56 protein-coding genes and 1 pseudogene (2 of these 57 only partly in view) are annotated in these 56,901 nt (G+C 58.8%); 41 read left to right on the plus strand and 16 right to left on the minus strand.

The window, feature by feature from the left end:
• The 24 genes from ACFQO0_RS03175 to ACFQO0_RS03290 all read left to right on the plus strand — a co-directional run.
• Positions 1-799, plus strand: partial view of a phage portal protein gene (locus tag ACFQO0_RS03175; protein WP_382232584.1) — the 3' portion only. Its footprint begins 734 nt before the window's first position; only the last 799 of its 1,533 coding nucleotides appear in the window; its start codon lies off the left edge, out of view; the stop codon is at positions 797-799.
• 1 nt (position 800) lies between these two features.
• Positions 801-2,108: a S49 family peptidase gene (locus ACFQO0_RS03180; RefSeq protein ID WP_382232585.1), complete on the plus strand. Its 1,308-nt coding sequence runs from the start codon at positions 801-803 to the stop codon at positions 2,106-2,108.
• A 3-nt stretch (positions 2,109-2,111) separates the two neighbouring features.
• Entirely contained in the window at positions 2,112-2,489 is a 378-nt protein-coding gene (locus ACFQO0_RS03185) for a head decoration protein (protein ID WP_382232586.1), read from the plus strand.
• A gap of 74 nt (positions 2,490-2,563) precedes the next feature.
• Positions 2,564-3,586 (plus strand): major capsid protein, encoded by a 1,023-nt coding sequence (locus ACFQO0_RS03190; RefSeq protein ID WP_382232587.1) that lies wholly within the window; start codon positions 2,564-2,566, stop codon positions 3,584-3,586.
• The gene (locus ACFQO0_RS03195; RefSeq protein WP_382232588.1) at positions 3,586-3,864 is read left to right on the plus strand and encodes a head-tail joining protein; all 279 of its coding nucleotides are present in this window, start codon (positions 3,586-3,588) and stop codon (positions 3,862-3,864) included. Before ACFQO0_RS03190 ends, ACFQO0_RS03195 begins: the two co-directional genes overlap by 1 nt.
• 10 nt (positions 3,865-3,874) lie before the next feature.
• Entirely contained in the window at positions 3,875-4,300 is a 426-nt protein-coding gene (locus ACFQO0_RS03200) for a hypothetical protein (protein ID WP_382232589.1), read from the plus strand.
• Between the two features lie 4 nt (positions 4,301-4,304).
• Positions 4,305-4,508 carry a DUF7210 family protein gene (locus ACFQO0_RS03205; RefSeq protein WP_382232590.1) on the plus strand — a complete coding sequence of 68 codons (204 nt, stop codon included), beginning with the start codon at positions 4,305-4,307 and terminating at the stop codon, positions 4,506-4,508.
• Between the two features lie 2 nt (positions 4,509-4,510).
• Complete coding sequence (locus tag ACFQO0_RS03210; protein WP_382232591.1) at positions 4,511-5,263, plus strand: phage tail tube protein; 753 nt, start codon at positions 4,511-4,513, stop codon at positions 5,261-5,263.
• A complete protein-coding gene (locus ACFQO0_RS03215; protein WP_382232592.1) occupies positions 5,263-5,664 on the plus strand; it encodes a hypothetical protein in 402 nt (133 codons plus the stop codon). Before ACFQO0_RS03210 ends, ACFQO0_RS03215 begins: the two co-directional genes overlap by 1 nt.
• Before the next feature lie 29 nt (positions 5,665-5,693).
• A complete protein-coding gene (locus ACFQO0_RS03220; protein ID WP_009521710.1) occupies positions 5,694-5,849 on the plus strand; it encodes a hypothetical protein in 156 nt (51 codons plus the stop codon).
• Positions 5,850-5,854: 5 nt separating this feature from the next.
• The gene (locus ACFQO0_RS03225) at positions 5,855-6,508 is read left to right on the plus strand and encodes a DUF6441 family protein (RefSeq protein ID WP_382232594.1); all 654 of its coding nucleotides are present in this window, start codon (positions 5,855-5,857) and stop codon (positions 6,506-6,508) included.
• Positions 6,508-9,213: a coiled-coil domain-containing protein gene (locus tag ACFQO0_RS03230; protein WP_382232595.1), complete on the plus strand. Its 2,706-nt coding sequence runs from the start codon at positions 6,508-6,510 to the stop codon at positions 9,211-9,213. The genes ACFQO0_RS03225 and ACFQO0_RS03230 overlap by 1 nt, the downstream gene beginning before the upstream one ends.
• Before the next feature lie 5 nt (positions 9,214-9,218).
• Positions 9,219-10,277 carry a hypothetical protein gene (locus ACFQO0_RS03235; protein WP_382232596.1) on the plus strand — a complete coding sequence of 353 codons (1,059 nt, stop codon included), beginning with the start codon at positions 9,219-9,221 and terminating at the stop codon, positions 10,275-10,277.
• Entirely contained in the window at positions 10,274-11,848 is a 1,575-nt protein-coding gene (locus ACFQO0_RS03240; protein ID WP_382232597.1) for a hypothetical protein, read from the plus strand. Before ACFQO0_RS03235 ends, ACFQO0_RS03240 begins: the two co-directional genes overlap by 4 nt.
• A 5-nt stretch (positions 11,849-11,853) precedes the next feature.
• Positions 11,854-12,642, plus strand: coding sequence for a DUF2163 domain-containing protein (locus ACFQO0_RS03245; protein WP_382232598.1), 789 nt, complete (start codon positions 11,854-11,856; stop codon positions 12,640-12,642).
• An 18-nt stretch (positions 12,643-12,660) separates the two neighbouring features.
• Positions 12,661-12,888: a hypothetical protein gene (locus tag ACFQO0_RS03250; RefSeq protein WP_013246730.1), complete on the plus strand. Its 228-nt coding sequence runs from the start codon at positions 12,661-12,663 to the stop codon at positions 12,886-12,888.
• On the plus strand, positions 12,885-13,091 hold the full coding sequence (locus tag ACFQO0_RS03255) for a hypothetical protein (RefSeq protein ID WP_041186296.1): 207 nt from the start codon (positions 12,885-12,887) through the stop codon (positions 13,089-13,091). The genes ACFQO0_RS03250 and ACFQO0_RS03255 overlap by 4 nt, the downstream gene beginning before the upstream one ends.
• Positions 13,091-15,364 carry a phage tail protein gene (locus ACFQO0_RS03260; protein ID WP_382232599.1) on the plus strand — a complete coding sequence of 758 codons (2,274 nt, stop codon included), beginning with the start codon at positions 13,091-13,093 and terminating at the stop codon, positions 15,362-15,364. Before ACFQO0_RS03255 ends, ACFQO0_RS03260 begins: the two co-directional genes overlap by 1 nt.
• Positions 15,364-15,960: a glycosyltransferase family protein gene (locus tag ACFQO0_RS03265; RefSeq protein WP_382232600.1), complete on the plus strand. Its 597-nt coding sequence runs from the start codon at positions 15,364-15,366 to the stop codon at positions 15,958-15,960. The genes ACFQO0_RS03260 and ACFQO0_RS03265 overlap by 1 nt, the downstream gene beginning before the upstream one ends.
• Positions 15,961-15,963: 3 nt before the next feature.
• Positions 15,964-16,314 carry a DUF2793 domain-containing protein gene (locus tag ACFQO0_RS03270; RefSeq protein ID WP_382232601.1) on the plus strand — a complete coding sequence of 117 codons (351 nt, stop codon included), beginning with the start codon at positions 15,964-15,966 and terminating at the stop codon, positions 16,312-16,314.
• Positions 16,315-16,379: 65 nt separating this feature from the next.
• The gene (locus ACFQO0_RS03275) at positions 16,380-16,682 is read left to right on the plus strand and encodes a DUF6127 family protein (RefSeq protein WP_045667466.1); all 303 of its coding nucleotides are present in this window, start codon (positions 16,380-16,382) and stop codon (positions 16,680-16,682) included.
• Positions 16,679-16,906 (plus strand): DUF7940 domain-containing protein, encoded by a 228-nt coding sequence (locus tag ACFQO0_RS03280; protein WP_045667467.1) that lies wholly within the window; start codon positions 16,679-16,681, stop codon positions 16,904-16,906. The genes ACFQO0_RS03275 and ACFQO0_RS03280 overlap by 4 nt, the downstream gene beginning before the upstream one ends.
• Positions 16,903-17,412, plus strand: a complete 510-nt coding sequence (locus tag ACFQO0_RS03285; protein ID WP_045667468.1) for a lysozyme — start codon at positions 16,903-16,905, stop codon at positions 17,410-17,412. Before ACFQO0_RS03280 ends, ACFQO0_RS03285 begins: the two co-directional genes overlap by 4 nt.
• Positions 17,409-17,909: a hypothetical protein gene (locus ACFQO0_RS03290; RefSeq protein ID WP_158383886.1), complete on the plus strand. Its 501-nt coding sequence runs from the start codon at positions 17,409-17,411 to the stop codon at positions 17,907-17,909. The genes ACFQO0_RS03285 and ACFQO0_RS03290 overlap by 4 nt, the downstream gene beginning before the upstream one ends.
• A gap of 14 nt (positions 17,910-17,923) precedes the next feature.
• Here the strand turns inward: ACFQO0_RS03290 and ACFQO0_RS03295 are convergent, their stop codons facing one another.
• From ACFQO0_RS03295 to ACFQO0_RS03340, 10 genes are all read right to left on the minus strand, one after another.
• Positions 17,924-18,937 (minus strand): DUF4917 family protein, encoded by a 1,014-nt coding sequence (locus tag ACFQO0_RS03295; RefSeq protein WP_158383885.1) that lies wholly within the window; start codon positions 18,935-18,937, stop codon positions 17,924-17,926.
• A 5-nt stretch (positions 18,938-18,942) separates the two neighbouring features.
• On the minus strand, positions 18,943-20,079 hold the full coding sequence (gene mcrC, locus ACFQO0_RS03300) for a 5-methylcytosine-specific restriction endonuclease system specificity protein McrC (protein WP_382232602.1): 1,137 nt from the start codon (positions 20,077-20,079) through the stop codon (positions 18,943-18,945).
• Entirely contained in the window at positions 20,079-22,301 is a 2,223-nt protein-coding gene (locus ACFQO0_RS03305) for an McrB family protein (protein WP_382232603.1), read from the minus strand. Before ACFQO0_RS03305 ends, mcrC begins: the two co-directional genes overlap by 1 nt.
• A 12-nt stretch (positions 22,302-22,313) precedes the next feature.
• On the minus strand, positions 22,314-25,304 hold the full coding sequence (locus ACFQO0_RS03310) for a type I restriction endonuclease subunit R (RefSeq protein ID WP_382232604.1): 2,991 nt from the start codon (positions 25,302-25,304) through the stop codon (positions 22,314-22,316).
• A gap of 2 nt (positions 25,305-25,306) precedes the next feature.
• Positions 25,307-26,452, minus strand: coding sequence for a restriction endonuclease subunit S (locus ACFQO0_RS03315; protein WP_382232605.1), 1,146 nt, complete (start codon positions 26,450-26,452; stop codon positions 25,307-25,309).
• Positions 26,445-28,076, minus strand: a complete 1,632-nt coding sequence (locus ACFQO0_RS03320) for a type I restriction-modification system subunit M (RefSeq protein WP_382232606.1) — start codon at positions 28,074-28,076, stop codon at positions 26,445-26,447. Before ACFQO0_RS03320 ends, ACFQO0_RS03315 begins: the two co-directional genes overlap by 8 nt.
• Positions 28,073-29,569, minus strand: coding sequence for a type I restriction-modification system subunit M (locus tag ACFQO0_RS03325; RefSeq protein ID WP_382232607.1), 1,497 nt, complete (start codon positions 29,567-29,569; stop codon positions 28,073-28,075). Before ACFQO0_RS03325 ends, ACFQO0_RS03320 begins: the two co-directional genes overlap by 4 nt.
• A gap of 65 nt (positions 29,570-29,634) precedes the next feature.
• A complete protein-coding gene (locus ACFQO0_RS03330; RefSeq protein ID WP_382232608.1) occupies positions 29,635-31,044 on the minus strand; it encodes a DNA-processing protein DprA in 1,410 nt (469 codons plus the stop codon).
• On the minus strand, positions 31,041-33,119 hold the full coding sequence (locus ACFQO0_RS03335; protein WP_382232609.1) for a RecQ family ATP-dependent DNA helicase: 2,079 nt from the start codon (positions 33,117-33,119) through the stop codon (positions 31,041-31,043). The genes ACFQO0_RS03330 and ACFQO0_RS03335 overlap by 4 nt, the downstream gene beginning before the upstream one ends.
• 1 nt (position 33,120) lies before the next feature.
• Entirely contained in the window at positions 33,121-34,026 is a 906-nt protein-coding gene (locus ACFQO0_RS03340; protein ID WP_382232610.1) for a helix-turn-helix transcriptional regulator, read from the minus strand.
• Positions 34,027-34,185: 159 nt separating this feature from the next.
• Here ACFQO0_RS03340 and ACFQO0_RS03345 point away from each other — a divergent pair, with 159 nt between their 5' ends.
• From ACFQO0_RS03345 to ACFQO0_RS03400, 12 genes and pseudogenes are all read left to right on the plus strand, one after another.
• Entirely contained in the window at positions 34,186-36,063 is a 1,878-nt protein-coding gene (locus tag ACFQO0_RS03345; protein WP_382232611.1) for an ADP-ribosylglycohydrolase family protein, read from the plus strand.
• A 16-nt stretch (positions 36,064-36,079) separates the two neighbouring features.
• Complete coding sequence (locus tag ACFQO0_RS03350) at positions 36,080-36,589, plus strand: hypothetical protein (protein WP_382232612.1); 510 nt, start codon at positions 36,080-36,082, stop codon at positions 36,587-36,589.
• A gap of 86 nt (positions 36,590-36,675) precedes the next feature.
• The gene (locus ACFQO0_RS03355) at positions 36,676-38,010 is read left to right on the plus strand and encodes an AbiJ-related protein (RefSeq protein WP_382232613.1); all 1,335 of its coding nucleotides are present in this window, start codon (positions 36,676-36,678) and stop codon (positions 38,008-38,010) included.
• Between the two features lie 384 nt (positions 38,011-38,394).
• Positions 38,395-38,709 (plus strand): annotated as a pseudogene (locus ACFQO0_RS03360) (IS21 family transposase); the annotation flags it as partial.
• 171 nt (positions 38,710-38,880) lie between these two features.
• The gene (locus ACFQO0_RS03365; protein WP_382232614.1) at positions 38,881-39,696 is read left to right on the plus strand and encodes a formate/nitrite transporter family protein; all 816 of its coding nucleotides are present in this window, start codon (positions 38,881-38,883) and stop codon (positions 39,694-39,696) included.
• A 538-nt stretch (positions 39,697-40,234) separates the two neighbouring features.
• A complete protein-coding gene (locus ACFQO0_RS03370) occupies positions 40,235-41,644 on the plus strand; it encodes a CHASE3 domain-containing protein (RefSeq protein WP_382232615.1) in 1,410 nt (469 codons plus the stop codon).
• Positions 41,641-42,279, plus strand: a complete 639-nt coding sequence (locus tag ACFQO0_RS03375; protein ID WP_382232616.1) for a response regulator — start codon at positions 41,641-41,643, stop codon at positions 42,277-42,279. The genes ACFQO0_RS03370 and ACFQO0_RS03375 overlap by 4 nt, the downstream gene beginning before the upstream one ends.
• A gap of 135 nt (positions 42,280-42,414) precedes the next feature.
• Positions 42,415-42,789: a response regulator gene (locus tag ACFQO0_RS03380; protein ID WP_382232617.1), complete on the plus strand. Its 375-nt coding sequence runs from the start codon at positions 42,415-42,417 to the stop codon at positions 42,787-42,789.
• A 22-nt stretch (positions 42,790-42,811) separates the two neighbouring features.
• Complete coding sequence (locus tag ACFQO0_RS03385) at positions 42,812-43,309, plus strand: Csu type fimbrial protein (RefSeq protein ID WP_382232618.1); 498 nt, start codon at positions 42,812-42,814, stop codon at positions 43,307-43,309.
• A 26-nt stretch (positions 43,310-43,335) separates the two neighbouring features.
• Positions 43,336-44,055 carry a fimbrial biogenesis chaperone gene (locus tag ACFQO0_RS03390; protein ID WP_382232619.1) on the plus strand — a complete coding sequence of 240 codons (720 nt, stop codon included), beginning with the start codon at positions 43,336-43,338 and terminating at the stop codon, positions 44,053-44,055.
• Complete coding sequence (locus ACFQO0_RS03395) at positions 44,056-46,413, plus strand: fimbria/pilus outer membrane usher protein (RefSeq protein ID WP_382232620.1); 2,358 nt, start codon at positions 44,056-44,058, stop codon at positions 46,411-46,413. It begins immediately after the preceding gene.
• Positions 46,410-46,895 (plus strand): Csu type fimbrial protein, encoded by a 486-nt coding sequence (locus ACFQO0_RS03400; RefSeq protein WP_382232621.1) that lies wholly within the window; start codon positions 46,410-46,412, stop codon positions 46,893-46,895. Before ACFQO0_RS03395 ends, ACFQO0_RS03400 begins: the two co-directional genes overlap by 4 nt.
• 57 nt (positions 46,896-46,952) lie before the next feature.
• On the opposite strand, the gene ACFQO0_RS03405 is transcribed toward ACFQO0_RS03400, so the two are convergent.
• Together ACFQO0_RS03405 and ACFQO0_RS03410 are read right to left on the minus strand one after the other, a co-directional pair.
• Positions 46,953-47,234 (minus strand): hypothetical protein, encoded by a 282-nt coding sequence (locus tag ACFQO0_RS03405; protein ID WP_382232622.1) that lies wholly within the window; start codon positions 47,232-47,234, stop codon positions 46,953-46,955.
• Positions 47,235-47,548: 314 nt separating this feature from the next.
• Complete coding sequence (locus ACFQO0_RS03410; protein WP_382232623.1) at positions 47,549-47,905, minus strand: response regulator; 357 nt, start codon at positions 47,903-47,905, stop codon at positions 47,549-47,551.
• Positions 47,906-48,133: 228 nt separating this feature from the next.
• Between ACFQO0_RS03410 and ACFQO0_RS03415 the strand changes: the two genes are divergently transcribed.
• Complete coding sequence (locus ACFQO0_RS03415; RefSeq protein ID WP_382232624.1) at positions 48,134-49,681, plus strand: cryptochrome/photolyase family protein; 1,548 nt, start codon at positions 48,134-48,136, stop codon at positions 49,679-49,681.
• A gap of 62 nt (positions 49,682-49,743) precedes the next feature.
• Here the strand turns inward: ACFQO0_RS03415 and ACFQO0_RS03420 are convergent, their stop codons facing one another.
• From ACFQO0_RS03420 to ACFQO0_RS03435, 4 genes are all read right to left on the minus strand, one after another.
• Positions 49,744-50,646, minus strand: a complete 903-nt coding sequence (locus ACFQO0_RS03420; RefSeq protein ID WP_382232625.1) for an alpha/beta hydrolase — start codon at positions 50,644-50,646, stop codon at positions 49,744-49,746.
• Positions 50,647-50,724: 78 nt separating this feature from the next.
• The gene (locus ACFQO0_RS03425) at positions 50,725-51,438 is read right to left on the minus strand and encodes an anti-sigma factor (protein WP_382232626.1); all 714 of its coding nucleotides are present in this window, start codon (positions 51,436-51,438) and stop codon (positions 50,725-50,727) included.
• The gene (locus ACFQO0_RS03430; RefSeq protein ID WP_382232627.1) at positions 51,435-52,007 is read right to left on the minus strand and encodes a sigma-70 family RNA polymerase sigma factor; all 573 of its coding nucleotides are present in this window, start codon (positions 52,005-52,007) and stop codon (positions 51,435-51,437) included. The genes ACFQO0_RS03425 and ACFQO0_RS03430 overlap by 4 nt, the downstream gene beginning before the upstream one ends.
• 306 nt (positions 52,008-52,313) lie before the next feature.
• On the minus strand, positions 52,314-52,865 hold the full coding sequence (locus ACFQO0_RS03435; protein ID WP_382232629.1) for a fasciclin domain-containing protein: 552 nt from the start codon (positions 52,863-52,865) through the stop codon (positions 52,314-52,316).
• Between the two features lie 314 nt (positions 52,866-53,179).
• Here ACFQO0_RS03435 and ACFQO0_RS03440 point away from each other — a divergent pair, with 314 nt between their 5' ends.
• From ACFQO0_RS03440 to ACFQO0_RS03455, 4 genes are all read left to right on the plus strand, one after another.
• Positions 53,180-54,532: an NAD(P)/FAD-dependent oxidoreductase gene (locus ACFQO0_RS03440; protein WP_382232630.1), complete on the plus strand. Its 1,353-nt coding sequence runs from the start codon at positions 53,180-53,182 to the stop codon at positions 54,530-54,532.
• Between the two features lie 27 nt (positions 54,533-54,559).
• The gene (locus ACFQO0_RS03445; RefSeq protein ID WP_382232631.1) at positions 54,560-55,372 is read left to right on the plus strand and encodes a DUF1365 domain-containing protein; all 813 of its coding nucleotides are present in this window, start codon (positions 54,560-54,562) and stop codon (positions 55,370-55,372) included.
• Positions 55,369-56,619: a class I SAM-dependent methyltransferase gene (locus ACFQO0_RS03450; protein WP_382232632.1), complete on the plus strand. Its 1,251-nt coding sequence runs from the start codon at positions 55,369-55,371 to the stop codon at positions 56,617-56,619. The genes ACFQO0_RS03445 and ACFQO0_RS03450 overlap by 4 nt, the downstream gene beginning before the upstream one ends.
• Before the next feature lie 78 nt (positions 56,620-56,697).
• Positions 56,698-56,901, plus strand: partial view of a DUF3833 domain-containing protein gene (locus tag ACFQO0_RS03455; RefSeq protein ID WP_382232633.1) — the 5' portion only. Its footprint extends 333 nt past the window's final position; the window shows 204 of its 537 coding nt (coding positions 1-204); its start codon is at positions 56,698-56,700; its stop codon lies off the right edge, out of view.

Consider the following 56,901-nt stretch of genomic DNA (forward strand, 5'->3'; position numbering starts at 1 on the left):
ACTGGTCAAGCTCAACGAACTCGACCAGTACGACGACGCCGAGCTCGTGCGCAAGAAAACCGCCGCGATGTTCGCGGGCTTCATCACGCGCCTGTCCCCCGAGGACAACCTGATGGGTGAAGGCTTGCCGGATGCCAGTGGTGCAGCATTGGCCGGGCTGGAGCCGGGCACGATGCAGATCCTGGAGCCCGGCGAGGACGTGAAGTTCAGTCAGCCAGCCGACGTTGGCGCGAGCTACGCCGAATTCCTGCGCATGCAGTTCCGGGCGGTGGCAGCGGCGATGGGCATCACCTACGAGATGCTGACCGGAGACCTGACGCAAGTGAACTACTCGTCGATCCGGGCCGGGCTGCTGGAGTTTCGCCGCCGCTGTGAGGCCATCCAGCACGGCGTGATCGTCCACCAGCTGTGCCGCCCAATCTGGCGTGCCTGGATGGAGCAAGCGCTACTTGAAGGCGCGCTGGCGCTGCCGCAGTTCACCGAGAAGAAGCGCGACTACTTCGCGGCCAAATGGATTCCACAGGGTTGGCAGTGGGTCGATCCCAAGAAGGAATTCGACGCGATGCTGACCGCCATTCGTGCTGGGCTGCTGTCTCGATCGGAAGCCATCTCGGCCTTCGGCTACGACGCCGAGGACATCGACCGCGAGATCGCCGCCGACAACCAGCGCGCCGATGCGCTCGGTCTGATCTTCGACTCCGACCCGCGCCACGACAAAGCGCCCCAACCATCGGCATCGGGCGCTCCCATAAATGCGGCCGCCACAGTGGCCGTGCCGCAAGACCAACAGGACAACTGACATGCAACTCGTTCATCTGGCGTCCCGCCTCTACGGGACGCCGCTCCTCATTGCGCGTCCCAAACTCGACGTGATCCTCTCCGTGCTGGGTTCCCGCATCGGCTTGCCCGATCTGGACATGGCGATGCCGCTGCCCATGCCGCGCCAGAACGCCACATCGGGTCAGGCGGGCATTGCCGTCATCCCGGTGGTCGGCACGCTGGTCAGACGTTCGATGGGTATCGAAGCCGCCTCTGGCCTGATGTCCTACGGCGAGATCGAAGCCCGACTGGACGCCGCGCTGGCCGACCCACAGGTGGCGGGCATCCTGCTCGATCTGGATTCGCCCGGCGGCGAGGCCTCGGGTGTGTTCGAACTGGCCGAGCGCATCCGCGCTGCCAGCACCATCAAGCCGATCTGGGCGCACGCCAACGATGCCGCGTACTCGGCGGCTTTTGCCATCGCGGCTGCCTGCCAGCGCCTGACGCTGTCGCAGACCGCTGGCGTCGGGTCGATTGGCGTGATCGCGCTGCACGTCGATCAGTCGGTGAAGGACGCCAAGGACGGCCTGAACTACACCGCCGTCTTCGCGGGCAGCCACAAGAACGATTTCTCCCCGCACGAGCCCCTCAGCCCGCAGGCCACCACCGCGTTGCAGACCGAGGTGGATCGCCTCTACGACATCTTCGTGAATCAAGTCGGGCAGATGCGCGGCCTCGATCCAGATGCCGTGCGCGCCACCGAGGCGGGGCTGTTTTACAGCGAGCAGGCGGTGGCAGCGGGACTCGCTGACGCCGTGATGCCGTTTGATGCGGTGATGACCGAGTTCACAGATGCGTTGGCGGCCAAGCAGCGGCTGGCGCAGCCCGGTGTGGCCCGCGCCTCGCCGCGAAGCCTGTCCATGCAAGCCATCTCAAACCCGCCCCGAAGCAAACCTTTCACCCTGGAGAACACCATGACCGACCCTAAAGACGACCACGACAACCCGAGCGATCCGGCTGACGCCGCCCCACAGGACGACCAGCCGCAGACCGACAGCGATTCGCAACCGACGCCTGCCGCCCAAGCAGCACTGGCGCAGTCCTTCGCCAGCGGGCGTGGCCAAGCACAGGCCATTGCAGAGATGTGCCTGATCGCGGGCCAGTCCCAACGCACGACGGAGTTCCTCGCAGCAGGCTTCTCGGAAGCGCAGGTGCGCCGCGCCTTGCTCGACGCCCGTGCCGACCAACCCGAAATCGCCTCGCGCATCACCGCCGATGCCGGTACCAGCCAGCGCCCGGAAAACAGTCCGGTGGTCGCTGCCGTCAAGAAACTCACCGCCAAGGAGTAAGCCATGCCCACTGTCTCTCAACCCAAGAATCTCGGCGACCTGCTGAAGTACGAAGCGCCGAATCTCTACTCGCGTGACCAGGACACCGTCGCTGCCGCGCAGAACCTGACGCTGGGCACCGTGGTGGGCCGCGAAACGGCTACTGCCAAGCTCAAGGCCCTCGACCCAAGTGCCACGGACGGCACGGAAATCGCCATTGGCGTGCTCGGCAATGACGTCGATGCGACGCTGATCGACCGTGAGGACGCGATCCTGATCGCCCGCCACGCCATCGTCGCGCGTGGCGCATTGGTCTGGCCGACCGGTCTCACGGTTGCGCAGAAGGCAACTGCCGTTGCCCAACTTACCGCCCTTGGGGTGCTGGTGCGCGACAGCGCCTGATCCCGTCCCGACGATCCATCTCACTCCCCCGAAAACCCGCCACTGGCGGGTTTCGTCATTTCTGGAGATCCCAAATGCAGAATCCTTTTGAAAACCCCGGCTTCTCGATGGCCAGCCTGACGGCCGCCATCAACCTCCTGCCCAACCGCTATGGGCGGCTGGAGCAACTCAACCTGTTCCCGGCCAAGCCGGTGCGCACCCGGCAGATCATCGTCGAGGAGTACGCCGGTCGTCTGAACCTGCTGCCCACCCGGGCGCCCGGTTCGCCCGGCACGGTGGGTGAACGTGGCAAGCGCAAGCTGCGCTCCTTCGTGATCCCGCACATCCCGCACGACGACGTGGTGCTGCCCGAGGAAGTGCAAGGACTGCGCGCCTTCGGTTCCGAAACCGAAATGGAAGCCATCGGCGGTGTCATGGCCCGCCATCTGGAGACCATGCGCAACAAGCACGCGATCACCCTGGAGCATCTGCGCATGGGTGCGCTCAAGGGCAAGATCCTCGACGCTGATGGCAGTGAGCTCGTCGATCTGTTCGACGAGTTCGACATCACTGCGCAATCGGTGTCCTTCGAGTTTTCGACGGCGGCCGACAACGGGCAAATCAAGACTGCCTGCCTGGAGTTGCTGGGCCTCATGGAAGATGGGCTCACTGGCGAGTTCTCGACCGGCGTGCATGTGCTGTGCTCGACCGAGTTCTTCCGGGCACTGACCACCCACAAAGAGGTCAAGACCGCCTACCAGAACTGGCAACAGGGCGCAGTGCTGATCAACGACATGCGCTCGGGCTTCAGCTACAGCGGCATCACCTTCGAGGAATACCGTGGCCAGGCGTCCTTTGTGCAAGCCGACGGCACGCTTGGGTCGCGCCGCTTCATTGCCGCAGGGGAAGCCCATGCCTTCCCGGTCGGCACGGTGGATACCTTCGCGACCTACTTCGCGCCAGCGGACTTCAACGAGACCGTGAACACCATCGGCCAGCCGCTGTATGCCAAGCAGGAGCCACGCAAGTTCGACCGGGGCACTGATCTGCACACGCAGAGCAACCCGCTGCCGATGTGCCACCGACCGGGTGTGCTGATCAAGCTCGTTGCTGCCTGATGGATGTCGCGACGTTGTACGAGGCAGCCCGCAGTGCAGGACTGCTGACCGCCGTCACGGTGGCGGGCACCACAGTCCACTGCGCCTTCCGTGCCCCGGACGAAACCGTGCTGGATGGTTTTGCGCTGTCGCGGGACTACCAGATCGACTACCCGGCGTCCTGGCTGACGCTGGCAGCCGGGGACACCGTCGAGGTGGCAGGCAATACCTATCAGGTGCGCGACGTGCGCGCCATCGGTGACGGCTCCGAGCGTCGCGCCTCGCTCTCCCAACTTTGAGGTTACTGACATGAACTCTGTCCGCGAGCGCATCTTGCGGGAGGTCGTCGCACGCCTGTCTTCTGCGATTGCACCGACTCCGGTGCTGCGCATGCCCGCCGTGCCGGTCACCCGCGAGGCCAGTCCCGCGCTGTTGCTGTTCGCCGACGGCGACAGCATCACCGCCCACGCCAACCACCTCGTCGACCGGCTGCTGATCCTCCGGTTCGCCGTCGTGGCACGCGGCGCGGATGCCTTCGACGTGGCCGATCTCGCACTGGTCGCGGCCCACGCAGCCTTGCTGGCCGACCCGAACCTGGGCGGACTGGCCATCGCCGTGCGCGAGATCGATTGCGAATGGGAGTTCGACGACGCCGACGCCGGTGCCACCGCACTCCCAGCCCGATACGAAATCCGCTACCGCACCCACGCCACCGATCTCACCCAAACAGGATGAACCCATGCAAATCGAACTTCTGAAACCCCACACCCACGCAGGCAAGCGCCTCGCCGTGGGTGATCGCCTCGATCTGAATGACGCCAGCGCCCGCTGGTTGGTCGCGCAGGGCGTGGCCAAAGCGGCCACCCCCGCCACTGATTCCAAACCCGCCCGCCGTGATGCCACGTCCGGTGTTTCCACAACTGCAGCCACCCAAGGAGACTGAACATGGCTTACTTTTCTGGACAAGGCCGCGTCTACATCGGCGCACGCGATGAATTCGGCAACCCCGCCGGACTGACCTTCGTCGGCAACGTGCCCGAACTGAAGGTGTCGCTGTCGGTGGACACCATCGAGCACCAGGAAGCGCAGTCGGGCCAGCGCCTGACCGACCTGCAACTGATCAAGACCAAGAAAGGCGAATTCGCCTGCACGCTGGAAGAGCTGATCGCCACCAACCTGGCACTCGCGCTCTACGGCACCACGACCACGATCACCCCCGGCACCGTGACCGGTGAACTGCTGCCCAACCCGGTCACGCCGGGAAGTCTGTACCCGCTGGCCATGCAGAACGTATCGGCAGTGCAGATCCAGGACTCGGATGCCACGCCCAAGACGCTTCCGGCCAGCCAGTACAGCGTCAATGCCAAGCACGGCTCGCTGGTGGTGCTGGATGCCACGTCGGGCGGCCCGTACACCGAGCCGTTCACTGTCGACTACGCCTATGGTGCGGCGCAGAGCACGGCGATGTTCACCCAGCCACTGCCCGAACGCTGGATTCGCTTCGAGGGGCTCAACACCGCCGACGGCAATCGCGAGGTGGTGATCGACCTGTACCGCGTGGCCATCAACCCGGCCAAGGAACTCTCGATCATCACGGATGAACTCTTGAAGTTCGAGCTGTCCGGTCAGGTGCTGGCGGATCTGACCAAGCCGGTCGGCGGTGATCTCGGGCAGTTCGGTCGTCTGGTGCTGCTGTGATGGACGGCTTCAAAACCTTCCCCCCTGAACCTGTCGTCGTGACGCTGTCCGGCACAGCGTTGGAACTGACGCCGATCCGGCTGGGCGAGTTGCCACGGCTGTTGGCCGTGGTACGCCCGCTGGCCGAGGAGATCAGCAGCGATCCGGACTGGATGGCGCTGCTGGGGCAGCACGGTGATGCCGTGCTCGATCTGCTGGCGATCACCACCCGGCGTGAGCGCGCGTGGATCAACGACCTGTCGTTGGAGGACGCCGTGCAACTGGCCGCCGCCGTGTTCGAGGTGAACGCGGATTTTTTCGTGGCGCACGTCGTTCCGGCGGTTCAGGGCGCGGCCCAACGACTCGCCCCGACGCTGCGCTCGCTGACGAACTCGGGTGGGACGCTGCCGTCGCCCGTCTGATCCGCGCCGGGCACCGCCTTGGCGACGTGATGGCCTACACGCTCACGCAGGCTCAAGCCTTTCTGGATGCCGACGGACAGATTGAGCGGCAGCAGCTTGCCCAACTGCTCGGCATCCATGCCGTGGCAGCCCAGGGCGAGAAGCGTGGCATCGAACAACTGCAACGCGATCTGCTCAAGGACTGACCCCCATGCGTCTCTCACTCACCACCACCGGCCTGCTGGACCCACGCCAGTTGGCGGCGTGGAGTACCGAGCGGCGTCGCGCCATCCACGCTGCCGTCACCAAGGGCATGCAATCAGGCGGGCGTGAGGTGCGTGACGCGGCGCGATCCGAGATGCGCAGTGCCTTCACCGTCAAGCGCAACAGCTTCATCTCCTCGATGGGGGTGAAGGTGTTCGACAAGAAGCCCGCTCATTTACCCAACTCGCTGCCCGCCTTGCTGGTGGGCAGCAAGATCCCGTGGCTCGGTCTGCACGAAAAAGGCGGCACGGTGAGCGGCAATTTGCTGATCCCGCTGCTGCCCGGGCGCATCGGCCCCAAGCGCTTCAAGGCGGTCATTGACGGCCTGATGCGCTCGGGCAATGCCTTCTTCATCGAGAAGAACGGTCGCGTGTTGCTGATGGCCGAGAACATCAAAGAGAACGCCGCGCAGCTGGGTCGCTTCAAGCGTGCCGAGCGTGGTCGTACCGGCGCCAAGCAGATCAAGCGTGGCCAGGAGATTCCCATCGCCGTGCTGGTCAAGCGCGTCGATATCAAACGACGACTGAATCTGGCGGGTGGCGTGCAACGCGCACTGCCTGCCTTGGCGCGGGCGATTCAACAAGAACTGGACAAAGTCTGATGGCAAGCAATCGTGCCCAAATCCTGATCAGTGCCGTCGACCAGACCAAGACCGCTTTCGACTCTATCAAGCGGGGTCTGGGTGGCCTCACCGACACCGCCAAGAGTGTCAACGGCGTGCTGGCCAACCTTGGCGTTGGCGTTTCGTTGGCGGGCATCGGCGCAATGATCAAGTCCAGCATCGACTCAGCCGATGCACTGGACGAGATGGCGCAGCGTACCGGCATCGCCGTCGAATCGCTGTCTCTGCTGGTGCCTGCCGCCGAGTTGTCGGCGGTTTCCACCGAAAAGTTCGAAGCCGGGCTCAAGAAGTTGGCCACCGGCATGCTGGAGGCCGCCACCGGCTCGGAAGCGTCCGCGCAGAAGTTCGGTGCGCTGGGCGTGGCGGTCCAGAACCAGGATGGCACCTTGCGCGACAGCGAACAGGTACTGCTGGATCTGGCCGATCGCTTCAAGGCCATGCCGGATGGCGCGGAGAAGGCGGCGCTGGCGGTCGATATCTTCGGCAAGGCCGGTGCCGAAATGATCCCCTTCCTCAACCAAGGACGGGATGGCATCGGTGCGCTGAAGCAGGAGGCCGCTGAACTCGGGCTGCAGTTGTCTGCCGACACCGCCGCGCAGGCAGGCAACTTCAACGACGCGCTCGACAAGCTGAAATTGGCCACCCAGAGCATTGGCAATCAGATCATCGCGTCCTTGCTGCCTGCCCTGAACGACATGGCCGGTGGCATGGTCGAGTCGGCCAAGCAAGGCGGCACGCTGCGTGTGATCCTGGACGGCGTGGTGCTGGTGCTCAAGACCCTGGCGCTCGGTGTCGCCACGGTTGGCAAGGCCTTCGTCGCCTTGGGTGAAGCGATTGGTGGCGGTGTCGCGGCGGCGGTCGAAGCGCTCAAGGGCAACACCGACGGGGCCAAGGCCATCATTGCCGACCTCAAAGGCAGCCTGATCCAGCGGCTCGATGAGCTGGCGTCCTTCCGCGACAGCCTGTTCGACCCCAAGCCCATCGAGGTCAAGGCACCCAAGATCCAGGCCGATCCGGAACTGCTTCAACGCCTGACCAAGCCCAAGGCCGCCAAGCCTGCGCAGGACACGACCGGCGCGCAAACCACGCTGATAAAAGCGCAGCTGGACGCCGAGTTCGCGCTGCTCAAGGACGGTCTGACCCGGCAACAAACTGCGCTGGACGCTGCACTCGAAGACCGTCTGGTTTCGGTGCGCGACTACTACACGCAGAAAACTGCCCTCGAACAGCGCGAGGTCGATGCCGAGATTGCCCGCAAGCAGCAGGAGCTGGCCCGCAGTCAGCAAGTCGCCGCCACGGGCAAATCGGAAAACGACCGACTGAAAGCCAAGGCCGAGGTCGCCAAGGCGGAAGCCGACCTGATCACGCTCAACAACCGGCGCACGGACATCGAGCAGGCCAATGCGCGCAAGGCAGCGCAAGCCGAGCGTGAGCTGGCCGATGCCTTGGCGCAGGCGCGTGAGGAACTGGCACAGATCACCGGCACGGCGACGGATGCCGACCGACAAGCCGCCATTGAGCGCAGCTACCGCGATCTGCGGGCACGGCTGGCAGCAGAAAGCGATGCCGATGGTGTATCACTCGTTGACCGGCTGATCGACGTTAAGGCGGCGCAGGCCAATCTGGCGGCGCTCGAAGCCCAATGGCGGCAAGTCACCGAGCGCCTGCGCAATGCGCAGGATGCGATCCAGACCCAGCAACAGGCTGGATTGCTGACCGAAGCACAGGCGCGTCAGCAGATCGTGGCCCTGCAACAGCAATCGGCCACCGAGATGGAGCGCTTGTTGCCGACCATGCAGCAAGCCGCACAGGCCATCGGGCCGGATGCGGTGATTCGGGTACAAGCGTGGCGCAACGAGCTGGATCGCACCAAGCTCACCGTCGATGAAATGGCACCGCTGTGGAATCGCATCGGCGAGAGCTTCGGCGGTGCGCTCAACGGGATGATCACCGGCGCGCAGACCTGGCGCAGTGCCTTGGCGAGCATCTTCCAGCAGGTGGCCGATGCCTTCCTGCAGCAAATCGTGATCCAGCCGTTCCAGCAGTGGATCGCCATGCAGGCGCGGATGCTGGCGCTCAAACTCGGCTTCATCCAGCAGGAGCAGACCGTCGATGCGGCGGCCAGCGCCGCCAAGGTCGCGCAAAAGACCACCGAAACCACCGCCGTGGTGTCGATGGATGCGGCCAAAGCGGGAGCCGGGGCGGCGGCATCGCAGGCTTCCATTCCCTACGTTGGCCCGGCACTCGCGGTGGCCGCGATGGTAGCCATGGTCGCCGCTGTGATGGCGCTCTTGGGTGGAATCAAGAAGTTCGCGGGAGGCGGCCTGGTCTCCGGGCCGGGCAGCGCCACCTCGGATTCGATCCCGGCGCGTCTGTCCGCAGGCGAGTACGTGGTGCGGGCGGCCGCCGTGCGCCAAGTCGGCGTGGCCTTCCTCGACTCGCTCAACGGCTTGTCGGCCGGCCCACGTTTCAAGGGTGGCGAACTGGCCTTCGCAGCGGGCGGGCTGGTACCGGAGGTGAAAGTGCCGCCCGCGCAGCCGCAGATGAATCAGGCCGTGCGCATCGTCAACGCGGTCGATCCGGGTGTGACCCACGACCACCTGCAGTCGCCTGCCGGAGAGAAAGTCATCGTCAACATCATCGGGCGCAATGCACGGGCCATCCGTGCGGCGCTGCAAGGGTAAATCCAATGGCACTTCTGTTCATCGACGGTTTCGATCACTACGACCCGCAGGCCGTGGACAGCTTTGGCGATCCGTGGCTCGCACGTGGCAAGGCGGCGTATCTGTCACCGCAGGCCACCCGGATCAATGGCCGTCGCCCGTCCTCCTATGCCCTGCGTTTGCCGGAAGGTTCGGGGGGTGGCTACGTCAAGAACCTCGACGCCACCAAGACCAGCCTGATCGTCGGGGCGGCCATTCGCGTGGTGCCGTACCAAAACACCTACACCGAGCCACTGCTGCTGGGCGTGCGTGACGCCAACTCTCAGGTTGCGCATCTCGTGAAAATCGGCGAGGACGGTCGGCTCAAGCTCTACCGCTGGCAATACGGCTATGACCAGTTGATCTCTGTCTCAGTCGCCAGCGCTCCGGCGCGCGGCTGGCACTACATCGAGTTGCAGGTCACGCAAGGCACCAGCAACGGTGTGCTGTCAGTGCGCATCAACGGCATCCTGGCCATCCAGATGACTGCGCAGAACACCATCCAGGGCGGTGGCCAACTGCTCACGGCATTCGTGGGTGCAGTGCCTGGCCAAAACTGCCCGCTCACCATCGACGTCGACGACTTCTACATCGCCGATACCAGCGGCACGATCAACAACACCTTTCTCGGTGATGTGCGCGTCGATGCCTTGCAGGCACAGGCCGATGGCAGCTTGAACCAGTGGACGGCAAGCCCGGTCGGTACCGCCGCATGGGAAGCCGTGAGCGACGAGGACGAATCTACGGCGATCAATGCGCCGAACGTGGGGTTGCGCCAGTCCTTCGATGTCGAGCCGCTGCCGGTGATGGCCACGCCCGCCATCTACGGCGTCCAGCTCACGATGCTGGCCCGCAAGACCGACGCCGGTCTGGGCAAGGTCAAAGGCCTCGTGGTCAGTGGTGCGCAAAGCGCCGTCAGCACCGACATCATTCTGCAGGAGCAACTGGCCTGGCAGAGCACGCTGTTCGAACGCAACCCGAACGGCAACGTGCAGTGGACGGAGGCCGCCTTCAATGCCGCTGAGTTCGGCGTGGAGTCGGCATGACGGATCGCGTCATCGTTCAAGACCTCGCGGAGGTTCCCAGCAAGCCGACGCCTGGAAGCGAACTGCCCGCCTTCCAGGGTGAAGTGCTCTCGCGCGCCACCTTCGGTGCGAGCGCAGCCAGCTTCACGCCGGAAACAGCTGTTGCTCCGCTGCCGCCCAATCTGGCGGCCAGCCTGCTGGCGGAATCCTTGGCGGGCCCCTGGCCACCCATCGATGCGCCGATATTTCTGGTCGAAGTGTTGCGCCGGGATACGGCCTCAAGCGCCATCGTCGCCACCGGTATGGATGCCTTCGGCGACCAGCCTTGGCCGGATGCGCAACGCGGCGTGTTTGCCTTCCGTCATGATTGGATGGAGCCCCTCGTCGAACGGCTGGAGTGGCAGACCAGCGTCACGCGGCTGGCCAGCGGCAACGAATCCCGGCAGGCACGCCGCCGCATTCCCCGGCGCTGGCTCACCTACAAAGTAGGCAACGCCCGCCAGACCGATGCCTTGGTGGCCGACTGGCTGGCCGATCATCTGGGCCAGGCCGCGTGGTGGCCCCTGCCACAGTACGCCGTTCATCTCACTGAGAACGCTGAGGAGGGCGCGCTGACTCTCGGGGTGTCGGAGGCTGACTGGCGGCGCTTTGGCCCACCGGCTGCCGCGCTGCGTCTGACCTATGACGGCGTGCAGGGCTGGGACAGCGACGAACGCTGGGTGCTGATCATTGCGCCCGAGGGCTGGCAAGTCGCCCAACTCAGCGACGTGGAAACCGATCTGCTGTGGCTGGCCGAACCCTTGGCGCGTGCTGCCGGAGCCGGTAGCAGCGTGATGCCCTTGGTGTGGGGACGCGCTGTCGATCCGGCGGACTTGACCCAGTGGGTGCCGGGGATGGTCGGCGGCAGCGTCACCACGACTGTCACGCCCGCGCAAACGCCGGACATGGATGCACTCGACGACGCGTGGCTCGACGAGATTCCGGTCTGGCCCGATGGCAACTGGCGTGACGATCCGACGACCGTCGCGCAAGCCACGATCACCCGACAAGACTTCTCGCCTGCAGATCCGTGGGTGCGCCGAGACGATCCCTGGGCGACGACAGCTTTGCAACGGCGCTATCTGGCCAGCTCACTCGATGAAATCGAGATCTGGCGGGCGCGGTTGTGGCAAACCCAAGGTCGTCTGGAAGCCTTCTGGCTGCCCGATGGCTTGGCTCCGATCCTGTGGGTGACGGCAGAGGCCGATCCCGAAGATGGCTACCTGCGCGTGGAAGGCAAAGACATCTCCGCGCGAATTTCGGATTTTTGGCATCGCCCCGCCGCCTGCTTGATCGTGCATCCAGACGGCTATAGGCAGTACGCCCTGACGGCGACCTGCCATCTGGATCAAGGCGGTGTGCTGGTGCTGCGCTCGGGCCTCGATGACTGGGTGCCCACGGGCAGCCGCGTCATTCGCCTCGTGCGCTGCCGCCTCGACCACGATGCCATCGATCTGTACTGGCACAGCCCGACGCTGCTGGAGATCACCCTGACAGCGCGTCAGTTGCCCGAACCACGCGGCAATGACCGTCAAACCTACGAGGGAGAGTAAGCACGATGAGCCAGAATCCCTTGCTGGAAGTCGAGCTATACGCCTTCGCCAGCAACAGCGCGCAGTTCTACCTGACGCCGCACGAATTCGATGTCGACCTCGATGGCAATCTGTACGCAAGCCTGTCCATCGAACGCAACGAACTGGCGCTGGGTGCCGAGGCCGCCAAATCGGCGCTGGATCTGAAACTGCCGCCGAACTGCGATCTGGTGCGCCACCTGCTGGCCACGTCGCTCACCGGGGATACCACCTCGGTCACCTTGCGGATCGGACGGCGCGACACCTGGGGCGACTACTGGTGGATCTCCGGCACGCGCTGGATGGGCCGGGTGCTGGGCGTCGATGTCGCTGACGATGTCGCTCGCGTTCGCTGCGAGTCGGCGCAAGTCAGTCTCAAACGTATCGGATTGCGGCGGCTCTACAGCCGCAAGTGCTCCCACGTTCTGTATTCCGCGGCCTGCGGGGCTTCGCCGATTACGGCCAGCGCCTTCGTCCTGGAGGTCTATGGCCGCAGTGTCGAACTCGATGGTGGTGTACCGGGTTGGGTCAGCGGCGGCCTGGCCGGTGGCTGGCTACAAACCCCGGACGGTGCGCGCCACATGATCATCGGCGACTACGGCAGCGGCGTCGAGCTGCTGTATCCAGCGGCCCTTGAGCCCGGCACGGAAGTGCTGCTGACCGTCGGCTGCGATCACAGCACGGCCACCTGTCAGACGCGCTTCGACAACCTCGACAACTACGGCGGCTTTCCCGCCATCCCAAGCAAGAACCCGTTCTCGACTGGCGTGTTCTGAATCCCCGGAGAAATCGCCATGTGGTACCTCGTCGTCATCGTGGTGGCGGCGCTGGTTTCGGTCGCGCTCGCGCCGAAGCCGCCCGAGCCCAAACCGGCATCGCTGTCCGATGTCGATGCCCCAACCGCAGAAGAAGGCAGACCGATTCCCGTCGTGTTCGGCACCGTGCTGCTGCGCGGCGCGAACGTGGTCTGGTACGGCGATCTGGAAGCCGAGCCGATCCGCAAGAAAGGCGGCAAGAAATGAGCACCAGCGTGATCGTCACTATCGACGACGTGCGCGCCGTCGGCCTGTGCGTGAACGGCTCGCGTACATGGTTCGAGCGGCATGGCCTGGACTTCCGCGCCTTTCTGCGGAAGGGACTTGATGCCGAAACCCTGCTGGCCACGAATGACGCGATGGCGCTGCGTGTGGTCGAGCACGCGCGTACCCGGCAGGAGATGCACTGATGGGTGGCAGCAGCAAGAAGCAAACCGTCGGCTACCGCTACCGGATGGGATTGCACCTGGTGCTATGCCAGGGGCCGGTCGATGCCGTGCAGGAGATCCAGATGGGCGACCGCACTGCGTGGGGTGATGCCGACCGTGCGCCGCTGTCCATCGGGCACGGCCTGACCACTCTCAGCATCAACAAGCCCACGCTGTTTGGTGGTGACGAGCGTGAAGGTGGCGTGGTCGGCAACATCGATGTACTGCCTGGTGGCTCTGGACAGGGACGCAACGACTATCTGATGAGCCGCCTTGGCAGCGCCATTCCAGCCTTCCGGGGCGTGCTGTCCTTGGTTGCGCGCAAGATCCTGTTCGCGGCCAACAACCCGTACATCAAGCCGTGGGCAGTGCGCGTGCGCCGTTTCACGGCGGGTTGGAACGACTACCCGTGGATGGAGTGGAACGCCGAAGTCCGTGCCTGGGATGACAATCAGGGCCGCGAGATCAGTGTCGGCATGAACCCAGCCCACATCCTGGTGCAATGCCTGACCGATCCGCACTGGGGCATGGGCTACCCGCAGGACAGCATCGGCTGGAGCTTCTGGAATGCAGCATGGGCCCTGTCGGACGAAGGCTTTGGTCTGAATCTGATCTGGACGCGCCAGCAGCCCATCGAGAGCTTCATCAGTCAGGTCATCGACCACATCGGCGGCATCCTCTACACCGACCCTGAGCAGGGCACGTTTGAGCTCAAGCTGCTGCGCGACGACTACTGGATCGACAGTCTGCCGCAGTTAGGGCCGGACGAGATCGTGCGGCTGGAGCGTTTCGAGCGCGCGCAATGGGGTGAACTGCCCAACGAGCTGACCGTGGTCTACACCGACTGGCAAACCGGCAGCGACACCACCGTCACCGTGGAAAACCTCGCCGCCATCCAGTTGCAAGGTGGCGTGATCAATCAACGCCGCGACTACCCAGGCGTCAACTATGGCCCGCTGGCCGCGCGTCTGGCGCTGCGAGATTTGCGTGCCTTGGGTTCACCCCTGGCGCGGATGAGCCTGACCGTGGCACCCGACACGCTGGAACGCGCGCCGCTGCCTGGTGACGTGTTCCTGCTTAACTGGCCGCGCTTGGGCATCGACCAGATGGTGGTGCGTGTGACCGGCATCGATACCGGCACGCTGGGGTCATCTGAGTGGCGCATCGAGGCGATGGAGGATGTGTTCGGGCTGGATAACGCGGTGCTGGCACCGCCACCACCGATCATCGACGAGCCAACCCTGGAGCCGCTGCCGCCTGCGTTGGTGCTGGCGGTGGAAATTCCGTACTGGGAACTGGCGCGCACCTTGTCACGAGCCGAACTGGACTACCTGACCGACACCGATGCTGCGCTTGGCGCATTGGCCGCAGTGGGTGGTGCGGGCCAGCTCAATTGGCAGCTCGCCACCGGTGCCTCGGCCAGTGATATCGCCAGCGTGGCCAGCGAGGACTACGCGCCACTTCTCACGATCGATGTGGCACTGCCTGCCAGTGAGGCTGTTGCCGTCGGTGTGCCAGTGACCGCCATCAGTCAGCCGGAAAGGCTGTCCGTGGGCGACTACGCCTATCTCGTGGATGCGAGTGGGGCGATTGCCGAGGCCGTTGCCGTCCTGGCCTTCGATGCCGCCGACGCGACCATCGATCTCGCACGCGGCGTGCTCGACACCACACCCCAAGCACATGCCTCGGGGACTCGGTTGATCGGTGTTGGCGATTGGCTGGCATCCGAAGGTGCGGAGCGGGCCCCGGGCGAGTCGGTGTTCGTGGCCGCGATTCCTCGCACGTCAACCGATCAGGGCGATCCTGTGTTGGCTGCCAATGGGCAGCCGATGGTGCTGGCCGGTCGGCAGGCTTTGCCGTATCCACCCGGTCGTATCCGCCTCAATGGCCAGACCGAGCCTGCCGTGGTGGCCGGTGATCTCAACGTCGCGTGGGCCCATCGCGACCGCACTCAGCAGACCGCCTATCTCGTGCAGCAAGACGAGGGCGATATCGGGCCGGAGCTGGGCGTGACCTACACGCTGCGCATCCGCAATCGCAGCAACGTGCTGGTTCGTACTGAGACGGGGCTGCTCGGCACCACTTACCTGTGGACGGCAGCAGTGGCCGCGCTGGATGCCGGTGCGCTGGGTGACCGCATCACGGTGGAGATCAGCGCCGAGCGCGATGGTTTGAGTAGCTGGCAGCCGCAGGTGCGGGTCATGGATCGCGCGGGCTACGGCCTGCGCTGGGGACAGTATTGGGGAGGTATGTGATGGAGCCGCGCATCGATGTTCATCTGCTCACCCTGAACGAGCCTGCCGAATGGCGGGATGCCTGCATCGCCAGTCTCGAGGACGCACCGATCCAGTTGCACGTTTTGCCCGGCATTCCGGGCCGTATTGGTGAGGCACGCGCGGCAGGCTATGCACAAGGCACGCTGCCGCTGGTGTCCTTTGTCGATCCCGACGATTTGTACGAAGCCAGTGCCTTCACACAACTGGCCGATGCGCTGGATGCCTGCCCGCAGGCCGTGATGGCTTACACCGACGAAGCACTGACCGACGAAAACGGCCAGGACATTGCCGTGCGGCGTCTGGCCTACAGCCGTTGGCAACACGCCAACAGCGCCAGCCACGTTCACGGCCTGATCGTGATGCGTCGATCCGTCGTCGAAGCCGTGCTCAAGGAAACCACCAACCTCAACAACTTCGCCGACTGGCTGCTGACCCTGCTCGTAGCCAAGCGCGGCGGCGTGCTGTACCTGCCCATCGTCGGGCGGCATTGGCGACAGCACCCGCAGCAAAGCCACCGCACCGGCGACCCGGAAGCAGTCCGGCACATTCGCCAAGCATCGAACCTCTGGAGATAGACCATGTCATCGACCGACCCGAACCTTGGGCTCAACTACGGCTGGACGCTCGGCGAGAGCGGCTGGGACACCGGCATGGACGCCAACCTCAAGCGCCTCGGCGCGGTGGTCGGCCTATCCGTGAAAGACCGCGACCTGACCACACCACCGGCCAGCCCCACCAACGGCGAACGCTACCTCATTCCTGCCGCCGCCACCGGAGTGTGGGCGGGAAAAACCAACCAGATCGCGGTGCGCATTGCCGATGCCTGGGAGTACCACTCGCCCAAGATCGGCTGGCTTTGCTACATCGAGGACGAGGCCAAGCTCTCGGCCTACAAGTCCACCGGCTGGAGCGCAGGCATCGCCATCTGATTTCCCATCTTCGCACCCACCAGAAACCCGCCCACGAGGCGGGTTTCGCATTTCTGGAGACTGCTATGACCGAACCCGAACAACAGCCTGCGCTCGTCGAGAACATGCTCCTGCTGCGACGCGAGGACTTCGACGAACTACTCGACCGCGCCGCAGAACGCGGAGCCGAGCGTGTGCTGGCGCACCTTGGCCTCGAAAACGGCCACGCAGCCCGCGACATCCGTGAACTGCGCGACCTGCTGGAAGCGTGGCGCGATGCCCGCCGCACGGCATGGCAGACCACCATCAAGGTCGTGACCACCGGCATCCTGGCCGCGCTGCTGGTGGGGGCCGCCATCAAGTTGAAGCTGATGGGAGGCGTGCAATGACCGCCAAGCCGAAGATCTGCCTTTTGGACGACTGGCGGCGCGTGTTGCGACGGGCCTGGAGCATCCGCTTCTCGCTGCTGGCCGCTGCCTTCACGGCGGCGGAAGTGGTGGTGCCGCTGTTCGGGGACGTGCTGCCGCGCGGTGCGTTTGTGCTGCTGGCTTTTGCCGCCAGCATCGGCGCAACCGTTGCTCGCATCGTGGCGCAGCCGGAGATGCACCGATGACCCGGACACCATCACCCGTGATGCGCAGGACGGTGGCCGGACTGACGCTGTCCGCCGCCGCCCTGGTCGGCATCGTGCTGCACGAGGGCTACACCGACCGCGCAGTGATCCCGGTCAAGGGCGATGTGCCGACCATTGGTTTTGGCACCACCACTGGGGTGAAGCTGGGTGACACCACCACGCCGCCGAAGGCGCTGGCTCGGGCGCTCACCGATGTGCAGCAGTTTGAGGGGGCGCTCAAACAATGCGTGACCGTGCCGCTGGCCCAGCACGAGTACGACGCGCTGGTGAGCTTCTCCTACAACGTCGGCAGCCGCGCATTCTGCCAGTCCACGCTGGTCAGGAAACTCAATGCCGGTGACTACGCCGGGGCGTGCTCCGAGCTGCGGCGCTGGCGCTTCTTCCAGGGCAAGGACTGTGCGCAGCCTACCAACGCGCGGCTGTGCGGCGGGCTGGCTACTCGGCGAGAAGCCGAATACCGGCAGTGCATCGGGGAGGCGTCGTGAGCGTGATTCCGTGGCCGTACCGGCTGCTGACCCTCGCGGCGCTCAGCGTCGCCCTGGTTGGCTTCGGCTGGATCAAGGGTGCGAGCCACGTTCAAGCGCAATGGGATGCCGCCATCCAGCAACAAGCCCTGCAAGCCGCCGCCGTCCGCGAACGGCAGGCGCAAGCCACCGTCAAGGTCGTTACGCAGTACGTCGATCGCGTCCGCATCGTCCGCGAGAAGGGCGACACCATCATCAAGGAGGTCCCCGTCTATGTGCCCGTTCAAGCCGATGCTGCTTGCACTATCAACCGTGGCTTTGTGCGCCTGCACGACGCTGCCGCCGCCGGTGAACTGCCCGAGCCCGCCCGAGATGCTGATGCGGCCGCCGCAGGCATTGCGCTCTCTACCGTCGCCGGAACCGTTGCCGCCAACTACCAGACCTGCCACGAGAACGCCGAGCAGCTAAGGGCGTTGCAAACGTGGGTCAGGGAGATGAAGGTTGCCAGCGAGCAGTAGGGTTCAGCACCGCATCATGGATTGTTCCAGCATCCAGGGCTTCGCGAATCGAAGAACATCACTCCTGTGTCAGGCAAGGACCGGCCAGCAGCCTTAAGCACTTGGTGGCAGAACGCCTGCTGATCTCCATCTGGCTGACCAGTGAAAACCGAGACGGCCATTCGCTTTGGCGGACTCGATGCGATGGCGTCGAGCACGTGTTGGTCTCGCTCGTCAAAGCTCCAGCCATATACGACCAGGCTCTCTCCAAGGGCGGGCAGCACCTCTTCATATACGTTCGTCAGGTAGTGACTTCGGCGAATCGCAGCGACCTTCTGATGACTGGTTCCCTCGCTAACAAACACGGGCACATAGTGCCCGGACGCCCACCTCCGGGTTATGGTGCCAAGCAAGTCACCTGCGCCTCCCGCGCCTACAGAAAGCTTTGTCTCATCACCAAGGTAGTCACGAGCAACCGCAAGACTGCCGTGAGGGTAGAAAACTAATGTTGCTCCTGCAGCGTGCCCATAGGGTCGCCGCAGATAATCCCAATCCGTCTGAAATTCCCCGTCGTGGAATGCGTCTTTGAACCAACTTCCGTGCGCCGCGTTGAACAGCAGCATTGCCCAGTACAAGGTGAGGTCGTAGTTCAGGCTGACGACCGTGGGAAACGCGCTTGCAAACGCACCGACCCGCTGTAGGTCGGTGGCAACATCGGCATGCACCGGATGCACGCTGTGCACGGCCTCGATCAGCGCTGTGCGAACCTCCTCATAGGCTGCGGAGATGGCGGCCGACGGCGTCCCCAATGCCCCGTTGACATGCTCGGCATACCAGCACGCGAGCAGAACATGCTCGAAGTCGGTTGTCCCGAGCTTCGCGAATATTGGGGCAGTAGTGGCGAGCAGTCCTTTTGCATCAGCAATGCCATGGAGTGTTGGGTATGCGAACTCTTTGTGGATGGCGATGCTGGCGCCGTTGCCCAGAAGGAGGGAGCTCCAACCGTCAGCGCTGATGTTTGCCCAGGTGTCGATGTAGATTCGATCCATGCTCTTCACTGGCCTGTCACTGACTGGATCGGGTCAAAGAATCGCAGCAGTTGCGATCGAATATCCGCCGTCGACGCAGTCAGATCCACGGTGGCAAAACGAATGCGATGCCCCTGGATCAGCACTGTCTCGTCGACCATCTGGCCAATCGCGGGATGCAACAACAATCCACTCGCGTGATCTGCAAGCGCATCGCCGCACCCAACCTGGGAGCGCAGATAGGCGTAGATCTGGTACACGTATCCGCTGCGCAGGGTTTCCTCACGGTACCAACCGCTCGTCACAATCGAGGTGAACTTGGTATCGATGACGATCCGCTGCCCGTTTGACGGGTGGTCGAGCACGACATCAGTTCGCATGGTCGGCAATATCTTGTCGATCCCCGCTGTCTTCTGCTCGATCTGCCAGCCCATCGTCCCGCCGCACAGCACCCGCCAGCCCTGCGGACTCAATACGACTTGGTAGAAGCCGCCCACCGCTCGCTCAAACAAACGACGTACCCACGTCGCTTCTCGGTCCGGCAGAGAGAGCACATTCGCACCCGACGCCTCCGTAGGTAGCACTAGGTCGAACGCCAGCTTTGCGGCTGCCACCATGAACCGGTCGTCCGCATCGTTACGGCCGAAACGATCGGTGCTCATTTGGGCGCGGGTCGGTGCGTCCCCTGATACACCCATTGCCTTCATGCCACCCGCAAGTGCGCGGCACCGATGGGCAACGTCCTTCCTCTGAACGATCCTGGAGATGGACTCCAAGGCTGCTCGGACGAAACGATTGCGTGGTGTGTCGATGGTGAGTTCGTCGAACCGGCACGCCACCAGGCCTCTATCCATCAACTGATGGCGTTCGGTGGTCAAGACGTCGATCCGGCCACGCACGCGATTGATGACTGCATCACGAGATCGATATCCAAGACTCAAGCGGCGACGCTGTCGCACCTCAACCGCGTGGGCAAGGATCTCCGCGACTAGATCCGGTAGATCGTCCGGGCTGTCTTCCAAGCCGATCTTGCCGATGCCGCGAGTGCGGAACAGGTCAGAGGCGTAGAGCATCAGCAGCCAGAGGTTGCGCACCGGAATGCGTCCGATGAACCCCTCAGCGCTCATGGATGCACTTTCCACCTGTTCTGCGACGGCGGTCATCACCAGCCCTGCGTCAGCCGTGCAATCGCCTTTTGTGCTTCGTCGGGCGCGTCGAACCAGTATTCATCCAGCAACGGGCCGATCTCCGTATCCACGACCTGCTGGAACCACTTCTTCGTGTCTCCCGCCTCCAGTCGATGTGCGGGTGTCACATAGCTGTGACCAATCCGGAATTGCTTGCCAAGGCGCGCATCCGTCGCGATCTGGTCGTTCAGCTCGGCGATACGGCGCTCGATATCCGCGACCAAGCCCGGATCGACAGCGCAATCCTTGACCACCCAATCCCGCCAAACCTGGCCGAGTCTCGGCTCCAGTCCAACGAAAGCAAAGCGGCGACGCAATGCCAGATCGACCAGTGCAAGCGATCGGTCGGCGATATTCATGGTGCCGACCACATAGAGATTCTCGGGAATATGGACGGGACGTCGTTTGCCGTCCGCATCCGGATAACAGAGTTCCAGCGCTTCGTTGGGCGTCCGTTTGCCCGCCTCAAGCAGCGTCAGCAACTCGCCGAAGATCTGCGCCGGGTTTCCACGGTTGATCTCCTCGATTACCACGACAAACTTCGACGAAGGGTCCTTCGATGCAGCCTTGATGGCTTCCATGAAGACACCGTCCGCCAGCGACAACTTGCCTTCGCCAGTGGGGCGCCACCCTCGAACAAAGTCCTCGTAGGACAGGTTGGGGTGGAACTGCACTGCACGGACCTTGCTGTCGTCCTTCTGGCCCATGAGCGCGAACGCGAGCCGTTTGGCTAGCCAGGTCTTGCCCGTGCCCGGAGGCCCCTGAAGGATGAGGTTCTTTTTTGTGCGCAGACGATCGAGCAAGCGGTCAATCTCGGCCCGCTCCAGGAAACAGCCGTCCTTGAGGATGTCCTCCACCGAGTAGGGAACGATTGGCGCTGCCACCTGAAAGGCTTCGCGAACTTCGCCTTCAGTTTCCTGTTCTGCTCCGGCATTGGTACCGATATCGCCAGCCGGCACAGGCTCGTCAACCGGGTCTTTGTACATCCAGGACGCAAGAGACAAGTCTGGGAAACTGTGGACGGGATAGCCGTCTTCGCCGAAGCGCGAACGCAAATCGTCCAGCAGCTTCAAATAGGCCCGACCATCACATGGGCCTTGCTGACCACTGATGGCGACATTCAGGCCGAGCCGCTTGTTGATGTAGTGGCGCGACTGGCTATCCAAGGTCAGGAATTCCCACGGATGCGCCCAGTAGAGACCTGTCGAAAGGTTCCATGCGACACCCCACACTTGGGTTGCCTCGTCATAAGCCCGGATGAAGGCATCGCGAGTGTCCAACTGGTCGCCATCGACCATCTTGCTCGCGGCAACGAATACCTTCCATAGCGCGTCGATGTCGCCCGCACCACGCTTGTCGGCATAGGCGAAAAACCAGGAACGTTGGTTGTTGAGAACGGGAATGCCTTCGAATGAAGGCGGGACCGGCACCGTCACACCCAGCAACTTGGCAAGTTCACCCGCGATGGTCTTGCGGTTGGCATCGGTCATGGATCGGTTAAAGGTGCCCATCGTGGTGAATGGGCAAATGTCCCGCAGCGGACCACTGGTTCCATCAGGAAACTTATCCTGGAGATAGGTCAGCCCCGGCACCCGGGACGCGATCTCGTGGATGCCCTCGATGAGCGGAGTTCGATCGTCTGCGTGGGCCAGCAGCTTTTCGGCCACTGCCTCGTAAAAGTCAGTCCACTCGAAGCGCTGCTTTTCTGGCAAAGTCGTGCCGTAACGCTCCCGCCAAAAGGGCTCGTTGCGAAAGCGATCTACATCCTGCGGCTTGCCGTCAAACGCAAATGCAATCAGCGCATCGTTCATCCATTCGCCGGGCAGCACACGCCAGATCGTTGCTCGGTGAGTGTAGAAGTACCACTCCCGTACCGGCTCGACCTTGGCCCAGTCCACCTTCACCCGCTTCCCGTCGTTCAGGTTTTCGGTGATCGTGCCGACCGCCTTGATGCCCATAACCGAAACCGCTCGGCCTCGGCTATCGAAAGGCAGGCCGTGCTTTCGCGTGTAAGACGACTTGATGGCGATCCGCTCTCCCGGGCGCATGGAACGCACCACATCGAGGAGCTTGTCGTCGTAGCCGTTCTCCCAAATTCCTTCTACAAGAAATCGCGGCATCTGATCATCGGTACCGCCGTAGCTGGCGCCGACAAACCAGGTTGCATGCGGTGCACTATCTATCGTCTGAGTGGTCATCCCCCGCCCCCTTTAGTAATACTGCCGGATGTAGCTGTAGGCCTTCTCGAACAGCTCTTCATCCGCATGCAGCTTGTATTTGAAGAGGGCTTTGCGCAGGGCCTTCTTGACTTCACGCTCACCGGCCTGCGTGCCTTGCCAGCCCGGGAAACGGACCAGTCGCACAATCTCGTCGATGTCCGCGACCACGCGTTCGACCATGATGGGCGTCTCAGCCGTCTTGACCTCGTTGAATAGTTCGGTGAGCGCCGCCTTGCCGCGATCCTCATCCTCTTCGGGCGGGACCTCCTTCTCGGCTTGCAGCGTCTCCTTGGCGATTTCCAGTAGCTGCTTCAGAAATTCGACGCTGTTGATCTGGCCAGACTCGAACCGGTCTTTCAGCGCATCAAGCCGCTCCGACAGCTTCTTGAACTTGGGATTGCCGCCATGCCCGCGCAACCGGCGCTTGAGCTTGATCTCGATCTCCTTGGCCTTCTTTGGGTCAGGGTTCGAGAGCACGGCCTCCAGCAGATCCGCGTCCAGCACCAAGGTGTCGAGGTCATCCCGCACCGCGTCGACATGCACATTCTGGTGGATCAGCTCGATGGTCTTGGCGCCCAGTGAATGCCAGATCAGCTTGCCGTGGCCACTGGACGGCTGCACCGACTGGTACACCTGCGACAACCACTTGTAGTCTTTCTCGAAGGGACCCAGAACGGTGTCCGGTGAAAGCGCCTCCCAGATCTTGTTGAGCACGCTGTACTCAGCAGCAAAGTTGTCCCGCACCTCATTGTTGGGCAGGCACTGCTGCGCGGCGATCAGGCCCTCATAGCCCTGCACGCTGCGGTCGCAGCCGGCGAAGAACGCCAGGCACTTCTGCATGGCTTCGGGCAGCTTGTCCTTCAGCTCCTGGATATTGCTGACCACCTGCTTGACGCTCTGGTCGTCGAACTCCAGCGCTGCTGCCACGTCGTCGAAGATGCCGAGGTAGTCGACGATCAGGCCGTGCGTCTTCTGCTCGGAGTAGGTGCGGTTCACGCGGCAGATGGCCTGCAGCAGCGTGTGATCGCGCAGCGGCTTGTCTAAGTACATGGCCTGCAAAATCGGCGCATCGAAGCCGGTCAGCAATTTGGCTGTGACGATGATCAGCTTCAGCGGGTCAGCCGGGTCGCGGAACCGATCCAGCAGTCGCTCTTCTTCATCGCGGCTTCGGTCGTAAGGCGCGTACTCAGGGTGTTCTTTTTTGTCCGCCGCCTGCACCGACATCACGATGTCTGTAGCCTCGGGCGGCAGCAGCTTGTCCAGCTCGGCCTTGAACAGCAGGCAGGACTCGCGATCGAACGTTACGATCTGGCCCTTAAAGCCGTTGGGCTCCACCTTGGCCTGAAAGTGCTCGACGATGTCTTCGCACACCTTGCGGATGCGCTCGGGCGTTTTCACCAGCACGGCCATCTTGGCGGCGGTCTTGGCAAGGTTGTCCTTGTCCAGATCCGACAGGCCGCCGGTCAGGTCTTTGTAGGCGGCATCCAGCGCGGCCTTGTCGATGTGCAGATCGATCAAGCGCGGTTCGAAGTGCAGTTTCAGCGTGGCACCGTCGCGGATCGACTCCTCAAAGCCGTAGCGGCTCATGTAGCCTTTCTCGTCCTCGTCGGCACCAAAGGCGTAGAAGGTGTTGCGGTCGGCACGGTTGATAGGCGTGCCGGTCAGGCCGAACAGAAACGCGTTGGGCAGGGCTTCCCGCATCTTGCGGCCCAGGTCGCCTTCTTGCGTGCGGTGGGCTTCGTCCACCAAGGCGATGATGTTGCTGCGGTCGTTCAGGCTGCCAGTGGCCTCGCCGAACTTGAAGATCGTGGTGATGATGATCTTGCGCACGTCCTGCGCCAGCAGCTGCTGCAGCTTCTCGCGGGTATCCGCCTTTTCCAGATTGGGAATGTCCGCTCCGGTAAACGTACCCGTGATCTGACTGTCGAGATCGATCCGGTCCACCACGATCAGCACGGTGGGATTCTTCAGGCCGGCATGCATGCGCAGCTTCTGCGCGGCAAAGACCATCAGCAGCGACTTGCCCGAGCCCTGGAAGTGCCAGATCAAGCCCTTCCTGGGGTAGCCCGCCAGCACGCGCTCGACGATCTTGTTGGCCGCTTCAAACTGCTGGTAGCGGCAGATGATCTTGATGCGCTGCTTTTTCTTGTTGGTGGCGAAGAGGGTGAAGCTGCCGAGGATGTCCAGCACCACATGTGGGCGCAACATGCTTTCAGCGGACAGTTTGAGCGACTTCAGCGGGTGGTGCTGACCATCGTCACCGTCGCCATCCAGATGCCACGGCCCCCAATCCTTGACCGGCAGGCCGATGGACCCGTAGTGGTAAGCCTTGCCTTCGGTCGCCACCGAGAACACGTTGCAGACGAAGAGCTCAGGTACGAACTTCTCGTAGTCGTCGTGCACCTGTACCGCGCCATCGACCCAGCTGATGCACTTCTTGACTGGCGTCTTGGCCTCGATCAGCACCAGCGGCAGCCCGTTGACCAACAACACCAGATCGGCACGGCGTTCGGTGGGGCCTGCGCGGTAGATGAACTGCTGGGTGACGATGTACTGGTTCTGCGCCAGATCATCCAGGTCGATCAGCCGCACCGGCACATGCTCGTTGTTGGGGCCGAAGGGCATCGAGCGCTCACCACGCATCCAGGCGGTCATTTCCTCGTTGGCGCGGATCAGGCCATCCGAGCGCACCGAGAGCACGATGGCACGCAGCTTGTAGAGCACCTCGTCGGCGCGATCGGGCTGAGCGGCAATCTCCGGGTTCAGGCGGATCAGCGCCTCACGCAGCCAGGGTTCAACCAGCACTTCCTGAATCTGGCGCGGCACCTCAGTCGGGGCGGCGTAGCGCCAGCCGATGCCCTTGGGGCTAGGACCATAGCTGGCGAGCGGTTCCTGAACGGTGTTGGCCGGGGCCGCCTTGATGGGACCGGCGAGAAGGTCGCGGACGTAGGCTTCGACGGTGTTTGATTCTGTAAATGACATGGCTATTCGCTCCCGGCCCCAATAAGTACGGCCAACTTCATTTGGCTCAACCCTAGTAACCGAGAGTTAGTGGCCTCTTTGATCTTGCTGATTTGCTTTATTTGGTCACAGATTTCTATCTGTTTAGTCAGCGGCAATATTGGAACAATAATCCTTCCGACATCATTTGCTGATGCTCGCTGGCGCCCTGTCGAGCCCGACATTGTTCCGGCTGCCTGAGAATGAAAAACTCGCGACGTGATCAGGTGATAGAGGAACTGCTGGTCTGTTCCATCTTTTGCGCGGAAAACAATAAACTCTGTCGAGCCACCACATTTCTTTATTGAAACGGGAACCTGCGCAATCTTTCCGTTTTCCAGGCAAGGCGTAATTCTTGCCATCAAGATGTCTCCACCTTGGGCTCTGACACCACCTCTTTGACCCTTCATTTCAATTCTGGATGGGTCAATCAGTTGTGTCCAAGGATCGACCGCTTCCATCGGAATAAACGGATCATCTTCGGTGAGGGAGGAAACCTTTGGGTTTATCTCTGCAATCTGACTGATCGGCTTTTGAGTTAGAGATTCGTCACTCCATACGTAGTACTGAAAGATGGCGTCTATCAGTGAGGAGCACCTTTCCACGAGGGATATCAATTCGTCGGAGTTGCTCTCAATCTCACGCAACAACCCTACTATGCGGAGTTGCTCTTCAATTGGTGGCAGCGCAAACTCCTGTACAGCCATCGTTTTCCAGTTAATCGTAGGCGACAGCGAACCTACGGAAATTTCTACTGCGCGGTTCATGAAGATATCGCTCTGCATGAAGAACGGGAGAAATTCTGGAATCACAACGTCAGGCTTGGCTCGCAGCACCATGGCATGTGCCGAACAGATGCCATCGAACTCGGCGACACCGAGTTTGCGCTGATAGGCCCGGCGTCGCCCGAAAATGATGTCGCCCGTCTTGAACATAAGTTTGGTCGCTTCGACATCGCTGGGCGTACCCCAGCGACGAATCTTGAGCGAGTCCGCATCGAGATGCTCTAGGCCGATGTAGTGCTCCATACCGGATTCGGATGGGTTGTCGATACGGACATTGACGTTTGTCGCCATCTGCTCGAAGCGCCAGACCTTCCAACCAGGTTTCAATTTTTTGTTATCAGACACGCTCGATGTCCTCCGTAATCAGTCCATCCAGCGTTTCCACCAGTGCGTCCATCTGTTGCCAGAACGCGCGGCCATCGGTTTGCCATTGGCCCCAGGCAGAGCGCAGCGATACCGCGTCACCATTGCTGTCGGTGGCGATGGCGGCGGCAATGCGCTTCACGTACATCGGGATCGACAGGTTGCCGGCATTGGCGCCGATTTCGGCCAGGGTGGCGACCTTGGCGAAACCGGGCACGTCCGCAAAGGTCTTGTAGGCGGTCAGGATGCGCTGTTGATGCTCGGGCTTCAGAAAACTCTGCGCGCGCTCGCGGGTCACCTCGTTCACCGCGTCGATGAAGATCACCTTACCCTTGCGCGCAGCCGTTTTCTTGCGGTTGCAGATGACGATGCACGACTCCATCGGGGAGTTGTAGAACAGGTTGGGACCCAGGCCGATGACCGCCTCGACCCAGTCTTGCTCGACCATCTTGGCGCGCATCGCCTGCTCCTCGTTACGGAACAGCACGCCGTGCGGCCAGAGCACGGCACACCGCCCCTTGGCGGTGAGGCTGGTCAGGATGTGTTGCTGAAAGGCGTAGTCGGCACGCCCCTGCGGTGGCGTCCCCAGTGAGTTGCGCCCCCACTTGTCGCTGCTCCAGGCCTCGCGATTCCATTGCTTGATGGAGTACGGCGGGTTGGCCAGGATCACGTCGAACTGGCGCAGGCGGTCGCCTTCGATGTGCTTGGGTTCGGCCAGAGTGTCACCCCGGATGATTTCGAAGTCCTCCACGCCGTGCAGGAACAGGTTCATGCGAGCGATGGATGAGGTGATGAGGTTGCGCTCCTGCCCGTAGAGCTTGAGCGTGCGGTACTCGCCGCCCGAGCGCTTCACTTCGTCCAAGGCCGAGATCAGCATGCCGCCGGTACCGCAGGTGGGGTCGTAGATGGACTCGCCGGCCTGAGGTGCAAGAAGTTGCGTCATCAAGTGGACGACGGTGCGGTTGGTGTAGAACTCGGCAGCCGTGTGGCCGGAATCGTCCGCGAACTTCTTGATCAGGTACTCGTAGGCGTTGCCCAACTCGTCCTCGGGGACGTTGGCTACCGAGAGCGTCTGCGTCGAGAAGTGCTCGATCAGGTTTTTCAGCGTTTCGTCGGGCAGACGCTCGCGGTTGGTCCAGGGCGCGTCACCGAAGATGCCGTCGAGCAGATCCGGGTTGGCGCTTTCGATGGCGCGCATGGCTTTCTGGATGGCGGCGCCTACGTTCTTGGGTGCCTGGCGAACATCGTTCCAGTGCGCGCCCTCGGGAATCTGGAAACGGTGGTTCTCGGCGAACTGCGCGTAGGAGAGGTCGCCGCCTGAGTTGGCCAAAGCCGCTTGGTATTCCTCCTCCCACACATCCGACACGCGCTTGTAGAACAGAAGCGGGAAGATGAACTGCTTGTAGTCACCCGCGTCGATGAGACCGCGCAGCAGTACGGCGGCACCCCACAGGTAGCTTTCGAGTTCTTGTTGGCTGATGCGTTTGGTGCTACGAGCTTTCTCTTGTTCCATCTGGGCAAATTTTTCCTTCAGTCGAGCACGCGCAGCATTAGCCAGTTCTTCAGTAAAGATCTTGTTGTCTTTGAATGGGCTGTCCCAACTCATCGCAGCCATCTCCCTTCAGTCATGACCTGCGCGAGCCGTTCTTCGGCTTTACGGCAGCGGGTGAGCGCGTCCTTAAATGCCGCGATGGCATCGGGCAGCGGTGGGATGTCTTCTTGCAATGGCGGCAGGACATAGCGCGAGATGTTCAGCGTCCAGTCCTCGGCTTTGATCTCGTCGAGACTGACCACCCGGGCCGCGTCCTGCACATCGGCAAAGCCGCGATACCAGCTGAGGATTTCGGTGGCGTGCTCGGGCTCCAGATAGTTTTGCGCGCGGCCCCGGCGGAACAGGCGCGACGCATCGGCGATCAGTACCTTCTTCTTGTGCTTGGCCGGCTTGCGCTTGCGCAGAACCAGGATGCACGCGGCGAGCCCGGTGCCGTAGAAAAGGTTGGGCGCCAAACCGATCACCGCCTCGACCAGATCCATCTCCAGCAGCTTCTGGCGGATGTTGCCTTCCACACCTTTGCGGAACAGGGCGCCCTGGGGCAGCACCACGGCCATCCGACCACTGACGTCGGCCATCGACTTGACCATGTGTTGCACCCACGCGAAGTCACCGCTGGATGCCGGCGGCAGACCGGCAAAGTTGCGGCCGAAGGGATCGTTCAGCCACAGGTCCTCGCCCCACTTTTCCAGCGAAAACGGCGGATTGGCGATGACGCAGTCGAAGGTGGCCAGCCGGTCGCCCTCGAAGAAGGCCGGGTTGCGCAGCGTGTCACCACGCACCACATGGAAATCCTCGATGCCGTGCAGGAACAGGTTCATGCGAGCAATAGAGGAGGTGGTCAGGTTTTTTTCCTGGCCATAGAGCTTGCCCCACAGACGCTTGACGTCACCGTGGGTCTGGCGCACGTGTTCCACGGCCGCCAACAGCATGCCGCCCGTTCCGCAGGCCGGGTCATAGATCGTGTCTGCCTCCTTCGGGTCCAGCATGTCGATCATCAGGCGTACCACGCTGCGCGGGGTATAGAACTCGCCGGCCTTCTTGTTGGTGGCGTCGGCGAACTTCTTGATCAGGTATTCGTAGGCGTCGCCAAGCAGATCCGAGTTGACGTTCTTGTTGCCAAACGGCAGCTTGGAGAAGTGCTCGATCAGGTCCTTGAGCAAGGCATCAGACAGCCGATCCTTGTTCGACCACTGGGCATCGCCGAACACGCCGTAAAGGGTGTCTGGGTTCGCCTTCTCAATCTCGCGCATCGCGCGCTGAAGGGCCGTCCCAACATTGCTGGCCTTGGTGCGAACGTCATTCCAGTGGCAGTCTTCCGGGATCTGGAAGCGGTGCGATTCCGGGAACCAGGCCAGTTGCTCGTCGCCGGTCTCATCAACGATCTCCTGGTACTCCTCGTCCCAGACGTCGCAGATGCGCTTGAAGAACAGCAGCGGAAAGATGTAGGTCTTGAAGTCAGCCGCATCCACCGGGCCGCGCAGGATGTTGGCGGATTCCCAGAGGTGACCTTCGAGTTGGCTGAGGGTGATTTGTTGGTCGCTCAAACGAATGGCCCTTCTATATCAATGCCGTCGCACTGCGGCTTGTGTTCTTGTTTGGTCTTCATCGGTTACTCGAACAGCCGCTTTTGCTTGACGATGTAGCCCGCAGGTTTCTTCTGTTTTTCTAGTACGCCTTCGTCAACCAGGCGCTGCAACCACGCCTTGGCCTGCGCATTGGAAACGTCCAGCGCCGCTGCTACTTCGGCGTCCTTCATCGGCGCACTCAAGAGTTGCTGAATCGCAGCGCGCACGGCAGCGAAGAGCGCTTCGGCAGGGGTCGATTCCGGCTGCGGAGATTTCTTGGCCTCGTCTATAGGCGCCACGGCCTCTGGCGTGACTGGCGGCGGTTCTTCCAATGCCTCAGCGGGTGGCTGCGCATCGGAAACAACGTCGACCGGTGCCGATGGCTCACTCGCGGCCTGGGGCGCTGGCGCGGTGTCGGGTGGCACGGGCGCCGTTGGCTTGGCGTCAGCCGACGTTGGTTCTTCGTTTGAAAACAGCGCAAAACCAACCTGTGGGGATGCCGTCGGCGTGGGCATCGCCACGTTGAACACGTCCTCGAACGAATCCACGTCTTGCGGGTTCGGCCAGGGAAGCGCGCCTTTCTTTCGCAAACCATCTAATCCGGCTGAAGACTCGCCCGTCGATCGAATGAAGACCGGGACGAACTTGAGTTTGTCGAGCTGCTCGACAGCGCCCGCCCAAGTGCCACCTTTGTTGAGGTCGGAACTGACCACCAGTGAGGTGTCTGCCAGGGCATAGATCAGCTTGTTCCGCTGCATGGCGTTGCCGACATTGAACCCGGCACTCGGGTCGTAGGGCGAAATCAGGACCAGTTGCCCATCGAGCAGCAGGTTGCGGTGCTCGCGGTTCATGGTGGTCTTTTCCAGACTGTCCGCCAGAACGCCACAAACTTTTCCACCTCCCTCAAGCGCACCTCGCATGGCGGCCTGATCGATGCCCTTGGCGCCACCGGAGACAAGCGTTCTGCCTGCCCGAGCAGCGAGCCGGCCAACTGCCATGGTGTAGTCGATGAGGGCGTCGTCCACATGCCGCGATCCGACGACGGCAAGCCCACCGGTTTCGAGCAAAGCCATGTCGCCACAGCCGTAGAGCACTGCCGGCGCATCTTCACGAAGGCGGGTCTTCAGGCGACGCGGATACTCGGCGTCGGCGCGACTGACCACCCAAATGGCGCGGGCTTGCCAGCGCTCGATCACTTGGCTCAGCAGGAATCCGCGCCCCAGCAATTTCTGCAGGCGGCTCTCGTCAATCACCGGTTGGCACGCACGCAGGATCTCAGTTGCATCCGGCGAGAGGAGATCCGCAGGCTGACGCTGGATCTCGCGCAAATGACGCGCGAGACGTTTGTATTCACCTGGCGAGAGCAGATCCGATGACGCAGTGCCTCGTCCGGCAATGAGCGGCGCCGTCAGCAGCAGGATCGCCTGTGTATTGGGTGAGAGGACTGGCGTCATTCGTCGTGCCCCGTCTGTGAAAGGGCCATCGGCCAAACTGCACCACTACCGCTTTTGCGCAGCAGCCATGCAGCCACCGTCAGGGTCCAGCGCGAGTCGACCATGTCATCCACCAGGAGGACCGGGCCGGGAGGAATGGGCTGGCCGTTGAGTGCGAGCGAACCATCAATGTTGCGCGCCTGTTGTGTACTGTTTGCCATCGTTTTCTGTTCGGGCCTTGCGTCGGTTTTTGCGATGACCATATGAAACGGCAGACCCAGCGCAGCAGCCAAGCGTTGCGCGAAATTCGGCACCAATTCGGGATGCCGAAGCGAAGGAACGCAGGTCACCCAGGTCGGGCTCGGCTGCGGATTCCACTCTTGAATCATCTTCACGCACGCAGCAACGAGGTCATCGGAAAAGTGGCCGTCGTGGTACTTACCCTGTCGAACCAAGCCGCCCCAACCGGCATCGCCCCAGACGCAGAGGGCTTTGCCTGGCTGCGCTTGATAGGGAATGGTGGATGCGGTGTGAATTCCGTACTGCGGCATTCCCCCCACGGGCCATTTTTTGCGAGGCTCGATGGGCAGACTTGTGCGACAAAGAAATTCCTCGGCTTCCCGAACCAGCAACTGATCTACGTCTTCGGACAGCGGCGGCAACGACGGTGGGCTGACGGTGCTTGAATCGCCATCAAGCGCATCAATCAGAAAGCCCATGTGCTGCCCGAAAGGCCGAGAGACGTATTCCTGCATTTGCTGGAGCTCGGCACGCCTCAATTTGGTGAGCCGGTCTGCTCGCGCCCAGAATTCGTCTCCTAGCTCGGCTGCAGTAAGCTGCCACTTCGTACCTTGCTTGGCGATCGGCGCTGGAGATTCGAGAGACAGTGCCGTGATAGTCTTCTCGATGCGACCTTTGCTCATGTTCACGCAGGTCATGAGGTCAGGTATTGAAAGTCCTTCCGGTGCCTCATTAAGAGCCCCCAGGACATCGTCTACCTCTTGGCGAGTTGGGAACGCGCTACGGATAAACCAGTCGGTAATTCCTTCTTCTTCATCTCCGCTCAAGAGCACGCCATATGCAGATTCCAGCGCTCTTCCTGCGCGCCCTACTTGCTGGTAATAGGCGACAACTGAGCCTGGCATCTGAAAATGGATAACGAATGCCAGATCCGGCTTGTCGTAGCCCATACCCAATGCGGTGGTCGCTACAAGTGCCTTAACCTTGTTCTCCTGCAGAGCCTGCTCTAGCTCCTCACGCCGATCACCTGTCTTACCTGTATAGGCCTCTACAGCAAAGCCCTGGGCCTTGAGCCAATCCGCCAGTTGATTGGCATCTCGGATAGTGAGTGTGTAAATGATGCCGTGCCCTGGAAGTGAACTGAGTTGCTGCGCGATCCATGCCAGACGGACAGCCTGACTGGGTAAACGCATCGTCTGCAGCGTCAGAGAACTTCGATTCAGGTCACCGCGCAGCACCTTCATGTTGGGGCCGAGCACAGCCACAAGGTCTTCCATAACGCGATCGTTTGCTGTTGCCGTTGTGGCCAGTAGCCGCAGATTGGCTGGAAGCGTTCTGGCGATACGTTCCAGCAGTCGGTAGTGAGGACGGAAGTCGTGACCCCAATCGGAAATGCAATGGGCCTCATCGATAACCATCAGCGAAATCTGCCCTGCGATACCAGCTAGAACCTCTGTGTTAAACCAGTCGTTACCCAGCTTTTCTGGCGCTATCAGCAGAATGTCCACTTCGTTTCGACGCAGCTTGGCTTCAACCGATTTCCATTCCTCCTGGTTATCGGAGTTGATGGTGGCGGCGCGAACCCCCATCCGTTCTGCCGCTGCGATCTGGTTTCGCATCAGCGCCAGCAGCGGCGAGATCAATAACGCCGGGCCGGCTCCAGCTTCCCGCAGCAACTTGGTCGCGATGAAGTAGACAAAGCTCTTACCCCACCCGGTTTTCTGCACGACCAGCAAGCGCCCTTTGCCTTCGACGATGTGACGAATGGCATCTTCTTGGCCGTCGCGGAAAGTGGCATCGGCGCGTCCGGAGCCGATGCGGAGAAGTTCCAGCGCGCGTTTTGGGTCGTAGACCACGTTATTGCTCTCCCTTGTTTTGGTCGGGCGAGCGGTACCCCGGCGCCAACACAGCGTTCTTGACGCCGTACAGCGCCAGGTGATCTTTCAGCCAGAGCCTGAATTCATAACCGCGCAGACTGTGGTCCGGAGAGCAGTCCACACTCCACTGCCGCAAGATGTATCCGGCGGTGGCAGCACGCAGCTTCATCCGTAGTGACCCGCGAACCATGCCGTAATCCATCTCCGTAATTTCAGGGCGGGGCTGGTCCGGGTGCGGCACCATCTCCAGCTCCACGATCCGGGTCCATTGGATGTCCTGATCACTGCGCTCATGGGGCTGCACATCTGCATCCCTCATAAGGAACGGGCGCTTGATCCGCGTGATGACGAAATCCCGGAACTCTTGGGATTTCCGGTCGAAGGCGCGGACGTGCCAGCGCAGGCCGTTGTCGATCAGCGCGAACGGGACGATCTCCCGCTCGGTACGGCCACTGGAAATGGAGTGGTACTCAATACCGAGCGGACACTCCTGGTGAATCGCACGGGTCACGCTCGCCAGCACATCCAGATCCGGATGCGTGAGCCGTGACGGGCTCTCGCTGGCTACCCACGCCTTGAGCCGCATCGGCTCACCGTCGCCAAAGCCCTGGGTCAGCCACGACAGCACCCGCTCCGGGGGGAAGTCGAACACGGGCCGGAAATCCGGCCCCATGACGTAGGACTTGCCCTTGGGGTCGTAGTCGATGTTGCCCGGGGCCAACTCCTTGTACAGCGCCAGATCCCTGGATGCGGCGGCGGACTGGATGCCAAACCGAGTGACCAAGTCCTGACGGCGTATCTCCCCGATGAAGCGCACGCGCAACTCCACGAACGCGAGCCGGTCGCGTTGTGGCTGGGTTAGATCTGCAAGCTGTTCGTTTGACATCCTGGCTGGCTCGTTCGGGTTAGCGAATGCTTGTACGGGTTATTGCGGAAAGTATATGGTCTGCCCTAGAATCTGTCCATGACTCTATTTTGATTTGTGTGTGCGTCGTATAGTGATAACCACAAGCGGCGCAGCGATAAAAGGATCGGTACGGGCGCCATGCAAGATTTCGCAGAGCTTCATCTCAAGCCAGAGACGCTGGCGCAGTACGGGTTGCCGGACATCCCGTACCCCGTCCCCGCGACCGATCTGAAGTCGGCACTGCTCGATAAGGGGGACCTGCCGCTGGCCGTAATGCTGCACGGCCTGCAGCGGCGTAGCCGGGATGGGGAGGCCGAATGGCAGCAGGTCGAACCCGCAATGGATCGGCTTGCCGAGCTATTGGCGCCCGACGATGCCCGCGATGTCGTTTCAGCCGCTGGTGACCACTGGTGGCTCGAGGTCGGGCCCGTGGACCTCGGCGGCAAACTGGTCACCATCCAACGTGGCGATGCTCTGATCGCTGCCATCACCGCCCGGGACGACGGACGCTTGCGGGTGGCGGTGTTTCGCCCGTTGGACGCCAAGAGCGCGGAATACCTGATCGGGCTGGGGCAAGTGCCTCACCCTGAGCACGGTGTCTGCATGCGCGAGAACAACTGGGAGTACGCGCTCGACTGCTCCGCCGGCAACGGCAACTACTACGCTGCCGACCGGGGCGAGGCCTACCTGTCCTACTGGGAGAAAGGCCTGGGCATCAGTTGGGACGGCTCCGATGTGCCCGAGTGGCGCAAGCAGCTGGACCTCGTCGCCCGACCCGTCGCCCGCGTAGTCGCAGAGTTGGGCGTCTACTACACCTTGTCCGGCAATGAGGACGAGGAGCCTGTTGCCGATGCGGGCGCGGCGGAACGAACCGAGACGCCGGCACCTCCGGCCTGGCGCAGCAAGCGCCAGCTAAAACGCACGGTCCAGGGGCGGTTTCTGGGCTGCCTGCTAGGTGGTGCAGTAGGCGATGCGCTGGGCGCACCGGTTGAGTTCATGAAGCGGGCCGAGATTCTGCGTCGCTTCGGCCCGAAGGGAATCACCCAGTACGCACCGGCTTATGGTGGTCTTGGGACGATCACCGACGACACGCAGATGACCTTGTTCACCGCCGAGGGCCTGATCCGAGGCTGGGTGCGTGGCTGCTTCAAAGGCATCACGACCTATTCCGGGGTAACGGCGCATGCCTATTTGCGCTGGCTGCAAACCCAAGGCGAACGTCCGACATGCGACATCGACTTCGGCACCGATGAGCCTGGCTGGCTGTTTCGGCAGGGTCAGCTGCACAGCCGTCGCGCACCGGGCAACACCTGCCTGGCGGCCCTGCGGGCGATGAGCTCCCTCGGGGAGCCGGCCCGCAACGACAGCAAGGGCTGCGGGGGCGTCATGCGGGTTGCGCCGGTCGGTCTGTTCGCCTGGCGCATGCGTCAGTACGAATCCCCTCAAGACGCCTTCCGGCTAGGTACCGAGTTGGCTGCGCTGACCCATGGCCACCCGACCGGAGCCCTGACCGGTGGTGTGCTGGCGGTGCTGATCCTGGCGCTGACCGATAGCGCGTCGCTGCGCGAGGCATTGGCCGCCGCCAAACTCATCCTGCGAGCCGAGCCCGGCTTTGAGGAGACGCTGCGGGCAATCGAAATGGCGGAGGAGTTGGCCGATTCCGGTTTGCCACATGAAGAAGCAATAGCCCGGCTGGGCCAGGGCTGGATCGCCGAGGAGGCCCTGGCGATCTCCATCTATTGCGCGCTGGTCGCCCGCAATTTCAAACATGGCGTGATCCTGGCGGTGAACCACGATGGCGATTCCGACTCGACCGGAGCAATCGTCGGCAACCTGCTGGGCGCGATGCACGGCGTGAAGGCGATCCCTGCCGAATGGCTGGAGCCGCTGGAGCTGCGCGAGGTCATCACCGAATTGGCGGAAGACCTCTACGCCTTCAAGGATTGGGCGATCGGCGAGTACAGCGACAAAGAAGAGCTGAACCAGCGGATCTGGCGGAAGTACCCGGGATTCTGAGATGGAGTGAACTGGCATGAGCGGAAATCGATGGGACCAGCCGGGTGTGCCCCACAAGGGATGGCACTGCGTGGACGTGGTCGACCTGCGGGCCGACGGCGAGTCGGCGGACGAAACCGATTACGCGACCTGCCAGATGTGCGGCAACGAGAAGATCCGCTACGTCCACATCATGGAACACCCGGATCTGGATGAGAACTTCGACGTCGGCTGCGTCTGCGCCGAGAAGATGAGTGGCGACTACGAAGGACCGAAACGGCGTGAGGCCAAGTTGCGCAACCGGGCAGCACGCCGAACCCGATGGCTGCAACGCAAGTGGCGGGTGTCCGCCAAGGGGAACAGCTTCCTGAACGTCGATGGGCACAACCTCGGCGTCCACATGAACAAGTTCAAGCGGTGGGGCTACCGGATCGGCAGCCGGTTCAGCACCAAGACCTACGCGACCAAGGACGAAGCCAAGCTGGCGCTGTTCGATGACTTCTGGGCCGCGACCCAGGATGACGAGCGGCTGTGGGCCAGTGACTGATCAGGGAAACAGATTCGATGTCGCATAACTTACCCAGCAGCACACCGCGAGACGGAAGCCCACTGCTCAAGGGCAAAAGGCCTGATTTGATCGAACTGATCGCCGCTACCCTTCATTCAGTAAAGGCGTATGACTTGCCGGCGGAATGCGAGCGGCTCGGATTGGCTACCGGGACAGGTAGCGAAGCGCACTCCAGCAAGCGCGTGTACGTGCGAAGCCGCCTCCAAGGGCTGAGCAACGATCAGCTTCTCCAGCTCGCACGCCAGGTTGAGCAGGATCACGTCAGTTTTTCGCTGAGCGAATTTCTCCGACTGTTGGACGAGTCGAGCGACGGTCAGGCAGTCACTGAACTCACGCGGCGCTCGATCCTCAAGCTGCTGAACGACATGGATCTCTTCGGCGAACTCCCGCTTGTCGAGCAATTGTCCAAGATCTGGCCATTACCGGAAATGCGTGGCGCGGGCTTCGAGGCAAACTTGGAGGAGTCCGTTATACGTCACTGCGTGACCAACGACGACTGGACCAACGCTGAATTGCTCGAGGTGGTGGGCGCACTGAGCTGCTCCCGACAACTGTTCTTCAAGTTGCTTGAGGCGGTCGTCTCTCCAAATGCCCGAAGAGGAAAGGAGCAGGCGCAGCTCGTTGAAAAACTGAATACTCTCCTCAAGGCGGACGGCTTCCAGCTAAGGCCATCGGGGAGCATCTCAGGACATTCGGCGTTCGCGGTGAATCGAATCAGTGGTGGCGTATCTGGTGCGCCCAAGAATTTGATCTTCGCGTCGACGGGTCCGAAGCCGGAGATCGTCATCCAGGATGCCATCAACAATGACATCCGAATCGTAAGGAATGAAGAGCACTGCCTCGTGTACGACCGCCCGATTCAGGCCAACGGGCTTACCAAGGAGGAGATGCTCTCGTGGTGGAAAGAACGGCAAGGCACCCAGGACGAATCAGATGCACGACGATCGCTTTCTCAACGTCTGATGGCATCTCTGGCATCTGACGGCGAGCGAAACGTATTCAGCGTCTACTACCGGGCATTCAAGGATCTCGGTGACAAGCTGCCAGCCCTCATTCCGCAGGTCTATCTGCATTACGACCCATACACGCTGGCACAGCTCGGCGGGGTTGGACGCTTGTCTCGGCAACGCATGGACTTCCTGCTCCTGTTCAGCGACTCAGGCCGTGTGGTCGTCGAGGTTGACGGATCTCAGCACTTCGCCGAAGACGGGAAGCCATCCCTCGCAAGGTACGCGGACATGGTGGCGGCCGATCGTGACCTCCGGCTCGCCGGGTACGAGGTCTATCGTTTCGGGGCCAACGAGCTCACCGGCCACGGGTCGCCGGAACGGATCGAAGCATTCTTCCGGCGCTTACTTCGGAAGCACGCGGTCCTTCCCGGAGCCGGTTCGGCTGAGTGATGCCATGCCAACCGATCCGGAGTTGCGGACGTGGGTTCAATTCCGCAAACGGGAATCGAACTGGCGTCCTGGCTTAGGCACTTGGCTGATGACCTCGGCCGGGCAGAACTGGTAGGATTGTTGGCAGTTGGGGCTGGATTCCGCACCTTTCCGCTGGAGTTCGCAGCGGTTCTAAGGCGCTGAGTTACATAGGTTTGGCGCAGGGTTCCACCCCACCACCAGAATGTAATAAAGCCTTTGAGAATCAGTAAGTTACTGGTTTTCAAAGGTTTTTTTTCGTCTTTGTGCCCTGTGGATGATACACAACGATCGAAAAACCAATGCCGAGCCATATGCATACGAGCCTCTGTGGAAGGATGTTGTTAATTTACATCCAAAACTGGAGTGATCGACGTGGCTTTACTTGGAATTATTCGACCTGGCACCTTCGTGACCAGGTCTCATTGAGGGAGATATCAAGGCGATTGTGTATCTCTCGAAACACCGTCCGGCGCTATCTGCGCGCTGCAACTGTCGAGCCAGCTTTCGCTGATCGACGTCCCCGACTTCTCTCGACAAATATGCGTTCAAGCTTTCGGCCTGGCTAAAAACCGAGGCAAGCAAATCTCGCAAGCAACGACGAACTTTGAAACAGATGCACATCGGCTTATGTGCGTTACGATTTGAATGGTCTATGACCAGATTGCAGCCTTCGCCAGACAGTAGAAGGTGGATCAGTCAGAGAGGATCACCACTGCGAGAAATTTAACAATGCGGGGGCTTTGTTCTCTTGTTTTTATTGTCTTGTTTTTGTTGCCATGCACAAGTGCACCCGATAGCATAGAAACGCACAAAGCTTGCCCTCTCTATGTTTATTGGAAGAGAACACCCATGTCTGAAATCTTCGGTTCCGATGCGTTCTCCCCCAAGGAAATCGCAGCGCGTGTAGAAGAAATCGGTGTGACCAAGGCGCGCCTGCCTTTTCTTTCCATGCTGATGCTGAGCATTCTGGCTGGTGCCTTCATAGGCTTGGGCGCGCTCTATTTTGTGATCGTCAAATCCGACCCGACGCTGGGCTTTGCGGCCCGGCAGATACTCGGCGGTGCGGTATTTTCTCTGGGCCTGATATTAGTTGTAGTCGCTGGCGCCGAATTATTCACCGGGAACAATCTGCTGGCGATGGCCTGGGCCGATGGAAAGATTTCCACGCTGGAGGTATTGCGCAACTGGGCAATCGTCTGCTGCGGCAATTTCATAGGCGCGGCCGGACTGGCGCTGCTGGTTTATCTGTCGCGCCATGCCGAAATGAACAACGGCGCAATCGCGCAGGAATATCTGTCGATCGCCGCGGCAAAGACTGCGATGCCATTCTGGACCGCCTTCTTCAAGGGTGTGATGTGCAATGTGCTGGTCTGCATGGCAGTGTGGATGGCGTTTGCCGGACGCAGTGTGGTCGACAAGGTCGTCGCGATCATCTTCCCGATTTCGGCCTTCGTTGCAGCAAGCTTCGAACATAGCGTCGCCAACATGTATTTTTTCCCACTCGCGATGCTGCTGCAGGTTGACGGAGCAACTCCTGATGCCATTACCTGGGCTGACTTCTTCAGCAATATGCTGCCTGTGATCATGGGCAACATCATAGGAGGCAGTGTCTTGGTCGGACTGGTCTATCACATCATTTACCGCAGAGCTTCCACAACCAAGTAACTTGCGATAGCACGATAGGAAAAATGCACTCAGGCATTCCTCCTAATTCCTACCCTGATCAAAAGCATCAATCAAACATCATGCCCAGCTTATGCTGTGATGCGATTCCTTTTTAAATCGCTTTCTTCTTCCGAGATTTTTTCGTCTCGTTGCTGAACACTGGAAGTTGGAATGCCCATCTATCGTAAGAACTAGGACTGCTGCTCAAGCTTGATCGCTACCAAGCACTATTCAATGATTGAAGCACGGCTGGAAAATAAGCGCTTACACCCATTCCAAAAAACGAGATGAATCAGATGAAGAGCTAAGGGTAATTAATATTGCCAATCATCAACACATCTTTCATTCATAGATCAATCGAAGATCTCAGTAATTTTTCGTTAAGAAAATAGAATAATTCAGATATATCCCATATTTATGGGATGCGCTCAGTGAAATAAAACAACAAAATCAATGCCATTGAGCAACCGCTTAGTAGTCGGAAATTTGCCCATCCTTGTTTCGGTAATCCGAAGCAACTTGAAGCGAGGTAACAACGATGAAAAACAACTGTTATCCATTGATCGCCCGTGTCAAACCCATCATTTCTTCCGGCCATACCGGGCTCGCGATATTTCTTCTTTTCATTGGTCTTTGCTCATTCATTTATACGGCCACCAAGGGCCTGCAAAGTATCGAGCAGATTGATCTCCATAATCAGGCAAGTCGACAAGCATTACAAAACTCGATACTCATCGGCGAAACGATGTCCTTGGTGAAGGATATAGAGACGGGCCAACGCGGATTCATCATTACTGGCGATGAATCATTTCTGCTTCCGTACAAGCATGCACATGATCTGGTGCAAGAGACCAATAAAAAGCTCAAGGTCAGTTTGGCAGCGGATCGTGAAGACGGGTATTCACACGAACGCCTCGACGATTTGATGCAAAGACGTATACGCCACGCAGAATTTTTGATCGAGCAGAGACGCAAAAATGGGGCGGCAATATTAAACGATCCTTCCTTGTATCTTGAAGGCAAGCAGATGATGGATGAAATACGGCAGGAAATCACCTTCTTGCAAAACGATCAGATGAGTTTGAGCGCACATCGCATTCATCAGGCGCAGGAGGTGCAGGAGCACTCAATGAATCTCAATTTCTGGCTGTCGATTTGGGGAACTGCGCTTCTTTTCGTTTCCGCCATGTTTTTGATTCGTGAAAAACGCATTCGTGATTTGGCACAAGCCCGATTGAAAAATTCCAATGAAATGCTGGAACGTGTTGTACATGAACGAACTTTACAGTTGCAACATGCATTGCAACGTATCAAGAAATTTGCGATGGAGCTAGATGAAAACATCGAGGCTGAACGAAGACGACTTGCTCGTGAAGTGCATGACCAATTGGGCCAGATATTCACATCATTGAAGTTGGTGATGTTAGGAGCAAAGGGCGAACACAAGGCCGAGACCCTGAAAGAGAAAGCGGAAGAGATCGCAGATTTGCTCGACGAGGGCGTCAATGTCGCCCGCAGGATTTCTTCCGAGTTGCGTCCTGCACTGCTTGATGATTTCGGCTTGTCAGCAGCAATTGAACATTATGCGGAAGCGTTTATCAACCGCGGTGGTCCGGCAATGACAATCGCCATCTTGCACGACTCGACACTCACACCGCAACAAGCCAACCAACTGTTCCGCATTTTTCAGGAAGCCGCCACCAATGTATTGCGGCATGCGCATGCAAACAGGATGTGGATAAACGGGAATTTCGATAACAACGTTTACCACTTCATCATCATCGATGATGGCGTCGGCCCCCAGCAAATCAGAAAAGATGCGAGCGGTGTGCGCAATATGCGGGAGCGTGCAACGCTGCTAGGCGGCACTTTCGAATTCGGGCCGGCCGAAGAACAAGGGACAAAAATCACCGTACACATTCCATTACAACTTGAGGGCGGCGCATGAAATGTCTGATTGTTGACGACCATCCCATCATGCGGCTAGGTGTCCGTCAGCTCATCGCGGGACGCTGGCCTGAGGCAGAGATTGCCGAAGCTGAATCAGTAGCCAGTGCCACGGCCAAATTTTCTCAAACCAAGCCCGATATAGTGATACTCGATCTCAGCCTGCCGGATGTCAGCGGCACCGAAGGCGTGGCAAAGATGCTGCGTGTAGCTAAAGAGACGCCTATTCTCGTGCTCAGCCTCAATGCAGAAACCGTCTACGCTTCACGCGTATTGCAAATGGGTGCAGTCGGCTATCTGCCTAAGGATCTGGCAGGTGAAGAATTGATCACAGCCGTGCAACGCATCCTCGAAGGCAAACGTTATGTCACTGCCAGCATGGCGGATCGCCTTCTCGATATACTCGGCGGCAAAGCGGTCGATCAACTACCTCATGAAGAATTGTCAGCGCAAGAGTATCGCGTGATGCTGCTCTTGGCTGCTGGAAAAACTGCCAACGAAGTCGGCGAAGCGATGCACGTCTCCGCAAAAACCGTTAGCACTTATACCGCACGCATCCTGCAAAAAACCGGTTGGAAGAACAAGGTGGAGATGACTAAGTATTGTGTTCAACACGGCCTCACGGCCAAAGACTGAGTGTTTTACCCCTACGCGCTTTCTTGTAAGGATTTCCTTACATAAAGAGACGAACAATCCTTTCCGACACCATCGACTTCGGCGTCTTACCCTTGAAGAGCTTCATGTTTATTCTTTAGCTCATCGGGGGTGCTTATGAAAATAGTCGTGGTGGAAGATTCAGCGGTGATACGGAAACATCTGGTCGCGTTGCTGTTGTCGATACCAGGAGTCTCCGTGATTGGCGAAGCGGAATCGGAACTTGAAGCAGTAGAGATGATTCTGCAGCTTTATCCCGATGTCGTGATTCTTGACGTCAATCTGTCACCAGGAAGTGGATTTAATGTGCTGAAAGCGCTTGGGAAAGCTGGCTCTACGTCGGAAATATTCATGCTGACGAACCAAACGCATGACCAGTATCGCCGTTTAAGTCTGGAATTGGGCGCCACTGGTTTTTACGATAAAAGCACGGGTATTGAAAACGTATTGGACAAGATCCGGTCGATGCTGCAACCCGGATCGTCCAGCTAACCAAAACATTACAGGAGTTGAAATGTCTACATTATTAAAATCAGCTGTTCTTTGTTCAGTACTTGCTTCGAGCGTCGCATTTGCGGGCACCGCCGCGACTACATTCCAGGTCACGGCAACCGTTTTGAGCTCCTGCAATGTCACGGGAACCCTGCTTAACTTTGGTAGCAGCATTGATCCGATCTCTGCATCAGTGCCATTGGATTCAAGTTCCAGCCTGACCGTACAGTGCACCAACACCACGCCTTATACCGTGGCCTTGAATGCAGGTACCAATGCAGGCGGTGCATCGGCTTTTGGTTCACGTGCAATCAAAAATGGTTCGCACACCTTGGGTTATCAGTTGTACACGGATGCTGCGCGCACCACAGTATGGGGCGATGGCACCAGCAGTAACACGGTAGGTGGAACGGGTTCGGGCGGCAATCAATCGTTAAGTATCTACGGTCGTTTGCCATCGTTGGCTGGTGCGGTTCCAGGCAGCTATACCGATACAGTGACCGTTACCATCACTTACTAATCTCTTGATATTTGCAAGGGGCTAAGATGATGCGACTCTGTTTGCTGTTGCTGGCACTATTTTCACAAACTATATGGGCGGCCAACCTCGGTGTCACGCCGGTTGCCATCCACATGGGTGGGGCAGTCAATCGCACCACCGTGAATATCGTCAATTACGGTGCAGAGGCAGTCACCATGCAGGTTGAAACCATCGCATGGACTCGGGTAAACGGTGTCGACCAAGATGGTGAGACATCCGACATCATGGTTAACCCAGCAGTATTCACAGTAGAACCTGGCGAAAGTCAGATCGTACGCATCGGTTTGCGCCGTCCTTCGGACAAACCTTATGAAGAAACTTACAGGCTGGTATTGCGTGAAGTTCCTGTCGTGCGCACCGAGACGGCAGGCACAAATGTACGCGTGCTGGTTGCAATGCGACTACCCATCTACGTGGCACCGGTAAAAGTAATTCGTGACGAGAAATGGACAGTCCGCGCTGACAAAAAAGGCAATCTGGTCGTCAAATTGCAAAATGCAGGCAACGTCCATTACAAAATAGGTGGCGTCAAAGTCAGATTGAACGAAGCCAAGGGCGGTGAACCCGTCGCTTCCACCACGGAAGGTGGCGTCATCTTTCCAGGCGAAGCGCGCAGCTTCTCGATGCGCGCAGTGCAAGCGCTCGCCATTCAGCCGATCACACTTGAAGTATTTACTGATCGTGGACCGCAGTATATTTCTACGGAAATCGCTCGAGGGGACTAGATGCGCTGCTGCGTAATTGCTGCGCTTGCTTTGAATACACCTACCGTCCTTGCACAGTCGAGTGCGACGGAAGCACGTGCCATTGTCCCTGAAACGATGTTGACGGCTCCGGATAACCCATCCCCAAAAAAAATATCGAATGCGACTGTAATCGTTCTTGCCATCGTGATCAATGGCATAGAACAGGACGACACCAGTGCAATATTGCAACTGCAAAAGAATGAAATTGCCGTCGCCCAGACTGATCTGGTGAAATGGAATATGCCAAAACCCATCGCGCAGGAAATAATTTTTGAAGGTTTCGCATATGTTCGCCTATCAGACATTCCGGATATTGAATGGAAAGTAAATCCTAAAACCCAGTCGCTATTGATCAATGCCAAGGCGTCTGCTTTCTCGGTATACAAGATCGCTGTCGAAGATGAAAAAGCGCCACCACTGACAGCCTCGCCGCTCGGCGGCTTCTTTAACTACGATGTGCAGGCGGAGCGTAGCAATCGTCTTAATTCGGTGGGCGGATTATATGAATTTTCGCTGTTCGGTAAGTGGGGCTTCGGCTCTTCATCCTCGCTTTATCGCAACAATAACGGTAGTAGCAGCAATGTCCGCCTGGATACCAGCTGGACCATCGATGTACCGGATAAGCGCCAGAGCGTTTGGCTGGGTGATGCAATCAGTGCAGGCGGTACCTGGGGACGTTCGGTGCGTTTCGGCGGCATCCGCTGGGGAACCAATTTTGCGCTATCGCCTGGCTTTTCAACCTTGCCCCTGCCTACTGTGCGCGGCGAAACTGCATTGCCATCCACACTGGATTTGTACGTCAACAATAGTTATGGATCACAAACGACGATACCTGCCGGCCCTTTCGATCTGGCGAACGTCCCGCTGGTGACGGGTAAGGGAGAAATCCGCATGGCGGTTCGTGATGTCCTTGGTCGGGAACAAATCATTGTGCAGCCGTATTACGCAAGTCGGGCATTGCTCAAACCTGGCCTGCATGACTTTTCGATAGAGGCAGGTCGCATACGTGAAGACTACGGCTTTGCCAGCAACAATTACGGCCGTGCGTTTATTGCCGGTACAGACAGGCTCGGGATTACGCCAAACTTTACGACAGAAATACGGGGAGAAATTCTCAAGTCGCAGCAAACGGTAGGTGCTGGCGGCACCTGGTTATTAGGTACCTTGGGGACCGTCGGTGTGCAAGGGGCCACAAGCCGCACATCTGCCGGTAACGGCTGGTCATCAGGCATCAGCATGGATAGACAGGCACCGGATATCAGTGGCAGTTTCATCGCGCGTTACGCGACACGCAATTTCACACAGTTGGGAGAAATCGAAGGTCGCTCGACCAAGGTTTCCGCCGCGCTAGCCTTGGGGATGTCTTGGCTGCAAGGCGGCATAGGTGCGAGTTATGCGCATCAGACAACTTGGCAGAACGACCGCAATCGTTTGGTAGCGCTCAGCTACAGCCGTAGTCTGGGACAAAACGCTTACTTCAGCCTCGCCGCAACCCGTCAGTTGGATGCCCGCAGCGGCACCACATTCAGCCTGACTCTGATTCATACACTGGGCACGCAAGGCAGTATCTCAGCCGTTCAAACCAAAGACAAGAATTCATCATATACGGCGTTGCAGTTGCAACGCAATATGCCAAGCGGCCCGGGCTATGGCTATCAAATCAATGCGGATCAAAGCGAGTCCCGACGTTACAGTGCTCTCGGCACCTTGCAAAATGCCTATACGCGACTAAGTGGTGGCGTGGCGCATAGTGACAACGATAATGCTTATCGCGTTGGTGCGACAGGTGCGGTGGCAGTGTTGGGAGGAAGTGCATTCCCGACGCGTCGTATCGAAGACAGCTTTGCCGTCGTCAAGGTCGGTGACTACGACGGCATCAGCGTCTTGCGCGACAACCAAAAAGTCGCCAGTACCGGCGATGACGGTTATGCATTCATTACCGGTTTGCGCGGATACGAAAAAAATCGTATCAGTATCGATCAGGCTGATCTGCCTTTCGATGCAGAAATCGACACACTCGACATGATCATTACGCCAGCCATGCGCAGCGGCATTTCGGTGCTCTTCCCGGTCCGCAGAGTGCAGTCGGCTACGGCAAGCTTAGTCACCGCAGACGGCAAACCACTGCCACCGGGTACTGAAGTGATAATGCAGAATCAGCAGAAAAAATCGACCGTCGGTTTTGACGGCAAGATTTTTATCAGTAGCGTAGAAAAACGCGTCAAACTCTCTGCAAGAGTCAATGCATCACACTGTTACGCAGAGGTAGACATGATTGAATCATCCGATACGATTCCCGCACTGGGGACCGTACTTTGTGAAGAAAGGCCGCAATGAAAAAGCTGATGCTGACACTGTTTTTCCTGGTTGTATCCAGTCAGGCGTCTGCCTTGTGCCTGCCGATTGCGTGTACTTGTTCCGTCGCCGTCACACCAGTTAGTTTTGGATCGTTTAATCCCTTGCTGAGCGGCACCCATGATGCCAACGGCAACGTCGCCATGAATTGCGGTGGCGTGGTTGGTCTTGCGATTCCCTACACGATCAAACTCAGCCAAGGAAATGGCACGAGTTATACGGCGCGCAGAATGGCGAGCGGCAGCAATTACTTGAGTTACAACTTATATACGGATAACTATGTGACGATATGGGGAGATGGTACTGGAGGAAGTACAACAACTGGAGGCACCGTCGTGCTGGATGTGCTCGGCTTGTCGCCGCCACGCAATCACACTCTTTACGGGCGCGTAGCGTCAAATCAGAAAACAGCAGTACCAGGATTTTATACAGATACGATCACGGTCACAGTCACCTATTTCTGATGTCCAGAGCCTTATGCAGATAGCGATAAAGGCGTCGCTACGTTTCTCCTGCAGCGCTTAGTAAAAATCAATCACGCGAACCATGTACAACTGATCAGACACCTCAACGACGGTTTCACCATTCACGCTGACAGGTTGAAATTTCTCAGAAGATTCTGCAACATGTTGCACGACCTGCCCTGCGCAAATACGCATATTTGCATAATAAGAATTCTGGCAGGGATCGGCCACAGACAATCCTATCGTCAGGGCAGGTGCATTGACCTTGGCCTTACCAGGCGGCGCTGCAAAGCTTGGATTCAGTGCCAGACAGCAGAGTATGCAAAGAAGGTAACGCATGGATTTTTATACTGATTTTGATGAGCCAGTATAACAGCGGAGCTGGAAAATTTTCCTGAATTAGCCCAAGGGAAAGGTTAAAGATGATGTCATTTTGATGAAAAACGACAATCTATCCAAACACAAAATATTCGCGCATCCATCAATCTGTTTTTCTCAATTCCAGCCATGTTGTGCCTCGGCAGCGCTACTCTTTCCATGCTTTTTTGATATCCAAACGGAGTGCCTAACAGGAATATCATCTCCTGAATCAGGAAAGTGGCGATCATCTCTTCACGCTCTGAATCTGGCGCCTTCTTACCGGATGGCGGTGATTAAAGATTATTTTTAATTTCAGCAACCAGTTGTTCGAGTTCAATGCCTTTATCAAAAAATTCTTCTGCTCCCAGCTGGTTACCCAGTTCTCTATACCGAGAGGCAGTATGGTTGCTCAGCATCCAGACGCGACTTGCGTTGCCCGTCAACCTGATCCTGCGCAGAGCATCCAGGCCTGTACCCCTTTCCAGCGAAATATCCATTAAAACGAGATCCGGGAGTTTCAGATTGATCAAGGCTACTGCCTCATCTTCACTGGCGGCATGACCAACCACATGCACGCCGGGCAGCTTGGTAAGCAGCGAGGTGAGATTGGCTCGTACCATGGTGGAGTCATCAACGAGGGCGATATTCATTCTTTCTCCTAACAGTTGACTCTATTTTAGGAGCTCAAAATTTAAGCGAAAGAAGCGGATAACGACGTGAATTGCAAAGATTTTCTGAAAGGTGTGTAAGGAATACCTTACAGTCAATAGTGGGCTGAACCGGAAGGGATTTTGAACGCGGCGTCAGCGGCAAAAATGTCATTCTTCTATACAGATTCTTAATTACGCAATCCCATTCTGATCAAAGACAGGCAACACATGAATCATCTCCAACCAGCTTCTACCCTGCGTCTTGTCCTAGGCGATCAACTGAATCCGCAGCATAGTTGGTATGGCCATCATCACGATGATGTCGTCTACATAATGATGGAAATGCGTCAAGAGACTGATTACGTTTTACATCACGCGCAAAAGGTGATTGCCATCTTTGCAGGCATGCGGGATTTTGCGCGCGGCCTTCTGGATGCCGGTCATCGGGTGCACTATCTGAAGATTGATGACGCTGCGAACCAGCAGTCGCTGACCAAAAATATCGATGCACTGCAGACGATCTATCAATCCAGCGAGTTCGAGTATCAAATGCCGGATGAATGGCGGCTGGAACAACAGCTTGCCGAGTACGGTCGGCAAAAACGCATGGCATGCAGGGTGGTGGATAGCGAACATTTTTACACGCACCCTGACGATGCCGGGACATTCTTCGCCGGTCGCAAGAAATGGCTGATGGAGAACTTCTATCGTCATATGCGGACGCATCACCAGATATTGCTGGAAGCCGATGGCAAACCCGTAGGCGGCAAGTGGAATTTCGATGCCGACAATCGCAAATCATGGAAGGGCAATCCAAGCGAGCCGTTCGACAACCGCGTGCTGCATGATCATTCCGCCTTATGGCTATCGATCCAGCAAGCAGGTGTCGCCACGTTTGGAAAGGCCCAGGCAACACAACTGGCATGGCCATTGAACCGGGCTGAAGCGCTACAGCAACTGGATGCGTTCATCGAACATGCACTCCCCTATTTCGGCGATTTTCAAGATGCGATGAGCGCACAGGCATGGCGGCTTTTTCACTCCCTGCTCTCGTTCGCTCTCAACACAAAAATGCTCAATCCGCGCGAAGTAGTAACGCGGGTCGAACTCGCCTGGCGGCAGGGGAACGTACCGCTGGCATCGGCGGAAGGCTATATACGCCAGATCGTTGGTTGGCGCGAATATATACGTGGCGTCTATTGGAACCAGATGCCGGGGTATGAAAAAAATAATACCTTCGGCCATGTCGCCCCGCTACCAGAATGGTTCTGGACCGGCGAGACCAACATGCGCTGTCTATCGATTTCAATCGGGGATTCACTAGCCCACGCGCACGCGCATCATATTCAACGCCTGATGATCATTGGAAATTTTGCCTTGCTTGCAGGACTTGATCCGCATGCCCTGCACCGCTGGTATCTTGGCATCTATATCGATGCATTCGAATGGGTGGAACTGCCGAACACTGTCGGCATGAGCCAGTATGCAGACGGCGGCTTGCTGGCCACCAAACCCTATGTTTCCAGCGCTGCTTATATAGATCGCATGAGCGACTACTGCAAAGGCTGCCACTACGACAAGAAGCTGCGCGTAGGCGAAAAGGCCTGTCCTTTTAATGCTTTGTACTGGGATTTCTTTACTCGCAATGCAGACCAGCTTGCGGCCAATCCCCGCATCGGCATGGTTTATCCCCAGCTCAACAAGATGGCGCAACAGGATATAGACGCTTTGCAGGCGCGAGCCAGCGACCTGCGATCGACGTTGGACGAGCTGTAATAGAAGGCAAGGCTGTCAGCGATCATGCATGCGACGTTAATATGCAAAATTATTCTGCAGAATTAATCTGTGGAGTCCGCCACCACCTTCCTGCCATCGGCTTTCACAAACCGATCGACTTCATCCAGCACAGGTGCGAGGTGCTGGAACGGCCAGACCAGTGTCGTGATCAGCGTCGTATGTGACGGCTTGGGGAAGTAGAGCTCTGTGACCGGGACGCCGGCAGCCTTCAGCTTTACGGCCATGCCGCCGGTATTGCGTTGCGGGCTCACCAGCTTGTCGTCGCTCGCCGCTATCAGCAAGGCTGGTGGCGAACCTGCCAATGCAAAATTGATAGGCTGGGAATCCGTTGGCGTGTCAGGAAAATGGAATACCGGTTTGACGTCGGGATTCTCGATAGGCAAAAAGTCATACGGGCCGGCCAGCCCTATCCAGCCGCGCACGATGCTGGGAGACAAACCGGATTGCGCCAGCCAGCGCTTGTCCAGGGCAACCATCGCCGCGTTGTACGCACCCGAGCTGTGGCCCATCACAAAAATATGCTGTGCATCGCCGCCGAAACGCGCGATCTGCCGGTTGGTCCACGCCACGGCTGCGGCACTGTCTTCGATAAAATTTGGATAGCGTACCTGCGGATACAAGCGATAGTCGGCGATCACCGTCACTATGCCACGTGCTGCCAGCGCCGAACCGACAAAGGCATAATCGGCACGCTTGCCGCTCCTCCAGGTGCCGCCATAGAAGAACACGACCACCGGTGCCGCAGCGCCGACATTGCGTGGCCTGTAGACATCCAGCCGTTGGCGCGGATCGTCACCGTAGGCGATGTCAGCCGATTTGTCGTAACTACTGGATGGTGTCACCGCATTCAACAAGGTCAACGGTGAGCAGGCACCGAGTCCCACCACTATTGCCAGGGCGGCGGATACCAGCACCGCGCCCTTCAACACAATCGCCATCGGCATGCAGAGTCCTCAAGGTTGGTTGAACGGGCTGCCAGCCATGTCAGTTGCCCGTTCAGCCGCCCGTCTGGAAATCCATTGCTAGATTTTTACCCACGCGCCTTTGTACAGTATCGGTCCGGTCGCTTTGTTCGGATCGCCAGAACCACCTTTTGGTTCCAGCGTAACGGCCAGGATAGGTGCAGCCTCAGGCGATGTTGCGTCGCCGAGCGTCACCGTATAACTACCCTGCTCATCCATCAAGCCCACCGAGCGCACTTTGCCCTCCTTGGTGATGGCCCAAAGTTCAAGACTCTTGTCCGCGGGGAGTACCTGCGGTTGCACGACCTTGATGGTCATGCGGTTTTTCGTGGCATCGCCGGTGGCGACAGCGATCAGTTGCGCATTATCATCGTTCAGCATGGCGACAAAGGATGTGACCGGTATATCTGTCGTAGGACGCATCATCAGCACCGACAAGAAGATCAGCGCAGCCGTGGTGGAAACCATGCCCAGACCACGCCAGAAACTGAGGTCCTCGCGCAGGTTCAGCCAGTAAGCCAATTTGCGTTTCGCAGGGCTTTGCAGATCGAGTCGCTTGGAAATCGATGACCAGACTGAAGGCGGAGGCTGCACCGCCGTTGCAAACTCGACCATAGGCGCCAGGCGGTCTTGCCATTCGGCGACTGCACGACGCAATGCGGCGTCGGCCTTCATCCAGGTTTCCAGACGGCGACGTGCGCCGCCTATCAATGTGCCGAGCACATATTCGGACGCCAGCTTGTCGCGCAGGGCTTCGTTATGTTGAATATTCATGCTTGCTCCGCTGGGCTGAGACAGATTTTCAGACGGGCGAGGCCGCGTCGTACCCAGGTTTTAATCGTGCCTATCGGCAGCTTCATTTGTGCTGCAACTTCGCCGTGAGACAGATCATGGAAAAATGCCAGCGCAATCGCCTGCCTGTGCAAACCTTCCAGCCGCGAAAAACAGCGTGCCAGTGCTTTCGATTGATCCGATAACTGTAAGGCTTCGATCGGCGTCGGGTCGCTACTTTCGAGCGCCGCCATAACTGCAGGATCAAAACTCTCGTCATCGATTTCCAGCGCTTGATCAGTTTTGCGCAAGGCATCAAAAGCCTTGTTGCGTACGATGGTACTCATCCATGTCATCGGCGCCGCCAGACTGGACTGATAGGTTGCGGCGTTATTCCAGATGCTGACAAAACTCTCTTGCAACACCTCTTCAGCCAGTTCGCGCTTGTGCAAAATGCGCAAGGCAAAACCAAAGAGCTTGGGTGAGCTGGCGTCGTAGAGTGCGCGAAACGCTTCGGCGTCTTTGCGCGCGACTTTCACGAGCCATGTTTTCAGTTGTTCCGGTTCGAGCATGGATAAGTTCCGATCAAGATATTGACGAATTTGCACACGCCATATGGTACGTGATTCGCGCGACATGACCGTAAAAAATCGTCGCCTGTACTCTTGGTCGTATGCTGCAACCATCAACAATCCTCTTGATAGGGAAAGAAAAATAAAATGTAAAGCGCAAATGCAAAGCGTGGCTATTCGCCATCCAATACCGATACCAGCATAGACAGGCTTGGCCATGCACAACCGGCATGCACGGCCACCTGTTGCCATGCCTGGCATTGCCTACAGAACCCGGCAATGCCTACGACTCGGATTACAAACTGCTTACTTCGGCATCAAAACTGTATCGATCACATTGATCACGCCATTCGATTGAATCACGTCATAGGTACTGATGTTGGCCGTGTTGCCGCTCTGATCCATTACCTGGATATTGTGCGCACCGTTCATCGCGAAGCTGAGCTTGGCGCCATTCGCCGTTGCCAGTTCAGCCTTGCCCTTGTGCTTCTTGATTTCTTTCGACAATGCATTGAAATCGTATTTTCCCGGTACGACGTGATAGGTCAGTATCTTGGTCAGGGTGTCCTTGCTCTCTGGTTTGACTAGCGTTTCCACGGTGCCGGCGGGCAGCTTGTTGAAAGCAGCGTTAGTCGGCGCAAAGACAGTGAACGGGCCTTTGCCTTTCAAGGTGTCGACCAGACCGGCTGCCTTGACTGCGGCAACCAGCGTGGTGTGATCGGCCGACTTGACGGCGTTATCGATGATGTCCTTGCTGGCCATCATGCTTTGACCGCCGACCATGACGTCGGCTGCATGTACATAAGAGGCGGAAGCAAGCGTTGCGGTGAGTGCTAAAGCAGTTGCAAATTTGCGCATGGTGTTTCCTTTCAGGTTTGCAGGATTGCCTGAAGATATACGGCGCGTACCCACCAATGGATTCAACATTCTCGGAAATAGTCACAAGCCGCCCATTAATTTCCCTTTGGAAAATTATTTTCAGTTAATCTAAAAATAATTGAATCCAATCCCGGACCTGCTGCGTATGAGTCTTATACGGCGGCAAATGGCAGGTCGATTTTGTCTGTTTGCCGCTACTCCTTTAGTTACATGGCTGGCGTTTGACTATCGTTTTGATCGTCGCGGCGGCCATTTCATGCTGCAACTGGAGCAATAACAAGATGAAAATGGGAATGAAAATCGCTGTCGCCGGGTCCGGCATCTCGGGCTTGTCATGCGCCTACCGACTGGCAGAAGCCGGTTACGACGTGACCTTGTTTGAAGCAAACGACTATTTCGGCGGCCACACGCATACCGTCGACGTCACGCTGGATGGCTATACGCATGGCGTGGATACTGGCTTCCTCGTTTTTAACAAGAAGACCTATCCGCATCTGATTGCGCTATTTGCTGAACTGAAGGTGGAAACGGCAGCGACCGATATGTCATTCTCGGTCAAGCTGCCACTCGCAAATCGCACACTGGAATGGGCTGGCGGCAATCTGGATGCGGTATTTGCACAGCGCCGCAATCTGGTCAGTCCGCGCTTTCATCAAATGCTGCGCGACATCCTGCGCTTTAATCAAAATGCGACCAAGCTGGCGATGGATGCGGAAATCAAATCCAGCATTGAGCTGGAAGCAGAATCCGACCGCGAAATGACGCTCGGCATGTATCTGACCCAGCACGGCTACAGCAAGGAATTCCGCGACTGGTATTTGCTGCCGATGGCAGGCTGTATCTGGTCCTGCCCTACCGAGCAGATGCTGTCATTCCCACTTAAATCCTTCCTGCGTTTTTGCCACAACCACGGACTGCTGCAAATCAATGACAGGCCGCAATGGCAAACCGTCAGCGGCGGCGCCCGACATTATGTGGACAAGATGCTGGCAAAGATTCCGAACAAGCATTTGCATACAGCGATCGAATCGGTAACGCGCACCACCATCAGCAATGTCACACAAATTAAAGTGCAGACACGCCAGGGTGACACCGTAAGCGAACACGACTTCGATCACATCGTGCTCGCCTGTCACAGCGACCAATCCTTGCGCGTATTGCAGGATGCACGTCCAACAGAAATATCCGTGCTGTCTGCCATCACCTACCAGCCCAATACCGCGGTACTGCACACCGACACAAGCTGTCTTCCCAAGCAAAAGAAGACCTGGTCGGCGTGGAATTATCAGAGCGCTCAAGACAGTGGTGAACCGCGCGTCTGCGTGCACTATCTGATTAGCCAGTTGCAGCCGCTGCCGTTCAAACAGTCCGTCATCGTGTCGCTCAATCCTATCGACGCGCCGCATCCGGGCAGTGTACTTGGCAGCTATGACTATGCGCATCCGGTATTCGATGCCAAGGCGATTGCTGCACAGCGCAAGCTATCGTCAATTCAAGGCAAGCAAAACACCTGGTTTGCCGGTGCCTGGACCGGCTATGGCTTTCATGAAGACGGCTTGAAATCTGGCCTGGCGATTGCCCAGGCCATCATCGAGCAGGCAGAAGAATTTGCAAGCTATGCGCCAAGATCACTTGCAACAGCTTGAGAACCTGACGACAGAACAAGAGAAATCATGAGCACCGTCAACCGACCGCAACTATGCTTTGGCACCGTACGCCATAGTCGCTCGCGCCCTGCGGTACATGCATTCAACTACGGCGTGTACTTCATGCGGCTGCCGCTGCGCGCCATGGCTGCGCGTGATGTCGACACGGGCCGCTGGTCGAGTCTTTTTTCGCACAACCGTTTTAATCTATTGTCGTTCTACGACAAGGATCATGGCGATGCCCAGCAAGCGCCATTAGCCTGGATAGATGGCTTGCTAAAGCAGGAAGGCATCCATGATGCCGATGGCGAGATCTGGCTGCAGGCGTTCCCGCGAGTATTGGGCTATGTGTTCAATCCGGTGTCCTTCTGGTTCTGTCATCGCAGCGACGGGCAACTGCGTGCGGTGTTGTGCGAAGTGCGCAATACCTTTGGCGAACATCATCGCTATCTGCTCGACACCGGTACGGTCATGCCGTACGGCATTGAGCTGACGGCGCACAAGGTATTTCATGTGTCGCCATTTTGCGAAGTAAGCGGCGAATACCATTTTCGCTTCATGCGCAAGACACACGCATATGTCGATGATACAGACGGCTGGTCCGAGCGGACTGTCGCGCGTATCGCTTACGACGATGCAGCCGGACCATTGCTGTTGACCAGCCTGTCGGGCATCTCGCGCCAGCTCAGCAATGCCAGCGTGATCAAGGCATTCTTTCTTTATCCCCTAATGACCTTTGGCGTCGTCGCAAAAATCCATTGGCAGGCACTGCGCCTGTGGATCAAGCGCGTGCCCTTCTTCAGAAAACCGCAGCCTCCTTCCCATGAGATGAGCCGATGACTACCAACTCACTAGAACAACAGTCTTTTCCATACGAGGCAACAGCCGGCGCGCAGGCCGATACGCTGATAACGTCCGACCTGCCATCGCAAGTCAGATTCATCCTCCAACTGTTAAGCAAGATGGAACACGGTGCCCTGCGCATGGAATGTCCGGACGGGCGGATTGCGCAGTTCGGCAATGGCAATACAGCAGTCACGCTGTCGCTGGACAACTGGGAAATCTGCAACGCGTCATTGAAGTCGGGGGATATCGGCTTTGCCGAAACCTTCATCGATGGCCATTGGCGTACCGACAATCTTGCGGGCCTGATCGAAATTTTTATCCGCAATCGCCAGCAAATCGAATCGGTCATTTACGGCACGTGGTGGGGTCGCCTGCTGTATCGCGTGCGGCATCTGTTCAATCGCAACTCGCGCACCGGCAGCCGCAAAAATATCCATGCACATTACGATATCGGCAACGCCTTTTATCAATTGTGGCTGGACCCTTCCATGACTTATTCCAGTGCGCTGTTTGCGGATGGGCATACCGATAATCTGCAACAGGCGCAAGATGCAAAGTACCAGCGCATCCTGGACCAGCTTCGCCTGCCATCGCAGGCGCGCGTATTGGAAATCGGCTGTGGCTGGGGCGGCTTCGCGGAACTGGCGACGACATCTGGTGCACATGTCACCGGACTGACTTTGTCGACAGAACAACTGGACTTCGCCAATCAGCGTCTGGCAAAAGCCGGCTTGAACGAAAAAGCAGAATTGCTGCTGAAGGACTATCGGGATGCCGACGGCCAATTCGATGCGATCGCCTCCATCGAAATGTTCGAAGCGGTGGGCGAAGCTTATTGGCCCAGCTATTTCGCCTGTATTGCACGCAATCTCAAACCGAAGGGCCGCGCCTGCATTCAGACCATTGTGATCGATGACACCTTGTTCGAGCGCTATCGCAAGGGGACGGATTTTATCCAGCAGTATATTTTTCCCGGCGGCATGCTGCCTTCACCATCGGTATTCCGCATGCATGCAGAACAGCATGGCTTGCGCGTGGTGGACGAGTTCAAGTTCGGGCTCGACTACGCGCGAACGCTCGATGAATGGCGCTGCGCTTTCAAGGAGCGTTTGTCACAGGTACGGGAGCAAGGTTTTGATGAACGCTTTCTGCGTACCTGGGAATTTTATCTGGCCTACTGCGAAGCGGGATTCCGCGCCGGCAGTATCGATGTCATGCAATTCACGCTGGAAAAAAGTTGAACTAGCCACTACACGCAAACACGACAAAAAAATTGAACGGCTCAGACCTGAGCAGACAATCACATGAAGAGGCGAGCTATGCGTTACCTAAAATTAGTACTGGCAACAGTTGCTGCAACACTGCTCGTATCCTGTGCACCGATACAGCCATCGCAATATGCGGCTGAAAAACCCGTGCTCGACATCAAGCAGTATTTCAACGGCACACTAGACGCGTGGGGCATGTTCCAGGATAGATCGGGCAAAGTGGTCAAGCGCTTTACCGTCGTCATGCGGTGCACA

It is taken from the genome of Herminiimonas aquatilis (genome assembly GCF_042665175.1).
Lineage (GTDB): Bacteria > Pseudomonadota > Gammaproteobacteria > Burkholderiales > Burkholderiaceae_D > Oxalicibacterium > Oxalicibacterium aquatilis.

What these genes read in the sequence shown, in the direction of transcription:
- ACFQO0_RS03365 (WP_382232614.1), top strand. Translation starts at nt 38,881, where the DNA reads ATGTCTGAAATCTTCGGTTCCGATGCGTTCTCCCCCAAGGAAATCGCA.
- mcrC (WP_382232602.1), bottom strand. Translation starts at nt 20,079, where the DNA reads ATGACCGCCGTCGCAGAACAGGTGGAAAGTGCATCCATGAGCGCTGAG.
- ACFQO0_RS03430 (WP_382232627.1), bottom strand. Translation starts at nt 52,007, where the DNA reads ATGCTCGAACCGGAACAACTGAAAACATGGCTCGTGAAAGTCGCGCGC.
- ACFQO0_RS03440 (WP_382232630.1), top strand. Translation starts at nt 53,180, where the DNA reads ATGAAAATCGCTGTCGCCGGGTCCGGCATCTCGGGCTTGTCATGCGCC.
- ACFQO0_RS03270 (WP_382232601.1), top strand. Translation starts at nt 15,964, where the DNA reads ATGTCATCGACCGACCCGAACCTTGGGCTCAACTACGGCTGGACGCTC.
- ACFQO0_RS03195 (WP_382232588.1), top strand. Translation starts at nt 3,586, where the DNA reads ATGGATGTCGCGACGTTGTACGAGGCAGCCCGCAGTGCAGGACTGCTG.
- ACFQO0_RS03235 (WP_382232596.1), top strand. Translation starts at nt 9,219, where the DNA reads ATGGCACTTCTGTTCATCGACGGTTTCGATCACTACGACCCGCAGGCC.
- ACFQO0_RS03230 (WP_382232595.1), top strand. Translation starts at nt 6,508, where the DNA reads ATGGCAAGCAATCGTGCCCAAATCCTGATCAGTGCCGTCGACCAGACC.
- ACFQO0_RS03420 (WP_382232625.1), bottom strand. Translation starts at nt 50,646, where the DNA reads ATGCCGATGGCGATTGTGTTGAAGGGCGCGGTGCTGGTATCCGCCGCC.
- ACFQO0_RS03200 (WP_382232589.1), top strand. Translation starts at nt 3,875, where the DNA reads ATGAACTCTGTCCGCGAGCGCATCTTGCGGGAGGTCGTCGCACGCCTG.
- ACFQO0_RS03210 (WP_382232591.1), top strand. Translation starts at nt 4,511, where the DNA reads ATGGCTTACTTTTCTGGACAAGGCCGCGTCTACATCGGCGCACGCGAT.
- ACFQO0_RS03340 (WP_382232610.1), bottom strand. Translation starts at nt 34,026, where the DNA reads ATGTCAAACGAACAGCTTGCAGATCTAACCCAGCCACAACGCGACCGG.
- ACFQO0_RS03405 (WP_382232622.1), bottom strand. Translation starts at nt 47,234, where the DNA reads ATGCGTTACCTTCTTTGCATACTCTGCTGTCTGGCACTGAATCCAAGC.
- ACFQO0_RS03280 (WP_045667467.1), top strand. Translation starts at nt 16,679, where the DNA reads ATGACCGCCAAGCCGAAGATCTGCCTTTTGGACGACTGGCGGCGCGTG.
- ACFQO0_RS03190 (WP_382232587.1), top strand. Translation starts at nt 2,564, where the DNA reads ATGCAGAATCCTTTTGAAAACCCCGGCTTCTCGATGGCCAGCCTGACG.
- ACFQO0_RS03415 (WP_382232624.1), top strand. Translation starts at nt 48,134, where the DNA reads ATGAATCATCTCCAACCAGCTTCTACCCTGCGTCTTGTCCTAGGCGAT.
- ACFQO0_RS03400 (WP_382232621.1), top strand. Translation starts at nt 46,410, where the DNA reads ATGAAAAAGCTGATGCTGACACTGTTTTTCCTGGTTGTATCCAGTCAG.
- ACFQO0_RS03205 (WP_382232590.1), top strand. Translation starts at nt 4,305, where the DNA reads ATGCAAATCGAACTTCTGAAACCCCACACCCACGCAGGCAAGCGCCTC.
- ACFQO0_RS03385 (WP_382232618.1), top strand. Translation starts at nt 42,812, where the DNA reads ATGTCTACATTATTAAAATCAGCTGTTCTTTGTTCAGTACTTGCTTCG.
- ACFQO0_RS03345 (WP_382232611.1), top strand. Translation starts at nt 34,186, where the DNA reads ATGCAAGATTTCGCAGAGCTTCATCTCAAGCCAGAGACGCTGGCGCAG.
- ACFQO0_RS03390 (WP_382232619.1), top strand. Translation starts at nt 43,336, where the DNA reads ATGATGCGACTCTGTTTGCTGTTGCTGGCACTATTTTCACAAACTATA.
- ACFQO0_RS03185 (WP_382232586.1), top strand. Translation starts at nt 2,112, where the DNA reads ATGCCCACTGTCTCTCAACCCAAGAATCTCGGCGACCTGCTGAAGTAC.
- ACFQO0_RS03445 (WP_382232631.1), top strand. Translation starts at nt 54,560, where the DNA reads ATGAGCACCGTCAACCGACCGCAACTATGCTTTGGCACCGTACGCCAT.
- ACFQO0_RS03215 (WP_382232592.1), top strand. Translation starts at nt 5,263, where the DNA reads ATGGACGGCTTCAAAACCTTCCCCCCTGAACCTGTCGTCGTGACGCTG.
- ACFQO0_RS03395 (WP_382232620.1), top strand. Translation starts at nt 44,056, where the DNA reads ATGCGCTGCTGCGTAATTGCTGCGCTTGCTTTGAATACACCTACCGTC.
- ACFQO0_RS03310 (WP_382232604.1), bottom strand. Translation starts at nt 25,304, where the DNA reads ATGTCATTTACAGAATCAAACACCGTCGAAGCCTACGTCCGCGACCTT.
- ACFQO0_RS03320 (WP_382232606.1), bottom strand. Translation starts at nt 28,076, where the DNA reads ATGAGTTGGGACAGCCCATTCAAAGACAACAAGATCTTTACTGAAGAA.
- ACFQO0_RS03265 (WP_382232600.1), top strand. Translation starts at nt 15,364, where the DNA reads ATGGAGCCGCGCATCGATGTTCATCTGCTCACCCTGAACGAGCCTGCC.
- ACFQO0_RS03255 (WP_041186296.1), top strand. Translation starts at nt 12,885, where the DNA reads ATGAGCACCAGCGTGATCGTCACTATCGACGACGTGCGCGCCGTCGGC.
- ACFQO0_RS03295 (WP_158383885.1), bottom strand. Translation starts at nt 18,937, where the DNA reads ATGGATCGAATCTACATCGACACCTGGGCAAACATCAGCGCTGACGGT.
- ACFQO0_RS03245 (WP_382232598.1), top strand. Translation starts at nt 11,854, where the DNA reads ATGAGCCAGAATCCCTTGCTGGAAGTCGAGCTATACGCCTTCGCCAGC.
- ACFQO0_RS03330 (WP_382232608.1), bottom strand. Translation starts at nt 31,044, where the DNA reads ATGACGCCAGTCCTCTCACCCAATACACAGGCGATCCTGCTGCTGACG.
- ACFQO0_RS03450 (WP_382232632.1), top strand. Translation starts at nt 55,369, where the DNA reads ATGACTACCAACTCACTAGAACAACAGTCTTTTCCATACGAGGCAACA.
- ACFQO0_RS03225 (WP_382232594.1), top strand. Translation starts at nt 5,855, where the DNA reads ATGCGTCTCTCACTCACCACCACCGGCCTGCTGGACCCACGCCAGTTG.
- ACFQO0_RS03350 (WP_382232612.1), top strand. Translation starts at nt 36,080, where the DNA reads ATGAGCGGAAATCGATGGGACCAGCCGGGTGTGCCCCACAAGGGATGG.
- ACFQO0_RS03250 (WP_013246730.1), top strand. Translation starts at nt 12,661, where the DNA reads ATGTGGTACCTCGTCGTCATCGTGGTGGCGGCGCTGGTTTCGGTCGCG.
- ACFQO0_RS03305 (WP_382232603.1), bottom strand. Translation starts at nt 22,301, where the DNA reads ATGACCACTCAGACGATAGATAGTGCACCGCATGCAACCTGGTTTGTC.
- ACFQO0_RS03260 (WP_382232599.1), top strand. Translation starts at nt 13,091, where the DNA reads ATGGGTGGCAGCAGCAAGAAGCAAACCGTCGGCTACCGCTACCGGATG.
- ACFQO0_RS03285 (WP_045667468.1), top strand. Translation starts at nt 16,903, where the DNA reads ATGACCCGGACACCATCACCCGTGATGCGCAGGACGGTGGCCGGACTG.
- ACFQO0_RS03370 (WP_382232615.1), top strand. Translation starts at nt 40,235, where the DNA reads ATGAAAAACAACTGTTATCCATTGATCGCCCGTGTCAAACCCATCATT.
- ACFQO0_RS03425 (WP_382232626.1), bottom strand. Translation starts at nt 51,438, where the DNA reads ATGAATATTCAACATAACGAAGCCCTGCGCGACAAGCTGGCGTCCGAA.
- ACFQO0_RS03220 (WP_009521710.1), top strand. Translation starts at nt 5,694, where the DNA reads ATGGCCTACACGCTCACGCAGGCTCAAGCCTTTCTGGATGCCGACGGA.
- ACFQO0_RS03380 (WP_382232617.1), top strand. Translation starts at nt 42,415, where the DNA reads ATGAAAATAGTCGTGGTGGAAGATTCAGCGGTGATACGGAAACATCTG.
- ACFQO0_RS03375 (WP_382232616.1), top strand. Translation starts at nt 41,641, where the DNA reads ATGAAATGTCTGATTGTTGACGACCATCCCATCATGCGGCTAGGTGTC.
- ACFQO0_RS03240 (WP_382232597.1), top strand. Translation starts at nt 10,274, where the DNA reads ATGACGGATCGCGTCATCGTTCAAGACCTCGCGGAGGTTCCCAGCAAG.
- ACFQO0_RS03435 (WP_382232629.1), bottom strand. Translation starts at nt 52,865, where the DNA reads ATGCGCAAATTTGCAACTGCTTTAGCACTCACCGCAACGCTTGCTTCC.
- ACFQO0_RS03410 (WP_382232623.1), bottom strand. Translation starts at nt 47,905, where the DNA reads ATGAATATCGCCCTCGTTGATGACTCCACCATGGTACGAGCCAATCTC.
- ACFQO0_RS03180 (WP_382232585.1), top strand. Translation starts at nt 801, where the DNA reads ATGCAACTCGTTCATCTGGCGTCCCGCCTCTACGGGACGCCGCTCCTC.
- ACFQO0_RS03275 (WP_045667466.1), top strand. Translation starts at nt 16,380, where the DNA reads ATGACCGAACCCGAACAACAGCCTGCGCTCGTCGAGAACATGCTCCTG.